Origin of the sequence: Bradyrhizobium sp. F1.13.3, from assembly GCF_040548265.1 — a bacterium.
GTDB lineage: Bacteria > Pseudomonadota > Alphaproteobacteria > Rhizobiales > Xanthobacteraceae > Bradyrhizobium.
Window position 1 is genome coordinate 1 of the sequence record NZ_JBEPRI010000013.1, and the last position, 57,671, is coordinate 57,671.

Annotated in this window: 51 protein-coding genes and 2 pseudogenes (1 of these 53 running past the window's edge); 34 read left to right on the plus strand and 19 right to left on the minus strand. The window is 55.8% G+C overall.

Features of this window, described 5'->3' with window-relative positions; translation table 11 throughout:
- Both ABIB66_RS29440 and ABIB66_RS29445 read right to left on the minus strand, forming a co-directional pair.
- Window positions 1–547 (minus strand): cadherin-like domain-containing protein (locus ABIB66_RS29440; RefSeq protein ID WP_354256470.1); only part of this gene is annotated, 547 nt, incomplete at its 3' end.
- A gap of 658 nt (window positions 548–1,205) precedes the next feature.
- Window positions 1,206–1,595 carry a hypothetical protein gene (locus ABIB66_RS29445; RefSeq protein ID WP_354211121.1) on the minus strand — a complete coding sequence of 130 codons (390 nt, stop codon included), beginning with the start codon at window positions 1,593–1,595 and terminating at the stop codon, window positions 1,206–1,208.
- 92 nt (window positions 1,596–1,687) lie between these two features.
- Here ABIB66_RS29445 and ABIB66_RS29450 point away from each other — a divergent pair, with 92 nt between their 5' ends.
- Entirely contained in the window at window positions 1,688–2,710 is a 1,023-nt protein-coding gene (locus tag ABIB66_RS29450) for a hypothetical protein (RefSeq protein WP_354256473.1), read from the plus strand.
- Between the two features lie 71 nt (window positions 2,711–2,781).
- Window positions 2,782–3,024 (plus strand): hypothetical protein, encoded by a 243-nt coding sequence (locus ABIB66_RS29455; protein WP_275172020.1) that lies wholly within the window; start codon window positions 2,782–2,784, stop codon window positions 3,022–3,024.
- A gap of 37 nt (window positions 3,025–3,061) precedes the next feature.
- Here the strand turns inward: ABIB66_RS29455 and ABIB66_RS29460 are convergent, their stop codons facing one another.
- The 3 genes from ABIB66_RS29460 to ABIB66_RS29470 all read right to left on the minus strand — a co-directional run bounded on the left by ABIB66_RS29460 (window position 3,062) and on the right by ABIB66_RS29470 (window position 5,477).
- Window positions 3,062–3,385, minus strand: coding sequence for a hypothetical protein (locus tag ABIB66_RS29460; protein ID WP_354211123.1), 324 nt, complete (start codon window positions 3,383–3,385; stop codon window positions 3,062–3,064).
- 169 nt (window positions 3,386–3,554) lie between these two features.
- Entirely contained in the window at window positions 3,555–4,532 is a 978-nt protein-coding gene (gene galE, locus ABIB66_RS29465; RefSeq protein ID WP_354256476.1) for a UDP-glucose 4-epimerase GalE, read from the minus strand.
- A 24-nt stretch (window positions 4,533–4,556) separates the two neighbouring features.
- The gene (locus ABIB66_RS29470; protein WP_354211125.1) at window positions 4,557–5,477 is read right to left on the minus strand and encodes a glycosyltransferase; all 921 of its coding nucleotides are present in this window, start codon (window positions 5,475–5,477) and stop codon (window positions 4,557–4,559) included.
- Between the two features lie 297 nt (window positions 5,478–5,774).
- Between ABIB66_RS29470 and ABIB66_RS29475 the strand changes: the two genes are divergently transcribed.
- The 7 genes from ABIB66_RS29475 (at window position 5,775) to ABIB66_RS29505 (ending at window position 13,141) form a co-directional block, all read left to right on the plus strand.
- On the plus strand, window positions 5,775–6,788 hold the full coding sequence (locus tag ABIB66_RS29475; RefSeq protein ID WP_354211126.1) for a glycosyltransferase family 2 protein: 1,014 nt from the start codon (window positions 5,775–5,777) through the stop codon (window positions 6,786–6,788).
- A 7-nt stretch (window positions 6,789–6,795) separates the two neighbouring features.
- Window positions 6,796–7,782 (plus strand): glycosyltransferase, encoded by a 987-nt coding sequence (locus ABIB66_RS29480; protein ID WP_354256479.1) that lies wholly within the window; start codon window positions 6,796–6,798, stop codon window positions 7,780–7,782.
- Window positions 7,692–8,834, plus strand: coding sequence for a Gfo/Idh/MocA family protein (locus ABIB66_RS29485; protein ID WP_354256481.1), 1,143 nt, complete (start codon window positions 7,692–7,694; stop codon window positions 8,832–8,834). The genes ABIB66_RS29480 and ABIB66_RS29485 overlap by 91 nt, the downstream gene beginning before the upstream one ends.
- A 27-nt stretch (window positions 8,835–8,861) precedes the next feature.
- Window positions 8,862–10,010, plus strand: coding sequence for an NAD-dependent epimerase/dehydratase family protein (locus ABIB66_RS29490; RefSeq protein ID WP_354256483.1), 1,149 nt, complete (start codon window positions 8,862–8,864; stop codon window positions 10,008–10,010).
- A gap of 118 nt (window positions 10,011–10,128) precedes the next feature.
- Window positions 10,129–11,013 carry a glycosyltransferase family 2 protein gene (locus ABIB66_RS29495; RefSeq protein WP_354256485.1) on the plus strand — a complete coding sequence of 295 codons (885 nt, stop codon included), beginning with the start codon at window positions 10,129–10,131 and terminating at the stop codon, window positions 11,011–11,013.
- A gap of 10 nt (window positions 11,014–11,023) precedes the next feature.
- Window positions 11,024–11,962 (plus strand): glycosyltransferase family 2 protein, encoded by a 939-nt coding sequence (locus ABIB66_RS29500; RefSeq protein ID WP_354211131.1) that lies wholly within the window; start codon window positions 11,024–11,026, stop codon window positions 11,960–11,962.
- 276 nt (window positions 11,963–12,238) lie between these two features.
- Complete coding sequence (locus ABIB66_RS29505) at window positions 12,239–13,141, plus strand: glycosyltransferase (RefSeq protein WP_354211132.1); 903 nt, start codon at window positions 12,239–12,241, stop codon at window positions 13,139–13,141.
- Between the two features lie 59 nt (window positions 13,142–13,200).
- Here ABIB66_RS29505 and ABIB66_RS29510 read toward each other — a convergent pair whose 3' ends face one another.
- The 7 genes from ABIB66_RS29510 to ABIB66_RS29540 all read right to left on the minus strand — a co-directional run bounded on the left by ABIB66_RS29510 (window position 13,201) and on the right by ABIB66_RS29540 (window position 20,225).
- Window positions 13,201–14,436, minus strand: coding sequence for an ABC transporter ATP-binding protein (locus ABIB66_RS29510; protein ID WP_354211133.1), 1,236 nt, complete (start codon window positions 14,434–14,436; stop codon window positions 13,201–13,203).
- A 1-nt stretch (window position 14,437) separates the two neighbouring features.
- Complete coding sequence (locus ABIB66_RS29515) at window positions 14,438–15,289, minus strand: ABC transporter permease (RefSeq protein WP_354211134.1); 852 nt, start codon at window positions 15,287–15,289, stop codon at window positions 14,438–14,440.
- The gene (locus ABIB66_RS29520) at window positions 15,286–16,257 is read right to left on the minus strand and encodes a polysaccharide deacetylase family protein (protein WP_354256487.1); all 972 of its coding nucleotides are present in this window, start codon (window positions 16,255–16,257) and stop codon (window positions 15,286–15,288) included. Before ABIB66_RS29520 ends, ABIB66_RS29515 begins: the two co-directional genes overlap by 4 nt.
- The gene (locus tag ABIB66_RS29525) at window positions 16,254–17,030 is read right to left on the minus strand and encodes a methyltransferase domain-containing protein (protein ID WP_354211136.1); all 777 of its coding nucleotides are present in this window, start codon (window positions 17,028–17,030) and stop codon (window positions 16,254–16,256) included. The genes ABIB66_RS29520 and ABIB66_RS29525 overlap by 4 nt, the downstream gene beginning before the upstream one ends.
- A 75-nt stretch (window positions 17,031–17,105) precedes the next feature.
- A complete protein-coding gene (locus tag ABIB66_RS29530) occupies window positions 17,106–18,146 on the minus strand; it encodes a glycosyltransferase family 2 protein (RefSeq protein WP_354256490.1) in 1,041 nt (346 codons plus the stop codon).
- A gap of 118 nt (window positions 18,147–18,264) precedes the next feature.
- The gene (gene galE, locus ABIB66_RS29535; protein ID WP_354211138.1) at window positions 18,265–19,263 is read right to left on the minus strand and encodes a UDP-glucose 4-epimerase GalE; all 999 of its coding nucleotides are present in this window, start codon (window positions 19,261–19,263) and stop codon (window positions 18,265–18,267) included.
- On the minus strand, window positions 19,260–20,225 hold the full coding sequence (locus tag ABIB66_RS29540; RefSeq protein WP_354211169.1) for a UDP-glucuronic acid decarboxylase family protein: 966 nt from the start codon (window positions 20,223–20,225) through the stop codon (window positions 19,260–19,262). The genes galE (ABIB66_RS29535) and ABIB66_RS29540 overlap by 4 nt, the downstream gene beginning before the upstream one ends.
- A gap of 132 nt (window positions 20,226–20,357) precedes the next feature.
- On the opposite strand from ABIB66_RS29540, the gene ABIB66_RS29545 reads away from it, so the two are divergent.
- Window positions 20,358–21,356 (plus strand): glycosyltransferase family 2 protein, encoded by a 999-nt coding sequence (locus tag ABIB66_RS29545; protein WP_354256493.1) that lies wholly within the window; start codon window positions 20,358–20,360, stop codon window positions 21,354–21,356.
- 75 nt (window positions 21,357–21,431) lie between these two features.
- Here the strand turns inward: ABIB66_RS29545 and ABIB66_RS29550 are convergent, their stop codons facing one another.
- The 3 genes from ABIB66_RS29550 to ABIB66_RS29560 form a co-directional block, all read right to left on the minus strand.
- Window positions 21,432–21,755 (minus strand): hypothetical protein, encoded by a 324-nt coding sequence (locus ABIB66_RS29550; protein WP_354211140.1) that lies wholly within the window; start codon window positions 21,753–21,755, stop codon window positions 21,432–21,434.
- Window positions 21,756–22,056: 301 nt separating this feature from the next.
- Window positions 22,057–22,752: a glycosyltransferase family 32 protein gene (locus tag ABIB66_RS29555; protein WP_354211141.1), complete on the minus strand. Its 696-nt coding sequence runs from the start codon at window positions 22,750–22,752 to the stop codon at window positions 22,057–22,059.
- Between the two features lie 48 nt (window positions 22,753–22,800).
- Entirely contained in the window at window positions 22,801–24,237 is a 1,437-nt protein-coding gene (locus ABIB66_RS29560) for a mannose-1-phosphate guanylyltransferase/mannose-6-phosphate isomerase (protein ID WP_354256822.1), read from the minus strand.
- Window positions 24,238–24,456: 219 nt separating this feature from the next.
- On the opposite strand from ABIB66_RS29560, the gene ABIB66_RS29565 reads away from it, so the two are divergent.
- The 4 genes from ABIB66_RS29565 to ABIB66_RS29580 all read left to right on the plus strand — a co-directional run bounded on the left by ABIB66_RS29565 (window position 24,457) and on the right by ABIB66_RS29580 (window position 28,939).
- Complete coding sequence (locus tag ABIB66_RS29565) at window positions 24,457–25,674, plus strand: glycosyltransferase family 4 protein (protein WP_354256495.1); 1,218 nt, start codon at window positions 24,457–24,459, stop codon at window positions 25,672–25,674.
- Window positions 25,671–26,654 (plus strand): NAD-dependent epimerase/dehydratase family protein, encoded by a 984-nt coding sequence (locus ABIB66_RS29570; protein ID WP_354256498.1) that lies wholly within the window; start codon window positions 25,671–25,673, stop codon window positions 26,652–26,654. The genes ABIB66_RS29565 and ABIB66_RS29570 overlap by 4 nt, the downstream gene beginning before the upstream one ends.
- Window positions 26,655–26,774: 120 nt before the next feature.
- Entirely contained in the window at window positions 26,775–27,980 is a 1,206-nt protein-coding gene (locus ABIB66_RS29575) for a glycosyltransferase (protein ID WP_354256501.1), read from the plus strand.
- A gap of 65 nt (window positions 27,981–28,045) precedes the next feature.
- The gene (locus ABIB66_RS29580) at window positions 28,046–28,939 is read left to right on the plus strand and encodes an FkbM family methyltransferase (protein WP_354256504.1); all 894 of its coding nucleotides are present in this window, start codon (window positions 28,046–28,048) and stop codon (window positions 28,937–28,939) included.
- A gap of 80 nt (window positions 28,940–29,019) precedes the next feature.
- Here ABIB66_RS29580 and ABIB66_RS29585 read toward each other — a convergent pair whose 3' ends face one another.
- Window positions 29,020–29,805, minus strand: coding sequence for a class I SAM-dependent methyltransferase (locus ABIB66_RS29585; RefSeq protein ID WP_354256507.1), 786 nt, complete (start codon window positions 29,803–29,805; stop codon window positions 29,020–29,022).
- A 214-nt stretch (window positions 29,806–30,019) separates the two neighbouring features.
- Between ABIB66_RS29585 and ABIB66_RS29590 the strand changes: the two genes are divergently transcribed.
- Entirely contained in the window at window positions 30,020–31,465 is a 1,446-nt protein-coding gene (locus ABIB66_RS29590) for a lipopolysaccharide biosynthesis protein (protein ID WP_354256510.1), read from the plus strand.
- Between the two features lie 251 nt (window positions 31,466–31,716).
- Window positions 31,717–31,980: pseudogene (locus tag ABIB66_RS29595) on the plus strand (transposase); the annotation flags it as partial.
- A 234-nt stretch (window positions 31,981–32,214) separates the two neighbouring features.
- Here ABIB66_RS29595 and ABIB66_RS29600 read toward each other — a convergent pair.
- Window positions 32,215–33,267, minus strand: coding sequence for an IS110 family RNA-guided transposase (locus ABIB66_RS29600; RefSeq protein WP_354256513.1), 1,053 nt, complete (start codon window positions 33,265–33,267; stop codon window positions 32,215–32,217).
- A gap of 62 nt (window positions 33,268–33,329) precedes the next feature.
- Between ABIB66_RS29600 and ABIB66_RS29605 the strand changes: the two are divergent.
- A pseudogene (locus ABIB66_RS29605) lies at window positions 33,330–34,256 on the plus strand (IS3 family transposase); the annotation flags it as partial.
- A 656-nt stretch (window positions 34,257–34,912) separates the two neighbouring features.
- Here the strand turns inward: ABIB66_RS29605 and ABIB66_RS29610 are convergent.
- Window positions 34,913–35,863 (minus strand): glycosyltransferase family 2 protein, encoded by a 951-nt coding sequence (locus ABIB66_RS29610; protein ID WP_354256516.1) that lies wholly within the window; start codon window positions 35,861–35,863, stop codon window positions 34,913–34,915.
- 206 nt (window positions 35,864–36,069) lie between these two features.
- Between ABIB66_RS29610 and ABIB66_RS29615 the strand changes: the two genes are divergently transcribed.
- The 5 genes from ABIB66_RS29615 (at window position 36,070) to ABIB66_RS29635 (ending at window position 42,259) form a co-directional block, all read left to right on the plus strand.
- Window positions 36,070–37,407: a glycoside hydrolase family 16 protein gene (locus ABIB66_RS29615; RefSeq protein ID WP_354256519.1), complete on the plus strand. Its 1,338-nt coding sequence runs from the start codon at window positions 36,070–36,072 to the stop codon at window positions 37,405–37,407.
- Between the two features lie 70 nt (window positions 37,408–37,477).
- Window positions 37,478–38,677: a glycosyltransferase gene (locus ABIB66_RS29620; protein ID WP_354256522.1), complete on the plus strand. Its 1,200-nt coding sequence runs from the start codon at window positions 37,478–37,480 to the stop codon at window positions 38,675–38,677.
- 105 nt (window positions 38,678–38,782) lie between these two features.
- A complete protein-coding gene (locus ABIB66_RS29625) occupies window positions 38,783–39,658 on the plus strand; it encodes a hypothetical protein (RefSeq protein WP_354256525.1) in 876 nt (291 codons plus the stop codon).
- Between the two features lie 76 nt (window positions 39,659–39,734).
- Window positions 39,735–41,000, plus strand: a complete 1,266-nt coding sequence (locus tag ABIB66_RS29630) for an O-antigen ligase family protein (protein WP_354256528.1) — start codon at window positions 39,735–39,737, stop codon at window positions 40,998–41,000.
- Between the two features lie 68 nt (window positions 41,001–41,068).
- Window positions 41,069–42,259 carry an acyltransferase family protein gene (locus tag ABIB66_RS29635; protein ID WP_354256531.1) on the plus strand — a complete coding sequence of 397 codons (1,191 nt, stop codon included), beginning with the start codon at window positions 41,069–41,071 and terminating at the stop codon, window positions 42,257–42,259.
- Here the strand turns inward: ABIB66_RS29635 and ABIB66_RS29640 are convergent.
- Entirely contained in the window at window positions 42,256–43,311 is a 1,056-nt protein-coding gene (locus tag ABIB66_RS29640; protein WP_354256534.1) for a glycosyltransferase family 2 protein, read from the minus strand. The two genes, ABIB66_RS29635 and ABIB66_RS29640, sit on opposite strands and share 4 nt — an antisense overlap.
- A 226-nt stretch (window positions 43,312–43,537) precedes the next feature.
- Here ABIB66_RS29640 and ABIB66_RS29645 point away from each other — a divergent pair, with 226 nt between their 5' ends.
- From ABIB66_RS29645 to ABIB66_RS29700, 12 genes are all read left to right on the plus strand, one after another.
- Entirely contained in the window at window positions 43,538–45,457 is a 1,920-nt protein-coding gene (locus ABIB66_RS29645) for an HAD-IIIC family phosphatase (protein ID WP_354256537.1), read from the plus strand.
- A gap of 44 nt (window positions 45,458–45,501) precedes the next feature.
- The gene (locus tag ABIB66_RS29650; RefSeq protein ID WP_354256540.1) at window positions 45,502–46,941 is read left to right on the plus strand and encodes an MBOAT family O-acyltransferase; all 1,440 of its coding nucleotides are present in this window, start codon (window positions 45,502–45,504) and stop codon (window positions 46,939–46,941) included.
- Between the two features lies 1 nt (window position 46,942).
- On the plus strand, window positions 46,943–48,073 hold the full coding sequence (locus tag ABIB66_RS29655; RefSeq protein WP_354256542.1) for a hypothetical protein: 1,131 nt from the start codon (window positions 46,943–46,945) through the stop codon (window positions 48,071–48,073).
- 39 nt (window positions 48,074–48,112) lie between these two features.
- Window positions 48,113–48,352 carry an acyl carrier protein gene (locus ABIB66_RS29660; RefSeq protein WP_354256545.1) on the plus strand — a complete coding sequence of 80 codons (240 nt, stop codon included), beginning with the start codon at window positions 48,113–48,115 and terminating at the stop codon, window positions 48,350–48,352.
- Between the two features lie 9 nt (window positions 48,353–48,361).
- Entirely contained in the window at window positions 48,362–48,844 is a 483-nt protein-coding gene (locus ABIB66_RS29665) for a VOC family protein (protein WP_354256548.1), read from the plus strand.
- Window positions 48,845–49,382: 538 nt separating this feature from the next.
- A complete protein-coding gene (locus ABIB66_RS29670; RefSeq protein ID WP_354256551.1) occupies window positions 49,383–50,456 on the plus strand; it encodes an ABC transporter substrate-binding protein in 1,074 nt (357 codons plus the stop codon).
- A gap of 4 nt (window positions 50,457–50,460) precedes the next feature.
- The gene (locus ABIB66_RS29675) at window positions 50,461–51,444 is read left to right on the plus strand and encodes an NAD-dependent epimerase/dehydratase family protein (protein WP_354256554.1); all 984 of its coding nucleotides are present in this window, start codon (window positions 50,461–50,463) and stop codon (window positions 51,442–51,444) included.
- 63 nt (window positions 51,445–51,507) lie between these two features.
- Window positions 51,508–52,908 carry an O-antigen ligase family protein gene (locus tag ABIB66_RS29680; RefSeq protein WP_354256557.1) on the plus strand — a complete coding sequence of 467 codons (1,401 nt, stop codon included), beginning with the start codon at window positions 51,508–51,510 and terminating at the stop codon, window positions 52,906–52,908.
- 86 nt (window positions 52,909–52,994) lie between these two features.
- Complete coding sequence (locus ABIB66_RS29685) at window positions 52,995–53,678, plus strand: hypothetical protein (RefSeq protein WP_354256560.1); 684 nt, start codon at window positions 52,995–52,997, stop codon at window positions 53,676–53,678.
- Window positions 53,679–53,795: 117 nt separating this feature from the next.
- Window positions 53,796–56,195 carry a polysaccharide biosynthesis tyrosine autokinase gene (locus ABIB66_RS29690; RefSeq protein WP_354256563.1) on the plus strand — a complete coding sequence of 800 codons (2,400 nt, stop codon included), beginning with the start codon at window positions 53,796–53,798 and terminating at the stop codon, window positions 56,193–56,195.
- A 10-nt stretch (window positions 56,196–56,205) separates the two neighbouring features.
- The gene (locus ABIB66_RS29695; RefSeq protein WP_354256566.1) at window positions 56,206–56,958 is read left to right on the plus strand and encodes a hypothetical protein; all 753 of its coding nucleotides are present in this window, start codon (window positions 56,206–56,208) and stop codon (window positions 56,956–56,958) included.
- 224 nt (window positions 56,959–57,182) lie between these two features.
- Window positions 57,183–57,671, plus strand: the start of a protein-coding gene (locus ABIB66_RS29700) for a ligand-binding sensor domain-containing protein (RefSeq protein ID WP_354256569.1). The gene runs 771 nt beyond the window's last position; only the first 489 of its 1,260 coding nucleotides appear in the window; the start codon lies at window positions 57,183–57,185; its stop codon lies off the right edge, out of view.

The following is a 57,671-nucleotide window of genomic DNA, read 5'->3' on the forward strand; positions in this document are numbered from 1 at the left end:
AGGTGCCGTTGCCGTTGTTGACCAGGCTGCCGCCGCCGCTTGCGATGCTCACCGCGGTGATCGACAGCGAGGCGCTGTCGACGTCCGTGACCCCCGCCAGCAGGGTGGTCGCGCTGATGGAGTAGCTGGTATCCTCGGCCCCCGCCGCCAGCGTCACCGGTTTAGCCACCGGTGCAGCGTTGGTGGCAACCGAGCTGTCGAAACTCACGTTGTCCGCCACAAGTGCCGACAGCTTCACATTCTTCACCGTAACCGTTTCGCTGTTTGACAATTTTACAACGACGTCCGTCCCCACCTGCTTGCTAGCGGCTTTGAAGACGGAAAAGCTTGAAAAGCCGTAGTTCGCAACTCGCAATACATCGCCGCCTACTCCGGCAGCGAAGTCCGCAATCGTGTCGGAACCATAACCTTTCGAGACGACGAATGTGTCACGTCCCGCCCCTCCCGTGAGGAGGTCATTTCCAGCGCCCCCAAAAAGAATGTCGGCGCCAGACGTTCCAGAAAGCACACTCGTGTAAGCGCCGCTCAATTTGGTTTGTTTTGCCATGACTGCTTGCCCTTTTTCATGCAGCAAGCAATCAAATGCCCCTCAATCCGAACTTAGCAGGAAGCCAACAAGTTGAATGATGTGCGCGAGGACGACCGATACACTTAACGGCCCCCTAAATTCTTGCTCATCTAGAAGCAGAGGCCCGGGAAATTACGGATATGAGTTCTGCGCGCACTACAGCAGGAATTGGCCTGGAGCAGATGCTCTGGAGCATTATGGGAGTTTCAGGTGACCGCTCCTTCGAAGTCAACAACAGCGCAATTGGAAACCTCTGCTTGACGCGCAATGTCATATTTCGCATTAGCGGAGCAGCACTTCTAAAAGAATTGGTCCGAGCAGCGGGTATGGCACAATGTATGTTCAAAATCCGATCTGGGTGCTAGGGGCGTCAGTCGTGGCGCTGACAGTGAGCTACGGTACAAGCGCCGTTGCCGGTCCGAGTGCCGACGCTGCACGCAAATGCATGCGCTTTTCTTATCTGGCGTATCCCTACAAACGACCCGGCTCGGCCCCCGGAACGGCAGATCGTCAGACCTACTTCAAGGAATGCATGGGCAAGGACGGCAATGTTCCCGAGCCAGCTCACCCGGCCAGCTCCCCAAAGAGCGACGGTTAGAGGCGACGAGGCGCTCCCCCAGCGACGACCCTTTCGCTGCTATTTCTCGGTGCTCCCATCCTCAACCTTGCCGCCGTTGGCGACGCACTTGTTGAAGAAAGCCCGCTGATCCTTGCCGCTGCCCTTGGCACTGCCCGCTGCGGGATTGCCCGGTTCGCGAAGCGGAAACTGCTTTGCCGCGAGAGCGCCGCACCTTTTGGCGACCTCGACAGTGATCGCAGATGCCGGACTAGTGGCCGAACCAAAAAGTGAACAGAGAAAAATGGAGGCCGCGAAGCCGGGGGTTAATCTGATGCGCACAATGCCCCTCCCTGCCGAATGGGTGCTGACACTTTCAGTCCCCTCGGCTAATGCGCCGTACACTAGTTTCTTTTGAGAATTTTGAAACACCGGATTATAATAGTAAATGATCCATCGGCGGGTACCCAAACCGTATGTCGTCCCGTGATTTGCGAGTGCCCCGCCTAGACGAAGGAGAACAGACCGGGTCTGAGGTCCAGTTTGCGCTCGTCATCGCGCGCATGATCGATACCGTTAAGAGCGACCCGGAGCTGATGCGCCGGACTGTTTACGATCTCGCGCGCCACAAGCTTCAAGAGCAACTCGGCAGTTCTGGTCCGGCCGAGATGAAGCAGGCCGAATTGGCGCTTGAAGCTGCCATTCGCGGTGTCGAGCAATTCTCGCAGGAGCAGATTTTTCCGGCACCATCTATGGCCCCGCAGTTTGAGGCGCCCATGGCGGTCCCGTATTCCCCTCGCACAACACCTCCCTTTGCCGCCCGGCTGGGGTTCAAATCCGTTGCTGAACAGCGGCATCGCCTTTTCTGGACTACCGCCAAGCGCACAGCCGTCGTGCTGTTGGTCGCTTCATTGACTGTTGCGGTGGTCTCTCAACGCGAGCGCCTTGGCTCGCTTGGACAGGTGGTTCAGAACTATGGAAAATCCACGTCGCCGCCGGCACCTGAGGCGTCGCCCTCGCCGAGCGCGAACTTACCGCCGAAACCTGCTGCCCCGCAGCCGGGTTCGCTGCTTCCGAGGGAGTACGGCATTTACGCGATCGGCGAGAGCTCATTTACTGAATTGCAGCTGCTGCCCGGACGCCCGCCTGACGTCCGGATCGCCGTTTCGGCCGCGTTCAAGCTTCCCAGGAGTGCAAGCCTCCCGAATGGACACCCCAAGTTCCTGGTGTTTCGTCGCGATGTGGCGACGAACATTTTGGAGCGAGCCGAGGTGCGCGTGATCGCAAAGATCACGCGGGAATTTTCCAGCGAAGCTGCTGGAAAACGGCCCGGCGAGGATGATGTCTGGGTTATAAGAAATTTCTCGTATCCATACCGGGTTTCTCCGGTGCCCGAGAATTCCGAGATGTACGAGGTCCACAGTGAGGATCCAGGGCTGGAACTCCCACCGGGCAATTACGCGCTGATCCTCAAGAACCAGGCCTATTACTTCAGCGTCGCTGGCGAGATTGCCGATTCCAGGCAGTGCATCGAGCGGGTTGTCACTACAAACGGCACCTTTTACTCGGCCTGCAAGAAGCCGTAGCCCTTCAAATATGCCCGCCGATGCCTAGCTTAGTGGGGGACGATTGAGTGGCCCAAACGAGGGAGATTCCGATGAAACCGAAACTATTTGCGATCTTGCCGCTTATTTTATCTCTCGCCGCACCGGCCTTTGCGCAAGGGACGCAGCAGAAGAATACGTCAGTCCGCACACAAGGCTCTACTGCTGGAACCCGACCGCCGGTGGCGACGCAGCCCAGCAACAATCCGTTTCAGAACCCGATTGGCCAGGGAGTGCCACCCGCGGCTTCGTCGAATCCCAACGCCAACAGCAACCGAACCAATGTGCCGCGCTAGATAGCTGAGAGATCGCGAATGGTGGTCTGGGCCAATTTCACTCAAGCTTGACTTCGACTTCGATCACGGACGTTCCATCAGCACCAAGCGAGCTGCCGCTGATTGATAAGCGGAAATGATCGGAGCCTTTTTCAATTACGTCGGCGATATAGCGGAACGATGGGCCACCCAGAACTAAACGACCCGATTTCGGCACTTCGATGATTGCTATCTTGTCGATCATCAATGTCGACCAGCGCAGCCCTTGGATGCATTGGGCGCCGGCTTTCACCGTCATTGACCAGCGCACAGTGTCAGATCGCAGCTTGAATGGCTGCGGGTGGAGGATGCACACGCCCCCTGCAGAGACTTCGGTCGACACCCCCATTATCGTCTGGATTAGAAACACACCTACTCTCAATCGGATAAGTGGGGTCATGAAAGGCTTCTTGGGCTGATCTGCACCGGTCCACTGCGCGCTGGATGACGTGGTCGGATCTGGAACGGCGTCACCTCGGCCACGCTTCGTCTGTCAAAAAATACTCTAGTGGTTAGTATGATCGTGCAAGCTCCCACTCCAATGCACTCCCGATGATCGCCTCCAGACTGTCGAACTTTGGTCTCCAGTCTAGTTGCGAGATTGCGACGCGGGGATCTGCGATGAGTCTAGCCGGATCACCTGGCCGCCGCGCCGCCTTGCGAATGTCGAGCTTCTTCCCTGATAACTGTTCAACGGCGTGTAGGACCTCCAGCACAGAATAGCCGCGGCCATAGCCGCAATTCGCAATTATATTTCCTACACCATTTCTTAGACGTGCCAACGCAAGTCGGTGAGCGTCAGCTAGATCCTTAACATGGATATAGTCGCGAACGCAGGTCCCATCTGAAGTGGGATAGTCAGTCCCGAATACCTCGACGAACGGCCTTTTACCAATCGCTGCCTCGCTTGCCGCCTTGATCAGGTGACTAGCGCCTCGCGTCGACTGTCCGATGCCTCTCTGCGGATCGGCTCCCGCTACATTGAAGTATCGCAGGACCGCGTAGCTGATTGGATGCACTCTGGAAACATCTTCGAGCATCCACTCCGACATCAGCTTGGATCGTCCGTAGGGCGATTGCGGTCGAATTAGACCGCCTTCATCGACGGGTCGCAATCCCTCGCAGCTATAGATAGCCGCAGTTGACGAGAAGATAAAATGCGGCACTCTACCCGCGACAGCGGCCTCGATCAGGGCTCGTGTCTTGCTGGTGTTGTTCCGATAGTAGCGAAGCGGGTCTGCGACCGAGTCAGGAACGACGATCGAGCCGGCGAAGTGCATAATCGCATCGACATTGTGTTCGGCAATAAGGCGAGACACCAGCGTCATGTCGCCTACGTCTCCAACAACCAAACGGGCATTCCGAGACACAGCAGCTTCAAAGCCAGTGGACAGGTCGTCGAGCACGACGACGGCTTCGCCAGCGTCAGTAAGGTCCAGAACTGTTTGGCTGCCGATGTAGCCTGCTCCTCCCGTGACCAGTATTGGCATGTGCGATGTTCCCGTCGGCGGTCTTCAGTGGAAGTAGGGCGATTCTGCGCGAGCCCCATACAGACGTCTAATCCGATGGATCAACCATCGGCCCACTTCGAGGACGGCGATCTTCGCAAAACGAAAGCCTCGTGCAGCCAAGCGACGTGCGTCTTTCGAGTGCCAATTGCGTCTCAGATCAACAGCGATCTCATCCCCATAGTATCGGACCCAAATCCGTCGTCCAAGCAGACGATCTTCCTCCAGTAGAGGCGTGCCCAACGTACGGGGCCTTTGGCGGTCGTTGATGCGGAGCACCCATTTCAGCATGACGGACGGATCTGCGGACATGTTCTGCCCGTGCCAACGATAGAGCGCAACGACCTCAGGGTGAGAACGGATTCGATGTCTCGCCGCCATGCGGAAATAGACATCATAGTCCTCACAACGAGGCAAGGACACGTCGAACCCCCCGATGTCGCACAGTTTCTGCCGATCATAGATAACGGTGGCATGCATGCCAATGGCGTTACCCGTCAAAAAGGCGCGAAAAGCGTCGGGGCCGATGTCCGAATAAACGTCTTCACCGAGCGGCTCGCCTTGAGGTCCCACGCGGCGGTGCGCGCCATAGGCCAGGCCTATGCATGGACTAAGGGCATGGCAGGCTAGGCCTGCCCGTACCGCATTGGGCATCAGAAGATCATCGGCATCGAGAAAAACGACGTAGGATGACGACGCTGCAATGAGCCCGGTATTGCGTGCCGCCGCAAGTCCCGCATTATGCTGCGTGACCAGCCTGACGCATGGATAACGGGCCACGACGGAAGCCGGATCGTCCGTTGATCCGTCATCCACGACGATGATCTCGTCAAACGGCACGGTCTGCGCAAGCGCGCTTTCGATTGACGCGGGCAAGAAGTGAGCCTGCTGATAGGTATTTATTACGAGTGCGATTGAACTGGTCATGAACCTCGTCCGTGACCGGCAAGGCCGGGTCACAAACCATCAGCCTCCCGGCCGCACATCCCCAAAAACGTAGAAGAGCATATTCCATCGCGCTTCCGCAAGCGCACGCATACTTGGCCCCAACTGGGTCCGTTAGCGGTAGTTATTATTGTTAATCAGCGGCTCACCCCCGTCTTGCGACCCTCACGAGGGTTGAAATCTCGGGCTCGCATCGCCTATCTTTGGACGGACAGTGCAATCAACGGACGGTGCGTCTCGCGAGCATCCGGACCTAAGGGAGCGTAAGGAGCTGGAAGTGTGAATCCCAGCGGCGCTAAATTCTCACAGTCTTTGCGTTCAAACAGTATGGCGAATAATAATTGCGGCGCGGGACATCTTGAAGATACGCTTGGGCAAGCGCGTCCGGCCGATATCAGCGTCATCGTTGTTACCTACAACCACGAAAGCTTCATTGCGCAAGCAATCGAGAGTGTACTGGCGCAGTCGACAGATCGCCTTCTCGAGGTAATCATCAGCGAAGACAGGTCCACGGACCGCACGCGCGATATTGTAAAAAGCTATGCAAGGCGTGACAAGCGCATTCGCTTAATGCTTTCGGAACGGAACATTCGTACAAATGAAGTGGTTGCCAGAGCGATAAGGAATGCGGCGGGACGTTATGTTTGCATTTTAGACGGTGACGATTACTGGCTGGAGAATGATAAGCTCGAGCAACAGGCAAATTTTCTCGATGCCAACCCGCGTTACTCCGCTGTTTTTCACAACGCCCTGATCGAGGATGGGTTTCCCGCCAAGCGTCGCTGGACCAGACCTGATCTACCGAAGATGTTTACTTTGAAAGAGATCTGGGAAGGCAACCCATTTGCCACCTGCGCCGGCATGCTTCGCCGCGCGTGTCTCGAAGGTCTGGGCAGCTGGTATGACGCATTGTTCCCCATCACGGATTGGTCACTCTACATCCTTTGCGCGGAGCACGGGCCAATCGCGTTCGCAGACGAAATTGTCGGAGCTTATCGGCAGCATCCGAGTAGCGAATATTCAGCCCTTTCGAGCCATGAAAAAATGGATCGGACCTCATGCTTCTATCGCAGGATGGGAAAGACTGGAGGTGCCTCACGAGGGGCTTTCGCTCGGGAAGGTTGCTCGCGGTATTTTTTTGATTGGGCAACGGTTTACGCAGGGAACGGGCAGTTTCGGTTAGGATGGGATTGCCTTTGGCGAAGCGTGAAAGGAGGGGGTATCGGACGCTCCGTCACGTGGGTCGACGCGTGCCGGCTAGCCATTCGTCTTGCCATGGGAGGACTACATTAGCGATAGCTTGCTTGGTCCTGCCTCGATCTTTCGACCGCGCGTCCTTCCGATCACAGATGGCGAGCCGCGGCCGACTTGGTCGATCATAGTTCCGACATTCAACAGTGGGCGTTTTCTCGAGCAAACATTACGAAGTGTTCTGGACCAGGACTCGGGCATCGCGCAGATGCAGATCGAGGTGGTTGACGATGCATCAACAAGAGATGATCCCGCCGAGATAGTTCGGCGCCTGGGAAAAGGGCGCGTAACATTTTATCGCCAACCTGCGAACGTCGGACATATTCGAAATTTCGAGACTTGTCTGAATCGCGCTCGAGGCCACCTAGTACACCTTCTTCATGGGGACGATTTCGTGTCGCCAGGGTTCTATGCGGCTCTTGAACGAGGGTTTAACGCTGATCAAAACGTAGGAGCGGCTTTTTGCCGTCATGCTTTTGTAGACTCGGAAAGTCGTTTCAGGTCGTCTTCGGCATTGGAACGAGTCGAGGCGGGCTGCCTCGAAAATGGGCTGGCTCGTCTTGCAGAAGAGCAACGAATCACCACGCCTTCGATAGCCGTGCGTCGTACGGTGTACGAGCACCTGGGCGCCTTCGACGAGAGGCTAATATGCAGTGAAGACTGGGAAATGTGGGTCAGGATCGCCGCTCAATACAAGGTCTGGTACGAGCCGCGGCTACTAGCAAGCTATCGGATGCACGAGGACTCGAATACGGGCCGACACAGAAGGCTGGCACAGGAGTTGGAATATTCGCGACAGGCCATCGCGATATTCCGTGGCTACCTGCCGAAGCAATTTCGCTATGCGGCACGTCGCGCTCGGAATATTTATGCCAGCGTGGCTTTGACGACAGCAGAAGAGTTTTGGTTGCGAGGCGATATTGAAGCAATGGATGCCCATCTCAAGTGCGCGCTGCGGCTAAGCTGCTCCCCAAGAATCCTGATGCGCTTCTGTCGGCTCTTTTCGAAGAGACGCAGAACGGTGAGCAGCAAATGATAACCGCGCCAGCCATGTATTCTTCGCCAGTGCGAGTGGCCGTGGCAGGCTGCGGTGCAGTTTCTCGTCTATACTACGCGCCGGCTTTACGGCGGCTCCAGGCAGCTGGTCGCCTCCATGTTGAAGCGGTCTTTGATCCGGATCTGAAAGCCGCGGGCATCTTTGCAAAGAACTTCACGGGGCCAAGAAAGGTGTCATCCTACGGCGACCTGCTAGGTAAATCGACCGAATTGATAATCCTCGCGTCACCGCCGGAATTTCATCCGCAACAGGCCATTGACGCACTGGAATCGGGCATCGCGGTCCATTGTGAGAAGCCGCTTGCGATGAGTGCCAAGGACGGCCAACTCATGGTCGAAACCGCAGCTAGATGCAACCGATTACTGTCCGTCGGGCTAATGCGCCGTCGGTTTGCGGCTACCCGGTCGATACGGGAATTGCTTCACTCCAAGTTCCTCGGGGACGTGACCTCCATTGACATTTTTGAGGGAGGCCCCTTCGATTGGCCTGTGGCATCTCCGGAGTATTTTACCCGGCACCAGAGTGGCGGGGGTGTACTGTTGGACATCGGCACACATGTTCTTGACCTCCTCCGGTGGTGGTTCGGCGAACCGCTTTCCGCCGTCTACGAAGACGACTCCATGGGTGGAGTCGAGGTAAATTGCCGAATTGTTCTAAGGTTCCGCAACTTTGACGCGAATATCCGACTCAGCCGGGATTGGGCACGACCCAATCGTTATTTTATTCGGGCAACCAAGGGCTGGCTCACATGGACCGCAAACGAGGCCAGAAGCTTTGCCGTCGGCCTTCATGGGGCTAGTTCGGCCGCTGAGGTGCTCCTTTACCATCCGACCAACCAGGGCATTGAACCTGCCCTTGGGTCCGCCGGTCGGGATTTTGAGTTCGCCTTCGATTCGCAGCTGGAGGCAACGATTGCGGCTCTAACCGGGCAAGCGGAAATTGTTTCCGGAGCTGACGCCCTCGCCACTTTAAAACTCATCGAAGGATGCTATGCAACACGGGTTCCAATGTCTGCCGGCTGGATGCTTTAAACGCAAGCACGCGAATTTGGATGCGGAATGATGCGAGAGATCGCAATTTTAGGTGCGAGCGGATTTATCGGCAATCGAACCGTCGAGATGTTTCAACGCGATGGTGGCGTGCATGTGCGCCCCGTCGTCCAGCGACCCTCGCGAGCTGCGCTGCCACGACGTTTTGATCTTCCGGTTCGTGTCGCTGATGCCCTCGATACGGAATCTCTGACTTCTGCCTTTGAAGGCTGTGACAGTGTCATCATGGCAATAGCAGGTCCTCCGGAGACGATCGTCCGCTCTGTAGAGCCTGTCTATCGCGCGGCAATGAAATCGAACGTGAGACGGCTGATTTATCTCAGCTCGGCCTCTGTTCACGGGCAGGCGCCGGCAAGTGACGTAAACGAGACGACGCCTCTCTCCAGACGACAGCCGCTTGCTTACAACAAGGCGAAAGTCGTTGCGGAGCAAAAGCTTGAGCAACTACGCAAGGTTGGTCCGGTCGAAGTCGTCATATTGCGGCCCGGCATTGTCTTTGGCCCGCGGTCGCAATGGACCGGTGGTGTCGCAGACGAGATTCTAAATGGCACGGCATACCTTACCGAAGGTGGGTGGGGCGTATGCAATTCGATCTACGTGGACAATCTTGTCCACGCGATCAAGTTGGCGCTGGTTGCGCCGAATGCCGATGGCAAGGCTTTTCTTTTGGGGGATGCGGAAACAGTCACGTGGCGAGACCTCTATCTTCCAATCTGCGAGGCGCTGGGTTACGATCTCGGCGATTTACCAACGCCAAAGATGGCAGACGTTATGGATGAGCGCCCCTCAATAGCGCAGAGGCTGCGGGCAACGAATCTCTTTCGAAGCCTGCGCTGGCTTGTTCCGCGCCCGGCACGAGCAGCCGTGAAGGCGGCCCTCCGTGAGATGCGTCAGCCTCTCAGGACGGAAAGCCAAACCTCTTATCCCGTTACGCTAGAGCGCGCGTTGTTGCACACCTCGTCATGCCGGCCTCCCTACGCTCGCGCCCAACGCGAATTGGATTATTGCCCCCCTATAACCTTCGAAGAGGGCTGCCGGCGATCGGTCGAGTGGCTTGGTTTTGCTGGTTACCCGGTTAAGGGCACGTCGAGCTACGCCAGAGCCGCTCGGCAAGCATCTGCTAGCCTATCACCGATCGACCTGATCTCGCGCTCGTAAAACCTAACAGATTCGGATTTGATGAGTCTTTTCAGGGCGGACATGTCGATCTATCTGAGCTGATAGCGAGACTCGCTAGGCCGAAACGCGCCGTCAGGAGTTAGGGGTGTTGAGACTTATGGCTCCCAAGGTCAGCTGCATTATTATCGTCTACAACGGAGAGAAGTTCCTAAACGAAGCGGTCGAAAGCGTAATAGCGCAAAGTTTCGCCGATTGGGAGCTTCTTATCGTCGACGACGGTTCAACAGACTCAAGTCTTGAAATCGCGCAGAGATTTGCCCAAACCTTTCCCAATATCATTCGTTCGTTGCATCATGCCGATGGAGGGAATCATGGAATGAGCGCAACGCGCAACCTTGGACTTTCGCACGCGCGAGGCGACTACATCGCCTTTCTGGATGCTGACGACGTGTGGCTCCCTAACAAGCTCATGGTACAGGTCGCCGTCCTTGACGCGCAACCTGGTGTAGGCGCGACCTACGGAAGAGCGCTCATTTGGCATTCATGGGAGGGAGGCACGGCGAAAGAAGCAGATTTTTTTTACGAGCTCGGGGTAACGCCAGATCACACTTATTATCCGCCCACACTGCTCCTTTCCCAACTGCTAAACATCTACCAGAGCCCAACCACAAGCGGCTGTCTTTGTAGACTAGCGCTGGTGAACGAGGTTGGCGGGTTCGAGCCTGCCTTCAAGGGCATGTTCGAGGACGCCGTGTTCTTTGCCAAGGCCCTATCAATTGCCCCCTTTTTCGTCTCTGAGAAGGTACTTTTCAAGTACCGTCAGCACAGCTCAAGTGCCGGCGCCATCTCTGCTGCAGAAAATCGAGATGTTTGGACCCGCCTACGTTTCCTGCTTTGGTTCAAAAGATACGTTCGAAAATCAGCTCCAGATCCAAGGGTTATTAAGTTAGTTGCGTCACTCATCCGCAAGCAATTCTGGCTGGTGGCATCTGAGCATTTGAAATCCATCTTTCGTAAACACAAGGCGTCTTGCGCAAGTTGATACCAAGCTAATGCCGGCTATTTCCATCATCACTCCCGTTCGTAACCTCGAGCAATATCTATCTGCTGCGATCGAAAGCGTGCGAGCGCAAACGTATGACGACTGGGAGATGATCATCGTGGATGATGGATCGTCCGATCGAAGCTTCGAAATCGCGACCTCGGCCGCGGCAGAAGATTCGAGAATCTGTCCCATTCGGTCAGATGGTCGTGGCGCAGCAGCGGCTCGCAACACCGGATTGAGGATTGGGCGCGGTAGGTTTATCACATTTCTTGATGGCGATGACCTGTTCGAACCGGAAAAGCTTGAAAAGGATATAAAGGTATTTGAAGCCAATCCCCAGGCGATGTTGACGTACGGACCGACCTTGTGGTGGTTTTCCGACGATCCTTCTCGCAACTGGGCGGAGCAGATGTCGGGCGAGTCCGGCCGTTTGCACATAGCACCAAAGCTGCTTGACAAGGTCATCCTTCGTCAGCGCTCCCAGGTTCCTTGCATTTGCGCAGTCATGGTCCGTCGCGAGGCTTTGCAGTCCGTTGGAGGATTCCATGAATCGTTCCAACTCTATGAGGATCAGACTCTCCTGGTAAAACTGTTGCTGCGCTATCCAGCGTTCGTGACCGACACCCCGACCAGCCGGTATCGGCAACATGCCCACTCCACGTCAGCCCGGGCCACCGAAACCGGGGATTACGATCGCATGAAGCCTCACCCTGCGCGTGTTATTTTTCTTGAATGGATTAACGCCTATATCGTCGAGTCAGACCTGATGACTTCCCGGCTGGATAGGTCGATACGTTTCGCATTTGCACGCAGTCTGGCACCGCGTTTTCCCATAACCCTGCAGGATAGAATTGACCTCGCCGCCGAAACCGGCCACTTGCTAGCCCAAAGGTTAAAACCAAGGCACATCTTAAGGAAAGCTTACAGGCTAATCCGCTCTCAATAAGGAAGACAGCCGCCCAATACTGCTCGCGATCTGCACCGCAATATGTCCGCTCGTCATCGGCTGCCCGAAAGTAGCACCATTCGAACTTCGAAAATTAATGTGACCGATGTTCCGAATGGCAGTCACTTTTCGGCCAGATCTACATTGTGGTAATTGAGAGGGCGCCCTACCAATGTTGGCGCTATTGGTCATGAGATTATTCTCCCCTGAATCTCGCGTCAGATTATCGGCGCCTTCGCCGCAACGAATTCCGACGCTAAGGGATTACTCGCACAGATGATCGCGGTCATCATAACTGCTTATAATCAGGCTCGCTTTTTAGAAGAGTCTATCCAGAGCTGTCTTCGCCAAAGGCGGCCTCCTGACGAAATCATTGTGGTTGATGATGGATCGGCTGACGATCCCGCTTCAGTCGTTGAACGGCATCCAAAAGTACGACTCATTGCGCAGGATAATCGCGGTTTGGCAGCCGCTCGCAACGCTGGTCTAGCGGCTGCGGCATCGGACTACATTACCTTCTTAGACGCCGACGATCGTTTGCTGTCAGGAGCCCTCGAGATAGGCGAGCGGATGCTGGCGAGGCATCCGGAGGCGGTTCTGGCTTATGGCGCCTATCGCTATATAGATTCGGCTGGTGAGATTATCTCCGGCAAAAACTACGTTGCGAAGCTTGATGATCCGTATCTTCAGTTTCTCAGGATAGGCAACTTTATTGGTATGCACGCAACCGTTATCTATAGAAGCGACAGGCTTGCGGCGGTTAATGGATTCAACGAGGCTATGCTGGCTTGCGAAGACTATGAGCTGTTTGCGCGATTAGCTAAGATCGGTCCACTCGTTTCGCACGACAATGTCATAGCCGAGTATCGAATGCACAATGCCAACATGTCCAGGAATCGGCCGATGATGCTTGCAGCCGCGCTAAAGGTATTAGATGGCCAGCTAACCGGCAACATCTCGGCGAATGTCCAACTCGCTGTGCAAGAGGGTAGACGGTTCTGGAAGGACTATTATGCGAGCGAATTGAGTGAGGATGCTTTCAAGCTTTTCGGAACAAAGCCTATTAGATCTATCCGCATGTCACTGCAGGCGATGACGATGTCCCCCGCTGCCGCGCTTGAGATAATAACATCGAGGGTCAAGTCCAAGATTAAGAATCATCTACGATCATTTATCTAGCCGCGAAAACGATGAGCTTCTCTGATCTGATCGAACCGATTTGTTTGCGGCGTGTTGGTTTAGTCGATAACACGCAATTCCGCTGAATGAGACAGCCGCACGATGCCATGATGCTCCCTTAGATAGGGCCAATACGAACCGTTGACGGTCGCCGCGACGACCTCAAAGCTGACGCAGGCCTCCGCCGATAGCCTTGGCTCATCCTCTCCCCAGGCAAAAAGCGAGTACCCCGCGACGTAAGTCCCCGGCAGCAAGCAGAGCGAGCGTACATTAAACACGACTTCGACCGGCTGCGTTATGTCGAACTGGTCGACGCCCTCGGCCAAGCTTTCGAGAGACGAGATTAAAGCTCCCTCCTGATCGAAAATATCGACCTGTGCGACGCCTCGCTTGAACGACTGCTTGGCTCCCAGCCGCAGCGCAAAATCGTAGTCCCCACCGAATTTGAGATGATCGCATACGGTCTTGGATGATGGTTCGAGAATGCGAAGTTCTCCCCAAAGCTCGACTGTCCCAGTCCGTTCACCGTGGACGGATCGAGGGGTCAAGTCCAGCAGATAGGCATCGATGACGGGAGAGGCTGCGCCGACCTGCTTCAGATGGCCGCCCTCCAGATAGACCGCCATGTCGCAGAGCTGCCGGACCATGGCCATGTTGTGGCTCACGAACACCACGGTTCGCCCCTCCCCTGCGGCATCCTTCATCTTGGCGAGAGACTTGCGCTGGAAATCGGCATCCCCGACCGCCAAGACTTCATCCACCAGAAGGATATCGGGCTCAAGATGCGCAGCGATTGCGAAAGCCAGGCGGACATACATTCCAGAGGAATAGCGCTTGACGGGCGTCTCCATGACGGAGCCGATGTCAGCGAATTCTATGATGCGATCCAGCTTCGACGTGATCTCGGACTTGCTCATTCCGAGGATCGCACCGTTGAGATAAATATTTTCGATCCCATCGAGCTCAGGATGGAAGCCTGCGCCCACTTCAAGCAGACTGCCTACGCGTCCCCTCAGTCTGGCCTCCCCCTCCTCCGGCTCGGTAATCGACGTCAGCACCTTGAGAAGCGTCGTCTTGCCCGAGCCATTGCGGCCGATTATTCCGCAAACACTCCCAACCGGGACGGAGAACGTGACGTCCTTCAACGCGTAGAACTCGCCGTTCGATCGCGCCCGCCGTTCGCGTCGGCGAGCAAGAAGCAGCGCGACTTCTTCACGCAGGGAACTCATGCCAATGGCCCCGCGGCGATATCGCTTCGAGAGCCCTTGAACTTCGATGGCCGGCCGGTCCTGCATCTCAGATCGTATCCATGACATTGCGCTCAACGCGCTGATAGAGCAGAACGCCAAACGCCAGAACGACACCCGTCGTGAAAAGCGATGCAAGGAACTGCCCGGGCGTGAGCATCGACTCGCCGAGTAAGCACCAGCGACTCTCCTCAACGATCGCAGCTAGCGGATTGGCAAGGCTCGCCACCGCCCTGAACTGCTCCGGGATAGCGGAGAAAGGATAGAGCACCGGGGTCACGAACATCGCCACCTGGACCAGGAACGCCGTCATGAAGCCCAAGTCTCGATACTTGGCCGTCGACGCTCCAAGAACGAGCCCTAGCCCTAGCGAGAACGCTGCGAGATGGAGCACCACCAGAGGAAACAAGAGAATGCGCCATGAAACCCCGTCCGTCTTTCCCATCCATTGGAAAGCCGTAAGGAAAACGAGGACAATAGCGAACTGAATCAGGAGCGCCGCTGCACTGGAAATCAGAGACGACAACGGAACTATTATGCGAGGGAAGTAGACTTTGTTAAAGAGGTGTTCGTTCTCAATAAAAACCTGACTGGTAGCGAAGATGACCTGCGAGAAATAGGACCACACGATGAGGCCCGAAAGGTAGAACAGAGGGGCTGGCTGATTTGCGGTCGACACTCCGGCCAAGCCGCTGATGGTGGCCGTGAAGACCGCCGTCCAGACGAGCGGCTGAAGGAACAGCCAACCAGGGCCAAGCAGTGTCTGCTTATGACGAACCTTGATGTTGCGCAGGGCGAAGAGGAACAGAAGATCACGGTGTTCCCAAGTGCGACCCAGGTTAAGGTCGAACCAGCCGCTCCTACGCCTGATGATCGTGATCCGCTTTGCGCTTCCGGTCATAGAGAAGGATCCTCAATTCTCTTTTCGAACTCGTCGCCCTTCCAATCACCCACGTAAATTCGCGGCAGCGTCAGGGGGTCGTCATTTCGTCTGACAGCGCGGGCCTCCACCGTGCAGGCAAGATCAAAGCCGGCCTCTCGAACCGCTCGCACTGTCGCATCGTTATGCTCACCGAACGGGTAGGCAAAGGAGCGCACAGTGGTGCCCGCAAGTTCTTCGCAGGTGCGCCGGCATTCGGCGATCTCCTTGAACTGAATGTCCGCGCTGTGCGCCGGCAAAGTCGGATGTGTCAGCGTGTGAGCCCCGATCGCGATAAGACCGTCAGAAATATTCCGCACTTCTTGAGCCGTCATCGCCCGATGCATCTCTCGAGCCGCGAGATCACAGGACGACCATCTGCCGATCTCCGCAAGGAGCTGCGTCTGATTATCGTGCGGAAGGGCTCGCAAGCGGCCCCATATTTCCCGAAAGACCCGATCTCGCGCTTCGCGATCCGAGAACGGTGGCACAGCCCAGCGGCATCCATTGCCCGAGATTTCCAGCTTGAGGTTCTCCGGCAAGTGCTCGATCTCAAGGAAGACCCGCGCAACAGCGTCCCACCAAAATTCCCCGTTCGCGCCGATGAGCCCGGTTGTCACGAACAGCGTCATGGGGCAGTCATGCCGCTGCAACACGGGGCGCGCATTCAAATAGACATCATGATAGCCGTCGTCGAAGGTAATGGCCGCAAGCGGCTTGTCCGATGGCGTGCGCTTCCGTTCCAGCTCAAGCAAGTCGTGCAGGTGAACAACACGCCGGGTTCGCTTAAGACGCGCGATCTGCTCCTCGAAGCGCATCGGGTGCACCGCTAGCCCCCAAGGGTCAACCGGGATGTCTGCGACGCGGTGATACATGAGTATGATCGGATCAGCGCCGAACATCTGGCGTCCAATAGATCGCTTTAGCCTTCTTAGCTGCTGCAGTCTCATTCGAGTCGCCTCCTCGCCGTGGCGGCAACAATCACCGGAAAGGACTTGTCGAGCACGTCCAGCTTGGCCTGTGCCACCTCTGAAACCGCTAATCCTTGCAGGAAGCAGACCGCCGCAAAAACGTTCCCGAACGTCTCGACCTCGATATCCTTTTCCTCGAAGGCGGGCGCCAGCAATCGTCCCATTGCGATCTCCGTCAGCGACCAGAACCACGTATGTCTCCATGTTCCCCGATCGATTGGAGAAATTCCGGGCACCGTGACAAGAAGCGTTCCGCCCGGCTTGAGCGCCCCCGCAAGCTCCGCCAACGCGCCCCGCATGTCGAAAATCAGGTGGAGGGTTTGCGTGAGGACGATGCAATCGAACGCTCGTTCAGGCAAAGTCCCTGGGATCGAGAGATCGCCGATAATGGTAGCGATGGGATTCGCCGCGTCGACATGGAGAACATCGCTTTTCTCGACTTTCTTGCCGCCGAACCGGAGCGTATACTCATTGTCGCCGATTTCGAGGACTCTGCCGCGGATCCTGGCGGCGTTGCGGGCCAGGAAGATCTCGACGAAGTAGCGATCGATCGGCACTCCCCTGTCAAAGCCGAAATCGGCGCTGATCGGCTCGGTTCGCCCGAAATCGCCGAAATCGATGGTGCCTGACGGAGGTGTCCAAAGGCGGCGCGACAGCCGCTGACCGATTGGCGCCGGAGCCTTTGCAATTAGACGCTGCAATTGCCGGCGGCCGAATCTTGCGAAGCGACGAAACGCAGACAAGACGCTCATTGGCAATCATCCAATATCGGCTGCGCGGACTCAAGGCGCGGGGCAGGCCATGCCGGGCATACCAATGCAAATCTGTCATTGCGCCCGATCACTGCCGCCCCCATTTGGCGCATGGCTCTTGGTCCTCGCGCGTCCGGCCAGCCAGTTCCGATATTCCTCCGACGCAGCCAGGAAGCCATTTTCCAGCAACTCATCGATCGTCGACAGCATCCTTGCCGTCTCAAGCTTCAGGCAGAGACCCGGCAGCTTCTGCAGCCCTGCCCGATAGCCCGAATACTCGTCACTTGTCAGATAGCCGTAGCGCCCGGTTTTCACGGCTTCGGCGACCTTTGCGTAAAAGGAGCCCACGAAAGGAAAGTGCAGAAGAACACCGGAAAAATCCGCCAATCTGGCGTTCAACGCGTGGTGCCACGCGATGAACGGCTGGATCTTCCCATCCATTCGAAAAAGAGAGACCTTGCTGAGACCATTATTAGTTCCGAAGACTTTTTTCCTGATACCGCCGTGATGGGTCATGATCGCAGGGTTGGCGACCTCACCGAAGGCATATGGCGACTTCTCGATGGCCGATATATCGTAGAATGGGTATTGCGAGCGCAGACCGACGCCGGGTCTGATCCTCGCTTCCGAGATCGGCCCGTCGCTGAACATGTCCAGCATCTGGGTGATCACAGCGTTAAAGCCTCTTCGATCGAGATAGCCGATCAAAGCCTGCAACGATACGCCAGCCGACCCCGGAAAATCGAACTGTTCGTCGACGTCTACGCACAGACACCACCGATCGCGGCAGTACTTGTTCGCCAGATAGCGCTTCATGGTGTTTTCATAGGCGTGATAGGGAGCAGGGCTCGCCAGCAGCGTGACGTCGGCTTGTCTAGAAAGTACTTCGATGGACCGATCGGTCGACCCGTTGTCAAGGATCACGAAATGCTTGATGCCCATCAAGCGATGATGAGCCAGAAATGATTCGAGCCAAGGCTCGCCGTTTCGCATGACACTGATGACAATAACGTCACCAGGCTGGGAAAGCAGCTCAACAGGCCCGCTGAGATGCCTGACCCGGAACGGCAACAGGAATCCCCTCAGCCCGAATTGGACTGCATCAATCTTGTTCACGCGTCCGGGAAGGGAGCGTAATCTATCCAGAACCACAGCAGATCGTCCTTTAACTCTCAGGCGAAGGTGTACTTTGCTCCGCAGACGCAGAGCACCCGGTTACGGCAAGCCCCAATCATCAAAGCGATAAACGTCGCCCACCCGAAAGGCGATCTCGCCACCTCAAAGCCGTCTCCACAATGAAATCAATCTGCGAGTTCGTTGGGTGCCAATCCAATTCTCGTGCGGCCTTTTCGAACGACGCAACGAGCTTCGGCGGGTCGCCTTCACGGCGCGATGCATACAGTACAGCCGGGGCGGTCCCGGCAATGCGTCCAACAGCCTCCACGAGTTGGAGCACGCTCGTACCCACGCCAGTACCGAGATTGAAGACGTGGACTCCGCCTTGCCGGATCAGCATTTCGCCAGCCAGCAGATGTGCCTGCGCAAGGTCTTTAACGTGAATGTAATCCCTGATCGCGCTGCCGTCGAGCGTTGGAAAGTCCGTTCCGAAGACCGTGAACGGACGAGCCGGACTGCGGGCCGCTTCGATCATAAGCGGGATGGCATGGGTCTCGGGCTCGTGACGTTCACCGATCTCCCCGTCAGGATCACAACCTGCCGCATTGAAGTACCTTAGGGAGACCGAAACCGTCCCGTAAGCCTTGCCATAGTGCTCAAGCATGCGCTCGGTGATCATCTTTGTCCAGCCATACGGATTGATTGGTAGTTGCGGATGACGCTCGTCGATCGGCAAGTGTTGAGGGAGACCGTAACTTGCGCATGTACTGGAGAACAAAATGCGACCGCATCCGGCCCCGCGCATCGATTCGAGCAGCGCAAGTGTACCGGCAGTGTTGTTTGCATAGTACAGCGCGGGATCCGTCACCGATTCACCCACATAGGCCGCTGCGGCAAAGTGGGCAACGAGATCTGGCTTGTACATCTCCAGCGCACCTCGTACTCGCGCCCCATCCCGGATGTCGCATTCAATCAGCGGCCCCCACCGCACAGCATCCCGCCACCCCCGCGACAGATTGTCGATGACAACGACGTTCCAGCCTGCCCTGGCGAATTCCTTGCAGCAATGCGATCCGACGTAACCGGCGCCGCCCGTCACCAGAACGGTCCTTTTCATGCTGCACCATCGCGCTGTGTGCCTAGCAATTGGTCAAAATAAGCGATCGTCTTGCCAAGACCGTCGCGCAGCTGAACTGATGGCGACCAGCCAAGCGTATCGTGCGCTAAGCTGATGTCGGGCTGTCGCCGTCTAGGATCGTCGGTTGGAAGGGGCTTGAACTCGATCGCGGACTTCGACCCAGTCAGCTCTATGACAGTCTCGGCAAGCTCCATCATTGTGAACTCGGTGGCATTTCCGAGATTAATTGGTCCTGTGATCCCATCGTCCGTGTCCATCAGACGCATCAGGCCGTCAATCAGATCGTCGACATAGCAGAAGGAGCGGGTCTGCTCACCATCGCCGTAAATCGTGATGGGCTGATCGGTAAGAGCCTGCACAATGAAATTCGAAACCACTCGGCCGTCATTAGCCTGCATGCGCGGACCGTAGGTGTTGAAAATGCGCGCGACCTTGATCGAGAGATTGTGTTGACGCCGATAGTCGAAAAACAGGGTCTCGGCGCAGCGCTTACCTTCGTCGTAGCAGGAGCGCGGACCAATGGGATTTACCCTACCCCAATAGCTCTCGTCTTGCGGGTGCACCTCAGGATCTCCGTAGATTTCCGAGGTCGAGGCCTGCAGGATCCTCGCCTTAACTCTCTTTGCTAACCCCAGCATGTTGATTGAACCGTGAACGCTGGTCTTCGTGGTCTGCACCGGATCGTACTGATAGTGAATGGGACTAGCCGGGCAGGCCAAATTGTATATTTCGTCAACCTCGACATACAGCGGGAAGGTTATATCGTGCCGCATCAGTTCAAAATGAGAATACTTCAGCAGTCCGCTCACATTACTTTTGGAACCCGTGTAGAAGTTGTCGATGCACAGAACTTCGTGTTCAGCGCTAATTAATCGCTCGCAGAGGTGGGAACCTAAAAATCCAGCGCCGCCGGTAACCAAAATTCTCTTTCTCAACGACATAACCCCTTGAAATTTCACGAAATTTACCTTGTAACCGTCCAGGTCTCGCAATCCAACGAGCTTATGAATAAAAGTCTAGGCGATATAGCAAACCAGTACAGTTTAATCGGGATTTAACATTAAGAGTAGTTTGTGCGTTCTCCTCATCCCTGTGCCAATCAATTAGTTTCGGTAATTGTGCCGGCGTTCAACGCCGAAAATACCATTCGTGAGACCATTAGCAGCGCGTTGAATCAGACGCACCGCAATCTCGAAGTCATTGTCGTCGATGATGGGTCCACGGACCAGACGAGGGGAATTGCCGCGCACCTCGTCCAGGATGATCCGAGAGTTCGCTATGTTTACAAAGACAATGGTGGAGTGGCATCGGCTCGCAATCGCGGAATTGCCGAAGCACAGGGTAAGTTCATCGCCACTCTCGATGCTGATGATCTCTGGTATCCCACGAAGCTCGCGCGGCAGCTTGCGCGCTTCGAACAGAGCGGACCAGAAACTGCGCTAGTATATGCTTGGTGTTGCTGGATTGATGACCACGGCAACGTCACTGGCTCGGCCCCACCGGCACGGCTAGAAGGAAACATCTTTGCGCAAATGTGCCTGGGCAACGTCGTCATCAGTGGCAGCAACGCGCTCATCAGACGAGAAGCACTGATTGCCGTAGGAGGCTTCGACGAGTCGCTTCGTTCTCGCGGCGGACAGGGTTGCGAAGACTGGAAACTCTATCTCCAGATCGCAGAGCGATACGCGATAGCAATGGTGCCCGAATATCTCGTTGGATATCGTATTTCGCCCGGTTCAATGTCCGACGACTTCGATCAAATGATGCAATCGAGGCGGCTGGTAGAAGCCGAATTCGTCGCTGCTCACCCGGCGCTGGCCCTCGAATTTGCGCGGGGCCGGACGATACTCGCACGTTCGCTCGCGCTGCGTGCGATCGATCGGTGCCAAATTCGCGACGCGATCGAATTGCTGGGCAGTCAATCACAGGGGCGGCTGACGACGGGCGTTGCCACCCTGGCGTGGTTACTCGGAGGTTTGGCTCGGCGTTCGCTAAGATGGACGCGGCGGGACAATTCGCCCACGAGCAACAGGTTCTTGCCCCTGCGCAGAAGCTGCGACGTGACCGACTAAATGAAGCGGCACATCGAATAAGGCTTGGTGTTGGCCCGGAATGCGCCAGCAATCGTCTGGAAGCTCCGTGCGCCGTCAAGGTTTTTCAGGCGCAAGCTCATCGGTTGGATAGAAGCGAGCCTGGCGGCCCTCTCCCAAGATTTTGCCCGTCGCGGACTTGGCGACTGCCGTCCATCGGTACACGTCGGGCCGGCAGGGGCCGAATGTTCGGATGCTTCCAGCAGGCACAATTCCGTTCGCGGGCATGGGCACTTCCTCCCCGCCCAGTTCCCTCGCCCCTTGGGTTAACGTCAGCAACAACAACTTAGCGTCCGCGGGAACATTGCGAAGTCGGATCTCAGGATTTGGATACAGCGTGACGCACCCCTTTGTGCCCTGCCAAGAAAAATCCAGGGTCATCAGGGGGTCCGCCGCAGCAAGTCCCGAGGTCGAGATCCATGCGACGAGTAGGGCCCAACAAAATTTAGTCGACATAATTCCCCCTGACGAACAAGAAATTCAACGAGACAAATAGAGGCTTTGCATCGCCGCGCAGGAACGCTTGGTTGAAGACCTATAAAGAAAATTTCAAGGACCTCGAACGAGCTTGAGAGGGACCCATCGACGCCCTCCATTGATTCAACATGGAGCTGCTCCAGTAGGCAGCTCAAAATGTCCAAGATGGTCTAGTCCTTGGGTCGGAGATCAGTCTTCATCTATTCTATCTTGGGATGAGCCCGCGAACTACGCGCTTCCAAAGCGGCTTGGGCGGACGCCAAGCACCGACACAATGATGTATCGCACAAGTTTCTTCCGTGGAGAAAGGGCCTGCTCGATGGGTAAGAACTACGGGTGGATAGAGATGAAAATCCTCCCTTAGGTGTTGCTCTTCTACCCGATACTGAAAGCCAAATCCATCAGCGGCCACCTGGGCCAAGATTCTGCTTACGATCGTACGGTCTTGCGTACCGTCGGGCTTGATAAAGGAACGAGTATCGTAACGTTCAATGCAAGCTTTGACCCAAGGGTGGTTCGGTTCAGCGCCCAGGATAGCGCCTTCAACAGCAATTTCCTGGATTTCGGGCCAGTGCTCGATTGACGAGAACGCACGGTGCTTGAGGAAGCGATCAAAAGGCTTGAAGACTTCAACGTCAGAGTCCAGATAGACCCCGCCCTCTAACGCAAGCGCCTTAAGTCGGATGTAATCCGACGCAAATGCCCATGCTCGAACCGAGAGCGCCTCACGCACAAATCTCGCATCAAAAGCCGACACTCTTTCCATATTCCACCGGACGATCTCATACTCCGGCATGTGACGTCGCCAACTCTCGATACAACGTCTGTTGAGTTTTGGGAGCTCATCATCGCTGAGCCAGATGTAATGGATACGACGAGGAATGCGTTCGGAAGATGGCATCGATAATCGGACCTACTTTTTTGTACCAGCAAGTGGTCGTGTGGACAGTCATGCTCTCTGATAGTCGTCTTCAATCCGGATGATGTCGTCTTCCCCGAGATAGCTCCCAGTCTGGACCTCGATCAGCTCCAGCATGATTTTGCCGGGGTTCTCCATCCGGTGCACCGCGCCCATCGGGATGTAGATCGACTCGTTCTCGTGCACGCTTTTGACGGTCTCGTTGACGGTGACGCGGGCTGTGCCGCGGACCACGATCCAGTGCTCGGCGCGATGATGGTGCTTCTGCAGCGACAGACGTCCGCCCGGCTTCACCACGATGCGCTTGACCTGGTGGCGCTCGCCATTGTCGACCGATTGGTAGCTGCCCCAGGGCCGATGTACCCTGAGGTGCTCTTCGGTGACCTTTGGTGCGACCGCCTTGAGTTTTGTGACCAGCCGCTTGAGCCCGTTGGCATCCTTCTGGCGCGAGACGAGAACCGCATCGGCAGTCGCAACGACGATAAGATCATCAACGCCTTCGAGCGCGACCAGCGCGGCATCGGTGGTGACGTTGCAGTTGCGGCTATCTTCGAACACGGCGGCGCCATGCGAAGCATTGCCTTGCGCGTCCTTGTCCGACAATTCCCACACCGCGTGCCAGGAGCCGACGTCGGACCAGCCGCACGACACCGGCACGACCGCGGCGCGCGCGGTCTTCTCCATCACCGCATAGTCGATCGAGATCGCCTTGGCCGCGCCGAACGCCTCGGGCTCTAGCGTCACGAAGCCGAGATCGCGGCCGGCGTTACTAACAGCAGTGGAAATCGCCTCCACGCTCGCCGCATCGACCTTGCGGTATTCGTCGAGCAATACAGTGGCGGGGAACATGAAATTGCCGCTGTTCCAGAGATAGCCGGAATTGACGTAGTCGGCCGCCTTCACCGCATCCGGCTTCTCGACGAAGCGCACGACCGCGTGCACCTCGCCGGAGATGACCTCGCCCGGGCTGATATAGCCGTATTCGGTCGCCGGCCGCTCCGGCTTGACGCCGAACGTGACGATGCGCCCGGCGCTTGCGGCGGTGAGGCCTTGGCGGCACGCCGAGACGAACGCGGCATTGTCCTGCACCACGTGGTCGGCGGCGAGCGCGAGCACGATGGCTTCACTCGCGCGGTTCTGCGCGAACACCGCGCCGGCTGCGATCGCCGGGCCGGAATCGCGCCGCATCGGCTCGAGGATCACGTCGGCCTCGATGCCGATTTCGGCGAGCTGCTCCAGCACCATGAAACGATAGGACGCATTGGTGATGACGATCGGGCGATCGAACAGCGAGGCCTCCGAAACGCGCGAGAGCGTGTCCTGGAAGGTCGAGCGCGTGCCGAACAGCGGCAGGAATTGCTTGGGCCGCACCTCGCGCGAAGCCGGCCACAGCCGCGTTCCGGCACCGCCGCACGTGATCAGAGGAATAATGCGTTTTCCCGAACGAACGGGAGCGCACGAAGACAAATCAGCCACAAACAATTCTCCGCAACTCGACTGCACGGCGCAGATGACTAGCAAGTACTATTCCAACTACTCGAATAACGTAAATCCCTCACAACGTTAAGGGTTAAGGCACCGAAAGATGGACAACTCGCGCAGATTGGGGCATGAGTTCGCCTCAATGAAATGACATGTGTTCGCCTCAATGACTGACGAAATTCCGGGCGATCGACAGGTGCCAATTTGAAGATTCTGGTCCACGACTATGCCGGCCATCCCTTCCAGGTCGACCTCAGCCGCGAGCTCGCTTCGCGAGGACACCAGGTTACGCACGCCTATTTCCATGGCGATCACGGCCCCAAGGGGCGCCTCCACCGCTCCTCCTCTGACCCGGTCGGCCTGTCCTTCCAGGGCGTGAGCCTACCCCGTCCTTATGACAAAGCTTCTTTCGTAAAACGCCGGTTTGATGATGTGGCCTATGGTAAGGGGGTCGCACACCTGATTTTATCACTCAGGCCCGACCTTGTTATTTCTGGAAATACCCCCACCGAAGCCCAATCGGCGATCGTGAAGGCATCCCGCACCAGTGACGCATCCTTCGTGTTCTGGGTTCAGGATTTCTACAGCATCGCAGTTTCAAAGTTACTGCGAAAGAAGATGGGGGCCGTGGGATCAGCAATCGGCGGCTACTACCGTTTCCTGGAACGGGGGCAATTTGCCAGTTCTGATGCCATCGTTGTGATCACCGATTCTTTTGCTGACGTTGCAAAGAACTGGGTCACCCGCAAGGACAAGATCTTCACGATCGAGAACTGGGGCACGCTAAACGAGATCGCCCCCCTTCCAAAGAACAATGATTGGGCACGACACCACGGCCTTGCTGATACCTTCAACTTCCTTTATTCGGGCACGCTTGCACTGAAACACAACCCTCAATTGCTTGTCGATCTCGCCAAAGAAGTGAAAGGGCGTGCCAATGTCATCGTTGTAAGCCAGGGCGTGGGCGTCGCCCAGCTTGAGCGCGCCAAGCAAAAGGATTCGATCGACAACCTAATTCTGTTGCCACTGCAGCCGTTTGCCGATCTGCCCAATGTGCTCGCAACTTCGGACGTAACAGTGGCGACCATCGAGCCGGAGGCCGGCATGTTTTCGGTTCCTTCCAAGGTGCAGTCATATTTCTGCGCCGAGCGTGCGGTATTGCTGGCCGCACCAGCAGAAAATCTTGCCTCCCAGGTGGTCCGCAAGAACGGAGCTGGTCTTGTGGTCGATCCGATCGACAAGGCAGGTTTCCTGCGTTCCGCACTTCAGCTTTTGGAGGATGATGCCTTGCGCGTCGGGGCGGCGGAAAGTGGTAGGAAATTTGCTTTGAACAATTACGACGTTACACGAGTGGCTGATCGCTTTGAAACGGTGTTTCAATACGCGATCCGCGCGAGAGATGCCAGAAAGGGAACTTCATGACTAAGACTGCCTTGGTTTGTGGCGCAGGTGGATTTATCGGCGGGCACCTGGTGAAACGGCTTAAGCGCGAGGGGTTCTGGGTCCGTGGCGTCGACCTGAAATTTCCGCCATTTGCCGAGACCGAGGCCGACGATTTCGCGAGAGGCGATCTGCGCGACCAGTATTTCTGCCGTCAGATCGCGGACCGCCGCTTCGATGAGGTTTACCAACTCGCCGCTGATATGGGCGGCGCTGGCTATATTTTCACCGGCGAGCACGACGCGGACGTGATGCACAATTCAGCCACGATCAACCTGAACATGCTTGATGCCGGTCAGAAGCGGAACGTGCGCGGTATGTTCTACTCGTCCTCCGCCTGCATGTATCCCGAACACAATCAGATGGATCCCAACAATCCGAACTGCGCCGAGGATTCCGCCTATCCGGCGAACCCGGATAGCGAGTATGGCTGGGAGAAGTTGTTTTCGGAGCGCCTCTACCTTGCCTACAACCGCAATTACGGCATGCGCAACCGCGTCGCCCGGTATCATAACATCTTCGGGCCTGAGGGCACCTGGGAGGGGGGCAAAGAGAAGGCCCCGGCCGCCGTTTGCCGTAAGGTCGCGCAGGCGACCAGCGGCAGCGAGATCGAGATCTGGGGTGACGGCACCCAGACCCGCTCCTTCCTCTTCATTGACGAGTGCCTGGAAGGCACGATCCGCCTGACCCGCTCCGATTTCGAGGGCCCCGTCAACGTCGGCTCGCAAGAGATGGTCACCATCAACCAGCTCGTCGACATCGTCGCCGACATCGCCGGCAAGAAGCTTTACAAGAAGCACATTCCCGGCCCGCTCGGCGTGCGCGGCCGCAACTCGGATAATCGGCTGATCGGACAAAAGCTCGGCTGGAAGCCGTCTGCCACGCTGCGCTCGGGCCTCGAGAAGACCTACGAGTGGATCGAGCGGCAGGTGCACCGGAATACGAAGAAGGCGGCGGCGTAGGCGCTGTGCGCATATCCCACGAGGCAGGCCTGTATAGACCCGAAACCAGACGTCGTGAACGGTGCGAGAGAGCAGCTCATGATATCTCCACTGTTCGAATTCGCTCGTTGGCCGACTTAAATGTCCTTCCAAAAGACTGTTCTGGTTTATCGCAATGAGCTGTTGCCCATTTCCGAGACCTTCATAAAGGAGCAAATGTTGGCGCTTCACTATTGGCGCCCGGTACTGGTCGGACGTCGCCTGCTGAATCAATTGCCTCTGGACGATATCGACGTACGTATCGTCGGTCTTAGGCATTCGACGACCGCGACTAACGTGGTGTCGAAGTTGCGGCGGGCCCTTGGCGTCGTTCCATCCAAAGTCATTGAGGAACTCAAATCGGAGAATCCGCTACTCGTTCACGCTCACTTTGGAATTGACGCGCTCGACGCTTGGCCGATCGCACGCGCGCTGAAGGTGCCGATGCTCGTGACTCTCCACGGTTATGACATCAACACTCATCGGGCATGGTGGGAAGCAGGGCACGGAGGGATTCGCATGCGCTTTTATCCGCGACGCCTTCTGCGTCTGGCTCGCCGGCCCCACGTTAGCTTCGTTGCTGTCTCTCAAGCGCTTCGCCGGCGCGCGATCGGGTTCGGCATTCCCGCTGAGAAGATCGCGGTAAGTTATATTGGAATTGACATCCGAAAGTTTCGAACGGGCGACGTCCCTATCGCGCAACGGGCACTCCGGGTGCTGTTCATCGGCCGTTTGGTGGAAAAAAAAGGCTGCGAGTTCCTCATCAGTGCGATGTCGCGTGTACAGAAAGAGCTTCCAGCCGCGCAACTAACCGTGGTTGGTGATGGACCTTTGCGACAGGATCTGGAACAGATGGCCAGGACTCTTAACGTCCGGATATCATTCCTCGGAGCGCAGTCAAGCGCTGACGTCAAACGTGAGCTCGACGCCTCACGCGTCATGTGTCTGCCCAGCGTGACGGCGAGAAATGGCGACGCGGAGGGCTTCGGACAGGTGCTTCTCGAGGCGCAAGCCTCAGGCGTTCCGGTCGTGACTTCAGCCTTTGGTGGAGCAGACGAAGGCATCCGCGAAGGTGTTACAGGATTTTCTTTTGCGGAACGCGACGTCGAGAGACTCGCCCAGACATTAACAAAACTTCTGACGAATGATGAACTTCTCACTCAAATGGCCCATGAGGGCCCAAGCTTTGTCGCTAGCAAATTTGACGTCATCGAGCGTACGAAAAAGCTCGAAATCTTGTACGGTCAACTCGGGTTAGCACAACAAACTCGACAATCAAAGACGACAAATTCGTCCACACACCGATGACTCAACGCTGGTTTCGTTGAGCTCGCATACGCGCAACGCGCAGGAGAATACTTTTGGCTCAATCAATGAAGTCGAACCGCCTTGCCCGAAGAATCGCCAATGTTCCAATTCTCGGACCGTTAGCAAAGCACTTTTACTACGCTCTTCGAGGTGCAGACGCGCTCCCGACCGAAGTCACTTGTGAGATGCTGGGAGGCTATAAGCTCCTGCTGCAGCCGGCGAGGGACGAATTCGAGCGGCGGATGTATCGCGATCGTGAATACGAACCAGCGACGCTATCGTTGCTTGATAAGGTGCTGCGCCCCGGCGACACGATGGTCGACGTCGGTGCGAACCTTGGACTCATGAGCATCCATGCAGCTCAAAGAGTGACTAGCAACGGTCGCGTAGTAGCGATTGAACCGCACCCCGTGTATTTCAAAAGGTTAGTGGACAATGTTTCGCTGAACGGCATTAAGAATGTTGTTGCCGTCAACAGCGCAGCAGGGAGCGCGATTGAGCAGAGGACGATTTACGACAGTCCGGACGTCAATATCGGGCGCTCTTCACTGATTGATCCTGGTGTTGGCGGCATGGTAGCTGGGCAAGTCACCGTAGACACTCTCGATCATCTGCTGTCGGACGCACGCGTACGAGACGTTCGCCTCCTTAAGATTGATGTCGAGGGGTTCGAATTGGAGGTGTTGAAGGGTGCCTCAGAGACTCTGAAACAACTTCCCATCATCTGTATGGAGTTCGACGTCGCACTTCCAACCGGCGGCTGGGACCACTTTTCTACTCATGATCTTCTAATGGAAACGTCAAATTATTCTTGCTACAGATTCAAGCGAACTAAATTCCACAGTTCGCCTTTGGTTGAGGTTACGAAAAAGCAGGAAATGCAATCGCTCAAATTTGACAATCTCGTGTATGTCCCGAAATCATTGATAGGAGATTTGCCCAAAGGGCTGTTTGCGTAACCGCTTCCTCGTTGATACCGAAGGAGGCCAGTGTCCGGCTGAACGCGAGAGCGGTCGGTACTCTTAGGCTCCATTCCAATTCAGACCAGTCGCTCAGCGATCATGAAATAGCCAAGTGGGAACTGGGTCGAAGTCTTCTGAGCGAGCTTCACGCCAAGTCGGCTCTTTGCGAACCACCACCCGACAGCTTGCAACATTTGCGCCGTGAAAGTGCCTCCCAAAGGCAATCTTCTGATGTTCTTCGAGATGACATCAAGTACTATTTCTACCGCGCCGCCGACCGGATTTAGACAGACAATCCGCATACCCGAATGATCCATGAATCTACGCAAAGCGAATTCAGTATAGCGATAGTAGTCATGTGGAGCCTCATGCAAAGGATAATAAAAGGGAACGCTCATGATGAGCTTGCCCCCTGGCGACAGCAGTCTGCTGATCTCGAGGCAAAGGTCCATCGGCACAGGAATATGCTCAAGAACGTCCGATAGAACGATCGTATCGAATGCTCCGTCAGGGTAGTCAATAGGCTGCGTCAGATCGGCTTCCTTGTCCAGGTAGGTTGTCTGGTGCAGGCTATTTCCCCAATCAATGCAGGTGACTTCGTTGACCAGATTTCTGTAAACGCCGTAAAGCGGTGCCTTGCCGCAGCCGAGATCAAGCAATCGACCTGAGGCGTGCAATCTGAGCGCCTCAAAATATCTTGCTGCGAAAAGATTTGCAGCGAGCCTCGAACTCAGACTCACTTCAGTGACATCGTCAGATGCCAAAAGTTGCTCGCCGCGCAGGACGTACTTCGTCTCTTTCCAGTTTTCGGCGTTACGCAATTCGATCACGGATAAGGTTGAGATTGGATGTGCAGCCGTCATCGACAGCTGATTTGTACAGTACAATGCTGTGGCACCTTGGTCTAGATGCTACGCCCGAGGCCTTGGATCATTTGTCGCAACTATGAACCCAACCTTTGCGCGGGCGGCGTGATCAATTTGACCCTACTCGCCTCTTCATTCTATGGGTATTTGGGACAATCGGCCACCCCACCTGGTATATTTCGCATCGAGCATAATGAGAACGGTCTGAACGGTGGATGCAAATAGCAAATCGCGCGCGGCCAAAAACATCGCCATCACTGGGATCGCTCAGACTTGGCGCGTCCTAACAGGCTTCGTTCTCACCGTGTTCACGACGCGCCTTCTCGCTCCATCCGATTTTGGGATCCTAGCCATGGTTGCGACGGCTACCGCACTGATTGGCCTTGTCAAGGATTTAGGCATCAGCCAGGCCATCATACAGCGCGGCACTACTGATCGCAGCCAACTCAACTCGCTGTTCTGGGTTTCCGTCCTTACATCGCTGGGATTCTCATTCATTCTGGGGGTTAGCGCTCCACTTCTCGCCAGTTTTTATCACGAGCCGCGAGTGCTGGTGGTAACGATTGCCTTTGCAGCACTCGCCCTGCTCAGCGGACCACAGGCGGTCCCAGCAGCTATCCTCACAAGAAATTCACATTTCAACCAATTGGCCATAGCCGAGATCGCGAGCGCAACGATCGCTGTCGTTGTCGGAGTCATCGGCGCTTGGTGGTGGCAGAGCTATTGGGCCCTTTATGCGTCAGCGGCTAGCGCCACGCTCGTCTCTGCCGCAGGGATCTGGCTATCGGCCGGATATCGACCGAGCATCCCGCGATTTGACCAGACCACAACTCAGATGCTTCGCTTTGGATGGCATGTGTCCGGCTTCAACGTTGCAAACTACGTTGCTCGCAGTTCCGACAATGTCCTGATCGGGCGCTTTCTGGGGAGCGATGAACTCGGCCTTTATGATCGCGCGTACCGGTTGCTGCTCTTCCCGATCAATCAGCTTACCGGCCCAATTGGGCAGGTGCTGGTGCCGCTCTTATCCCGCATTACAAATGATGCGGCCAAATATCGCAGCACTTATGCAGAGACCGCATCGCTCATGATGCTTGTCGCACACCCGGGCATTTTGTTCGCGGTGATATGCGCACCACAACTCATCGGGTTGCTGTACGGTGAACAATGGATCTTATCAGCTCCGATCTTCCAGTGGCTTGGTATCGCGGGCCTCCACCAGATCATGACGTCTACCACAGGCTGGCTCTTCCTGAGCCAAGGGCGCGGGCGGGAACTGTTTAGACTCGGTGTCTATGTGGCGGCCATCACGCTCTCTTCGTTCCTGATTGGCCTGCCGTGGGGCGCCGTCGGCGTTGCAGCTTCCTATACGATCGCGAATTACATAGCATTGGTCCCAGTCATATTGGTTTTCGCTGGACGCTCCGGTCCGGTTAGTTCGAAGGACCTTATTGTCATAATCCTTCCGCACGGCTTGGCAGCAGCGTTGACTGGAATGTTCCTCGAGCTTCTCCGCCTTTGTTTTCCAAATATCGGCATTGTTCAAATGGCTGCCTTTTGTGGGATTTCGTACCTGTCATACTTTTGCGTCATCCTTATCTTTGACGCAAAGCGCGCGCTGCTCTGGCGGGCGCTACGAATGCTCATACGAAAGTAAATACGCTTCTAGGAAAGCTCCCAATTAGGGATATGCACCAGAGAGCTTTCGATGGCTTCGCATGCCCGCCGCGGAAGCGGGACGCTGGCTGGGCACCAATTCCGACACTCGCTTCTATATCCACGAAATGGATTGGCGATCTCCGAAGCCCAACTTCAGCTCGAGACGAAAGCTGAAAAGGGCTGGTCTGACCTGCCCCTGCCGATTTCCTCCAGTTGAAGTTAGAGTCCGGCCTTCTGAAGGACGGACAAATGAAGCGAACCAGGTTTACGGAAGAGCAGATTATAGGCGTGCTGCGCGAGCATGAGGCCGGAGCGAAGACGGCCGATTTGGCACGCAAGCACGGCGTCTCGGAAGCGACGCTTTACAACTGGAAGTCCAAATTCGGCGGTATGGACGTCTTTGAGGCCAAGCGGCTACGGCAGCTTGAGGACGAGAACGCCAAGCTGAAGAAGCTATTGGCCGAGCAGATGCTGGATGCGGCGGCGCTGCGTGAGCTTCTTTCAAAAAATGTATGACCCGCCCCGCCCGTGCAAGGTCGTTTGATGAGGACGATGCAGTCTGCACAAATGTATCCGGCCTCTTGCAAGTGGGCCGCTGTTGCGGCCAGGCCATGATGAGATCCGCGCGTGCCGTTCCCAGATAAATGGTTCGGGCTCGAAGCCCGCTTTTTTGCAGAGGGTTTACGGCGCGCCGATCGACTGTTTCGTCATCACCTTCACGAACCTCGCAGTCTGGAACAAACGGGATCAGCTAAAGGCCGGATCCCGCCGTTCATAGCTTGCGCCGGGCTTGGTCATCACCACCCATGCGATCCGCGCAATCTTGGCCGCCAAGGCGACGGTGACCTTGTTAGTGTGCATGCGTGCCTGAAGTCCATCAAGCCACGCGCCAAGGCGGTATCGCGAGCGATCAAGATGAGTCACGCAGGAACGGGCGCCATGGATTATCATCCGGCGCAGATATCGATTGCCGCGCTTGCTTATCCCCAGCAGCTTCGTTTTGCCTCCCGTAGAATATTCTCTCGGGACAAGACCTAGCCAAGCTGCCAAATCGCGGGCCTTTTTGAACTGGCGGGCAGATCCAGCTGCGGCCAAAAGCGCCGTCGCGGCCAGCGGACCAATGCTCGGGATGGTCATCAATCGACGTGCGGTATCGCTTTGAGAGGCAATTGCCTCAATCTCGCGGTTGACCTCGGCAATCCGCGGCTCCAACTGCCGCAGCTCGTCAAATGTAGATGCAAGAATGCGACGCATCGTCGAGGTTAGATCATTCGACTGATCGGCCAAAACCCTCGGCAGATCAGCCTTGAACTTGCCGGCGCACTGGTGAATAGCGATCCCATATTCCAGGCAAAAAGCGCGCATCTGATTGATGAGGCACGTCCGTTGCGACATCATCCGATCGCGAACACGATGCAGCGCTTGCAGGTCAATGTGCTCAGGCGACCTTAGCTCGACGAAGCGCATCGTTGGTCTCGTCACGGCTTCGGCGATCGCCGCGGCATCGATGATGTCATTTTTGTTGGACTTCACATATGGCTTCACGAATTGAGCTGGGATAATGCGAACGGTGTGCCCCATGGCGGCGATCTTGCGGGCCAACCATTGCGAGCCGGAGCAGGCCTCCATCCCCACCAAAGCCGGTCCTGCACGTTCGAAGAACTGCAAGAGCGTATCGCGCCGAAAGGTCGCCTTCTGGATCGGCATTCCGGCGGCGTCGAGCCCAACGACGTGGAAAAGGTTCTTGCCAATGTCGATCCCAAACGCCGTTGCCGGCCTGTGCTTGTTCCGTGTCCTCATTGCTTCCTCCTTTCAAAAGCCAACTCAGTCTGACTGAGAGGACGGGGCGGGTCATCCCATTAATGGTAGGGCCCGCCGCCAAGCGCGAAGCTGTCGCGCATCTGCAGGCCGAATTGGGACTGTCAGAACGGCGGGCCTGCATCATCGTCAGCGCCGACCGCAAGATGATCCGTTATCGGTCGAGCCGGCCGCCCGATGCCGAACTGCGGGTCCAACTGCGCGAACTGGCCAACGCCCGCCGGCGCTTCGGCCATCGGCGGTTATTCGTGCTGCTGCGTCAGCATGGCGAGCCGTCCGGGCTGAACCGTATCTACCGGCTTTATCGGGAGGAAGGCCTCAGCGTGCGTAAGCGCCGGGCTCACCGCCGCGCGGTCGGCACCCGGGCGCCGATCCTGCTCGAGGCCCGGCCGAATGCCCGTTGGTCGCTGGATTTTGTCCATGACCAGTTTGCCAATGGGCGCCGGTTCCGGATCCTCAACATCGTCGATGACGTGACCCGGGAATGCCTGGCGGCGATCCCCGATACTTCGATCCCGGGACGGCGGGTGGCGCTCGAGCTGACGGCGTTGATTGGTCGCCGCGGCAAGCCTGGCATGATCGTCTCGGACAACGGCACCGAGTTCACCTGCAACGCCTTCCTGACTTGGTCAGAGGACAACCAGATTGCCTGGCACTTTATCGCGCCAGGCAAACCGATGCAGAACGGCTTCTGTGAAAGCTTCAACGGCCTGATGCGAGACGAGCTTCTCAACGAAACCCTGTTCTTCGGCCTTGATCACGCCCGAACCAGGATTGCGGCGTGGGCCGATGACTACAATAGCCACCGCCCGCATTCGTCGCTGGGCTATCTAACACCCGCGGCCTATTCCGCCAACCTCACCGCAACGTGCGACCGGCTGCGCAACCCCGACCAGCTCCGCCGATCGCACGTTGTTCACCCCGCGCCAAACGGCGTAACATCCGCCGAGACTCTAATCGCCAATGGATGAAAGTTCAGCGGCAGGTCAGGTCTTTTACATGCCGTCGGAATGCCTTCCGGAAACAGAGGGCTGCCGCCGCATTCGAGGCCATCGGAATGCCCGCAGTCCGTAGCCACGTCAATGTTTACTCGATCGATTTCATTCGCGCCCGCGTCGGGTCTTCCGCGCTCCGCCACGCAGCGAGCGGTTCGTGCCAGTAAAGAATTTCAGCCCTCTCACGAGACGGAGCCCAAAATCCTGATCTTGATGCGTCTTCAGTCTCTCATCAAACCGCACAGTCTTGGCCAGCTGAGTGGGTATTAAACCAGAAAGTACCTGCTAATATCCTCTCCCTGATGAGGACGCTGAGCATTTGTAAACCCGATCGGCCCATCCCTGATCGTGCTCCAGCGTCCTCACTCGAGATTTCAGCACGCCCTTCCTGACCAGCAGATCGAAGAGAACAGCCGTCTGGCCTGCCCAGAGCTCGAGCACTTCCGTGATCGGATAATCGAGCGCCGCTCTCAAGAGAACATACAAAAAGTCCGTAGTTTGCGGCGGGACCAACGGGAGGAGCACTCTGGGAGTCGAGCCCCGCAGTATCAGTTTGCGCGATCGGATCAGAATGAGATCGAGCTTCACGATGGTAGGAAACGCCTTCTTCCATACGAAGAGCCGATTGAGGTTCAACCTTGGAAAGTGGTATTTGTTGGCGTGTCCATTGGTCGTCCCACACTTGCCGGTCGAAGAGGGACAATAGCGCTCCGACCGCTCACAGATTTCAAAATTCTTCTCAGCACCCACGACATAGAGTCGCGATCCCTTAATCCCAGCTTGAGTCCCATCAGCACAGCCAACAGAGGCTGCTTCCGGAGCTGTCCACGAAATGCATGCCGAAAATAGAAGGCAGCAGCGGCGTCAGAAGTCATCAGATGTCCGGCGGTTTGCAACCATACCAGAGTGGGATCAATTGACTTCTGGACCGAAACACGATTCCGATCGTGCTCACTCCACCATGCAGCCAATGGCTCGTGCCAGTAGAGGAATTCGGCTCCTCCTTTCACCAGACGGAGTCCAAAGTCCACGTCTTGATGCCTCCTCAATCTTTCGTCAAACCGCACAGACCTAGCAAGCTCAGTTGGAACCAGCAGAGTTGAAGTCTGAAAAGTGTAGCAGTGAACCAGGAAGTACCTGCTGATATCCTCGCCGGGATGCGGCGGACGGGCATTTATGGGTATGCCATCCCACACTCCCCCCTCTAATAGCGCATTCGCGCAAGCGAAGTAGTTGCCAGATGTCCGGCTCCCAATTTGCGCAAGCTGGATTGCCAACTTGTCGGGAAACCATCGATCATCGGCATCAAGAAAGGCGACCAGATCGCCACGGGCTGCATCAATCCCCGTATTGCGGGCTACATTGCCTCCGCGGTTGCGTTCGTGACGAATAACACGTACGCAAGGATCGATGTCCGTCAGCCAAGCGGTGTCCGGCAAATCGGTAGAGCCATCATCTACGACGATAATTTCGAGAGGCTTCGGGTTCTGAGCGAGCGCACTTCGAATAGCTCCTTCTAGCCTGTCGGCGCGGTTATAGGCCGGTATCACGACCGAAACCGTCATTGAATCGTTAAGGTTCACAGAGCTACCTCGCGGTGGAAAGTGAATATCAGCGATCGGCGACCGGTACCAAGTCGCAAACTTGAAGCGCGGAGTAACAGCGTTCACATTTCAGCCCGAGCAGATCCACAGTCCGAACAGGCTCCAATCACGTTTTCAGCATTAGAGAAATCGATTGTCGTTTCACTACCAGTTTGAGATACAGTTTACAAACGAGGGCGTCGAGCATGCACCAGCGCTTGGTAAAATTTTTCTCTGCCGCAACGATGATCTTGGCAATCTTGCCTGTAGCACCCGCGAAATCCGGCGGATGGGAACTGGTGTTCTCGGACGATTTCAACGGCAATCAGCTGGATCGGAACAAATGGGCCACACGATTCATCTACAACAATGAAACACTGGACCACTTCAATGACGAGATCCAGCGCTACCGCGATAGCCAAATCACGCTCTCCGATGGCGTTTTGGTTCTGACCGCCGAAAAGAAGCCGGGAGCGAGCCTGTTCGACTCGGGGCTGATCCGAAGTCACCGGACCTTCTACTATGGTTACTATGAAGCCCGTGTGTTCCTCCCGTCCGGCAAGGGCGTCTGGCCAGCGTTCTGGCTTGAAGCCGACTACGACCAGGACGGAAGAACGTGGCACCCACCGGAGATCGACATTTTTGAGTATGTCATAAACGGCGTGGAAGATAAGCCGAATATGCTGCACTCAAATGTTGCAGGGCGTGGCGATTACGTGTTCACGGACCCTTCGTTTCAGACGAAATTTGCTGAAATGATGGGCAAGGAGAACCTCAATGAGGGTTGGCATGTTGTCGGCATGGCTTGGCAACCGGACCGGGTCACCCTGTTCTGGGACGGCCATCGGATCTACACAAAAACTTATCAGTGGCTTCGGAGAGATGGTCAGCTGGGCCCACCTGCCCACATCGATTTCAATTTCGCGGTCGGCGGCGGTTGGGCTGGCCGCCACGGAATCGACGAGAGCGCGTTCCCTCAGAAATTCCGAGTGGACTACGTTCGCGTGTGTCAATTCACCTCGTCCGATAAGGGCAAGCGTCAGTGCGGGCCAAGCGAAATGACGCCGGATCCGCAAGAGTTCGGCTATGCCGATGCGCCGAATGACATGCCCAGGCCGGAGTTCCTGAGAATAAATCATGTCGGCGAAGCCCGCGCAAACTCCGGCGCCGTGGCGTTGAAAATGACCGGCAATCGCCTGGATTTGACCGTGCCGCTTCGGTTTCCGGAGCAATATCCGTCGGAGCGAACGCTGCGCGTGTCACTCATGGATGAAGCGACGGGAGCGACGGTAACTTCTGCAACCCAAAAGCTTAATCTTGGATCGATCGCCAAACGCCCCGATGGCACGACTGCCGTCGACATATCGTTTCCAGCCCTGCAACGGCCCGGTCGCTTCCGATTCGACGCAACTCTCATTGCTGAGTCGGTTGACGCGAAAGGCGCCAAGCAAATGCTGCCGGCGCCAGCCTCCTGCTCGACCGACTTGCGACAACCCGTCAAGGCTCGGAGCTGCCAGCTCTTGCGCGTGGACGTACAGCCTTGAAATTTCAATCTTGCGATAGCTGTGGCCCGAGCCGTCGAGTGAAATTTCTTCGGCAGGTAACGAGCCTGGCTTGTTCGACCTGGGGCGGGAGCTTGAACTATTGAAAAGGATATTGTGGATCTCCGGCCGCCTGCCAAGCCCACTTTTCAGCGGCGACGCGCTCTACTCTGCGGGACTCATCAAATCGCTTGCTCTGACGAATGAGGCCGAAGTTACGGTCGTCGGATCGAGGAGAAGCGAGCAGGCCATCGAAAAGCCCTTTCTCGGGCTGCCACAGATCAACTGCGTAGACACACCACCGTCACACGTCTCCGCGGCGCTCAGCCTAGCTTCGTCGCTACCGAAGGACGCATACTTTCTGGCAACTCCCGCTCTCAGAATGAAATTGCTCGAGTTACTGGAGCAGTCCTGGGACTGGATTGTGATCGACCACGCTTACTCTTCGGGTTTTCTCGACCTGATCCTGCCTCGTCGGCAGTCCGCGTCGATCTGCTATGTCGCGCACAACGCCGAAGGACTCATTCGAAGCGAGATTGCCCGGAATTTTGACAGCCTGGCACGTCGCCTGCTCATGCGATACGACGCAAGAAAATACCGAAATCAGGAAGACAAGATTTTGAAGATCGGCGACGCGGTGATTTGCATCACCGACAAAGACGCATCCTACTTCGGCCGCTCGGTCAAAAGGACATACGTGCTCCCGCCGGTCTTCCTTGGCCAGGCTACTCCCCCGCGTTCCCTGACGGCGGATACGCCGCGAGCGCTGCTCCTTCTTGGATCCTTCGACTGGGTCGCCAAGCAGAGAAACCTCGATATCCTGATCGACAGCCTTCTGTCACAACTCAAGCTCAACGGAATATCGCTCAATGTGGTCGGTGGCGTCCCCGAGTCGCTTCGCGACCGGTATGCGTCATTCAAATCGCACCTGGTATTTCATGGCCGACTGCCGGATATCTCCGAGATCGCCAGCAAGTGCCGAGCCGGGCTCGTGCCGGAGCTCTTCGGCGGGGGCTTCAAGTTGAAGATGCTGGACTACGCCTTTGCAAGACTGCCGATCTTCGGCCTAAAAAGAGCCATTGCCGGTACGACCAAAGAAGAGCAGTCCGCCATGTTTCTGACAGACAGCGTGACCGAACTGGGGGCCAAGATCGTCGAGAATATCGACAATCTGGATCTGTTGAATAAAAGCCAATCCAGGCTTTTCGCATTGTTTGCCGACAGATTTGGCCTGGAATGCTCCGCAGTGCGCATCCGCCAAGCGCTGCTCTAATGCCCGTTCTTGACGGCGGCAGCCAGAGTCTGAGCTTGACAGACAGTCATTACGGTTGCGCGCCCAGACGTCCGTGAATCGGCATTCCCTACAGGAAACCAAGATATGAGTACATTTGGATCCTTCTGGCTCGGCCCGCTCTCTCCATATGAAAAGGCCTCGCTGCATTCCTTTGTCCAGCATGGCCACACCGTAGTACTTTATTCCTACCGGCCATTTGATGGTCTGCCCGCCGGTATCGTACAGGCGGATGCTAACGAAATCCTAGACGAGTCCAATGTTGGGCGGTTCATCACGGATGGCCGGCCTAATATCGCGAATTTTGCGGATTACTTCCGGTACAACATGTTTCTGAAGAAGCAAATATGCTGGATCGACTCTGACGTCATGATGTTGAACTCGTTTGAGATCAACACTCAAGAAGATTTTCTGGTAGCAGAAGCGGGAACGAACATCTGCAATGCAATTCTCAATATCAGCGCATCTTCCGATGAGCTCAAACGAATAATTGCGAGTTGCGAGCGGGCACTTGACCGAGACATTCCTTATGCCACGCTTCAAGGCTACATCGCGCTGGCTTATCGTAAGAAACCTGACATCCTCAAGAGTGCCGACGCGTACATGCCTTTTCATCACAGTGAGTTTTATAAGTACCTGCTCCCCGAATACTATGAGGAATGCGAACGGGTTTGCAGCAAAGCTTATACAATCCACCTATACAACAACATCTGGGACAAGATGGGTTACTACAAAGAGCTTCTTCCGCCGGAAGGGTCCTATCTTCACCACCTCCTGAGCAAAAACCCGATCGAGACGCAATTCAAGGGTGTCTACCCTGAATCGGTGGTTCGTGCCTTAGTTCATGGATGGAACCAGCGTTTCTCCGGCGAAGCTCTGAGTATCGGTTCGATCGTAAAGCAATTGGTTCCAAGCACCCGTCGAACGCTGAAGCGTCTCCGGTCGCAATACATGCCCTTTTGAGTAGGTAGGAATGGCAGAAAGTCGACCAAGCGGTCGAACCTAAGTGTATTCGTCCGTGCAGCAGGTTGGAGTCTGAATGAGCTCTGCAGCCACTCATCCGATTGAATTGGAGACGATCCCGGTCGCTCAGCCTCGGCCGGATCAGGAGCTCAATTCAGTTGGAAAATTTGCGGTTTGGTGGTCGATCGCGTCGATTCTCTTCTTTAACCAAATCGCTTACAACATCGGCGATTTCCCCGTCGCTTCGGATTTGATCTGCTATGCGTTCTTCACAGCTTTCTTGTTGGTCTCGCGACACGCAGCTGTCAGCGTGCCAACACTTTACCTGTTGACTTGCACCATTGCCCTATCACTTCTCAGAATACCGTTTTCGAGCTCGCAAAGCTCTCTGAGTTCGCTGCTCCTTTTGGTAGCCGGTTACTCGCCATTCATTTTTCGTCTCCAACGCCGGCCCGACATCGGGTACGTTCATGACTATATTCTAAAGGCCTATGTGACAGCGGCCACCGTTATAGCAGCAGTGGCAGTTATTCAGATTGTCCTCGTCAACATCACTAAACTGGACGTCCTGACGAACATCTACTTCATTCTTCCCAAAGACATCCGCGGGGCGGGCACCTACACGTTTCTCCGCGAGGAGGGCGGAATTGTAAAAGCGAACGGCTTTTTCCTGCGCGAGTCAGGCGAGCTCTCGGCGGTAACCGCTCTGGCCCTTCTGATCGAGTACCGTCAGCTGAGAAGACTTGGCGTTATGATCGCCCTCTCGATGGGTTTGCTGACATCACTTTCTGGATCTGGCCTGATCGTGTTGGCTGCCGGCCTGTTGCTGCCAAGATCCATCAGCCGAATTCCAGTCTTCGTGGTTTCTGCATTTGGCGCGTTCCTGCTGCTCTACACGCTCTACAGCCTCGAACTGCCCGGCCTGGATCGTTGGTTTGGCCGCCTCTCGGAGTTCACCACTCCCAACACCAGCGGTTACGCCAGATTTGTGGCTCCTTGGGAGATGATCAGAATAGGCTTTGATCACGGCGCATGGGCAACCTGGCTCGGCAATGGCCCGGGAAGTTTCTTTAGAGACGTAGCGATCGGCAGGTTCGGCTACGAGGTGAGCGATCCGACTTGGGCGAAGCTGACCTACGAGTATGGGCTAGCAGGCTTGATCTTGGTCTCCGCCATCGTAGCCATCAGATTGTACTCGAGCGCATTGCGAGCCGATATTTGTAACTTCTATATGTTTAGCTGGGTAATTTTTCCTTATGTCCTGAAGCCTAGTTCCGCCCTTGTGATCTGGCTGATAACACTCGTACCCTCGCTGCCACGAAAGTCGTCGCCCGGGAAATAACTCCTTCAAGCGGACCTCGCCGCATTGCTATTCCGCTCGGCTGGTCCAGACCTTAGGTGCAAACCACATTGTTGGACCCCGATAGTCAGGTGACGCCAGTTAGCCAAACACGACGCTATGTCGCTCTCGACGGCCTGCGGGGGATCGCAGCCGTGCTTGTCGTATTCTACCATCTCCAGGTTTCGAATCATTTCACGCATAATTTGTTCTTCCGCAATGGCTATTTGGCAGTCGACCTTTTCTTCGTCTTATCAGGATTCGTGATCAGCTCGAGTTATTCGCACCGTATCAATTCAGTAATAGATGCCATGCGATTCATCGGCTTACGTTTCTTTCGCGTCTATCCAATGCATTTGGCCACGCTCTTGGTCCTACTTGGATTGGAGGTCCTGAAGCTCTATTCGCAGAGTTCAGGAATGATCACCGCGAGCGATCGAGCGGCGTTCACCGGAGTAAATTCTTGGGGAGCATTCTTCGCAAACTTGGGGCTTGTTCAAGGGCTCGGTATTTTTGACTATCTGACCTGGAACGCACCCAGTTGGAGCATTAGTTGCGAATTTGCAGTCTACCTGGTTTTTGCTCTTGCTACAGCAGGGGGGCTCTTCCGGAGCAAGATCCTCATCCTCCTGCTATCTCTCGCAGGCCTCGGCGGCTTTTGTTTAGTTGCGTTCACGCACGGCGATCTGAATTCGACGTATGATCTTGGCATCGTGCGATGCCTGGCCGGTTTCTTTATCGGCGCGTCTATATTTCAGACCACGCAAGACCGTCGATTTCCGAAGCTCTCTCAAAGCTCGATCAGCTCTGGGCAGATAATCCTTTTGTTCGTGTTTTGCTTGATCGCAGGAACGATATCGGACGCCAAGATTGTTGCGATTGTGCCCGTATTTGTCAGCTGGGTTCTACTTTTGCAATCCGACACCGGCGTTTTAGCGAGGGTGCTTATGACGCCGACCGTGCAATATCTCGGTCGGATCTCATATTCTGTCTATCTGGTGCACTATGTGTTTTTGTACGTCGAAGCTATCGTTCTGAAGCGCATTTTTGGCATCCCGTCTTTGCTCGACGCGACGATGCATGTTCCTGTATTTCAGACGGATCGATGGACGGGTGACTTCATTTTGGCTGGATCTCTGGTCGGCGTTGTCGTGATTAGCGGCCTCACGTTTCGTCTCATCGAAACACCCTCGCGAATATGGGGACGCGAATTGATCCTAGGCTGGAGCAACCGCGCGCGAAGGTTGCAGCAAGAGAGCTAGCGCACAACCCTCAGCGTGTTTAGGATCGTTTTCATCCACCTGGGGCGGCTGATCGGCGCGTAGCGCCAGCTGGCGAGCGCCCGCGCCAGCCGGCTCGGACCGAACAACATGCATGCGGTCCAAAGAACCAGTGAGCTTCGCTGCGAATAGGAGAATCCCTGCGGGAAGGACAAAGACCGAAGATAGTCGAGGAAGATGGCTCCTGCTCGGTCGTTCGGCATGGGGTGAATGTCCGGTCGCAATGCGTATGATGCGGTACGCAGACAAAGAAACAGCATATTCCTGCTCAGCGCTTCAGGCTGGACGGACACTCCGGCGCTGCACGCGACTTCGCGGAAGAACTTGAATCGCCTGATCGTGACATCCACCTCCCGCGCGAAACGGCTGTCGTCTAGCTGAAGAAAGGCACCATGATTGTCGCCATGCACACGGTAGTCGACCAGCGGCTTGGGAATCGTCACGATATCGCCATAGACGGGCGCCGCCGTTACGAGATAGCTGTCGGGCGCCCTGTCAACGAAATCAGACTTGAAGCCGAATATCTTCTCGACAACCCAGCGCGGGTAAGCGTTTCCGGAACCAGGCGGGGTGGGATAAACACCCGCCGTGATGACCCACTCCCGAATTTGCTGTGGCGTCGGCGTAATGAAATACTGAGGTTGGATGCTGCCTGTCGGCTTCCCTTCCGCATTGATGGCCCTCATCTGGAACTGGAATTTACTGGCCTTTTCGCTCCAAACCGCAGCTATTTCATTCATCACGTCGGGATGCAGCACATCGTCCGAGTCCAAGAAGATGATCAGTTCGCCCGTAGACCTGCGGAAGCCGTTCACGGAAGATTGCATCTGACCAGCGTTCGGCTGCCTGACGATGGTGATCTTGTCAGCAAACGACTCGATGACTTCGAGCGAAGCGTCGGTCGAGCCATCATCGACAACAATAACCTCGACGCGTGGCCAACGGATATCGAGCGCGCTTTTGATCGCCGCCCCTACAAACTTAGCATAATTGTAGTTGGGAATGACGACGGACAGGGTTAACTCAGGCGCCAATTGACCCTCACGACCGTAACGTTAATCCGAACTCGTGCTCGAAGCCGACCGCTTTCAGCACATTTTCCATGTAGGTCCATCCTGTCACCTGCAGATGACAAGGCCAAGCCATAAAACTGTCGAATTATTTTCGAACATCGTGCATAGAATATCAGCTGGATCTTCGAGGTCGGATCGGATACGGCAAATTCATTGAATTCGCTGGTAAATCAAGCGGGAATCGAGCGTGTCCGTAGAACAGTACCGAGAATTGTCTTGGCTTCCAAGACCTCCTGAAGATTACTCGCTCCGCTGCAAGGCGCTCGCGACGGCCGGCGTCGACCTCGGAAAGCAGATCCGCTTTCTGGCGACCCACGCCCTCAACGAGCAGCAGCTCTCGCGGTTGGGACGAACCATCGTTTCAATCCGCAAGCAGGGATACTCCCTGCAACCATTGGCTCCGTTCCGGCTGGGCTTGATTGGAAACGGCACGCTCGATCTCATCGTCCCCGTCCTGATCGCGACGGCCGCACGTCATGGCTTCTCGCTCGAATGTATCACGGGCGCCTACGATCAGTTCCTGCAAGACGCCTTGCAACCGGACTCCCCACTCAACCAGGCACGACCAGACGCCGTTCTTGTTGCTCTCGACCATCGCGGCCTCGCACTTCAGCCGGCTCCTGGCAACGAGCAGGCTGCCGTTCAATCCGTTAACGGCGCATTCGATCTGCTGGATTCGATCCGCTCCGCAATCTCCCAGAATAGCGGCGCAGTGTGCATCCTGCAGACGATCGCGGCTCCGCCGGAGGGACTGTTCGGATCCTTCGATCGCGCGCTGACGGGAACGGCCAGGAACATTGTCGACCAATTCAACAGGCGGATCTCCCAAAGCGTCCTTCAGTCGAGCGATCTTCTTCTGGACGTAGCCGGCATCGCCGAAACAGTTGGGCTGGCCGACTGGCACTCACCGACTCAATGGAACATTGCGAAGCTTCCTTTTTCGGACACGTTCGTGCCGCTGTATGCGGAGCACGTCTGCCGGATCATCGGCGCCATGCGAGGAAAGAGTCGTCGGTGCCTCATTCTCGATCTTGATAACACGGTCTGGGGCGGCGTGATCGGCGACGACGGGCTTGAGGGAATTCAGATCGCCCAAGGCGACGCTACGGGCGAAGCATTCCTATCGGTTCAGGAATTGGCCATCGCCCTTCGGGCTCGCGGGATCGTGCTTGCAGTGAGCTCGAAAAATAACGACGAGGTGGCACGTCGGCCCTTCCGGGAACACCCGGATATGTTGCTCAAAGAAGATCATATCGCTGTCTTCCAGGCGAATTGGGATGACAAGGCAACAAACATCCGCGCTATCGCAAAGGAACTCGCCCTCGGCCTCGAATCGATGGTCTTTCTCGATGACAACCCCGTTGAGCGAGGTCTGGTGCGGCAGGAAGTCCCCGAGGTCGCCGTCCCTGAACTCGACAGCGATCCCGCGGGCTACGCGCGCACGCTTGCTGCGGCGGGCTATTTTGAGGCGATCAGCTTCTCGGAAGAAGATCGCTCACGCGCCGGCATGTATCAGGCCAACGCTCGGCGCCTTAGTCTGCAAGGCCAAACCTCCGATATTCAGTCGTATCTACGGTCACTCGAAATGCGGATCATCTTCGGAAGCTTCGACCGAACAACGAGGTCGCGCGTCACTCAGTTGATCAACAAGAGCAACCAATTCAATCTGACTACGAACCGCTACACCGAGACGCAGGTCGAGCAAGCCGAGCTCGACCCCAGCGTGATGACGTTGCACGCACGGCTCTTGGACAAATTTGGCGACAACGGAATTATATGCGTGGTCGTTTGTCGACCCTCCCGACCGCAATGGTGGACCATCGATAGTTGGCTCATGAGCTGTCGGGTGCTTGGACGGGGTGTGGAAAAAGCGGTACTTGCGGAGATCCTGCTCCTGGCGCGCGCCGCAGGAATATCGAATTTGGAGGGTGTCTACATTCCGACCGAACGAAATGAGATGGTGCGCGAGCACTATAAGAAGCTGGGCTTCACTCTGACGGGCGAAGAGGCTGACGGAAGCACCCGATGGCAGTTGAGAGCCGATGTTGAACTTGGCGAAATGCCTATAACGGTCGAGCGCAACTACCCACATCTGGAGCTTGCCTGATCCGGTGCGTACCGGAAGAGGAAGCGCATTTCGGGCACCAAGCAATGAGTCTCACATCCCCTCTGTTCTTTGCGTTCCTCGCGTCCGTAGTCGTTGCCTACAACATCAGTGCGTCCGTTTCCTATCGGCGAGCGGTACTCGGGCTGGCCAATGCCTGCTTCATCGGCAGCTATCTAACTGACACCACTCAGGCGTTACCCCTGCTCGGGTTTCTTCTCCTCGGCTATGGCTGCGTAAGAGTCCTCGAAGTCTGGAAATCAGCGATCGCCTTGGCGCTGGGCGTCTTGAGCGTGCTGGGTTGCTACGTCTTTCTGAAGCGGTTCTCTTTCTTCGACGACCTGGGTCACATTCCGTTTCCCTACCTGACGATTGGCCTGTCTTACATCCTATTTCGGATATTGCACATTATGGTGGATGTGCGCTCCGGCGACCTCGAGGAAAGAATCAACCCGCTCGCCTTCTTCCGATACACCTGCAACTTTCTCTGCTTCGTTTCAGGCCCGATTCAGCGCTATCAGGACTTTCGGAACACAGATGGCTTGGCCGCATACGACCTCGACTCAGCCAAGGTCTTCGACGCGTTCTCGCGAATCATCACGGGTTACGTGAAGTTTGTCATCATCGCGGCTACGGCGGAATATGGCTTTTCGTTCCTGAAGCCCCAGCTTCTCCAGGCTGGCGATTTGCCAATGCTGAAGCTTTACGGCCTCTATGCCGCAGCCGCTTCGCTCTATACCGTTTATCTTTACTACAACTTCTCCGGTTATATGGACATCGTCATCGGCAGCGGCATTCTGATCGGGCAGGACTTGCCGGAAAATTTCGACCGGCCTTTCTCTGCCCGTACCTTCCTGGAGTTTTGGCAACGCTGGCACATGACATTGTCGCAGTGGTTCAAGTTCTACCTTTTCAACCCGCTTCTCATGCGCCTGATGTCGTGGTTTCCATCGTCCGCATTGACGGCCTACTTGGGCGTGCTCGCGTTCTTCGTGACCTTCCTTGTCATGGGAATCTGGCACGGCACCACCGCGGTATTCGTGATCTACGGCCTCCTGATGGGCGCCGGCGCAAGCGTCAACAAGCTTTGGCAAGTAGCTTGCACCGCGCGGCTAGGCAAGAAGCGCTACCGGGCCCTGACCGACCAGATCGCCTACATCTATCTTTCTCGCGGCATCACCATAGCCTATTTCGTGCTGGCGTTGACCTGCCTATGGGTACCGGAACTATCGGATTTCGATCGCTTGATAGGAGCACTTGGACTGGCCGGGATATTGGCCGGCTTCTTTGCCATCGGCGGGGCGTTCGCATTGTTCTGGTTCATAGCCGATCGCATGGTCCTGCATTTGACTACACCGACTCTTCTTTTGTCGGTTCGTGATAGTCTCATTGGCCGGAACCTTTCTCTTGCGAGCAAGATGATGGCGATTGTTGTGGTCACGACACTGCTCCACAAATCACCCGATTTCGTCTACAAGGCCTTCTGATTTGAAACACATTCTACGACAGGCTGCGCTGACCTTTGTGTCGTTTGCCTTTCTTTACGCTGCGCTGGGCGCGCTTTCCTTCCTCATATTCCCTGACTCAACAAGCGAGGCACAGCGTGATTTTCAGAACGCCGAGCGGACGCTATATATGACTGTTCCCAAGTACGTGTTCCTGGGACGGAGCGTTCTCAACAGCGCGGGTGAAAAGGCAATTCTCGTGGGTGCATCGAACACTGGAGTTGGATTCATACAAAGGAGCATTCAGTCAAAATTGCCGTGCGCGATGGTAAGCAATCTTGCCGTTGGCGGCGCTAACATCTCCGAGATGAAGCAGGTCGTAGACTTGGTACACGAGGTGCAAAGAGTCGCTGATCGGCCATCCAACACCTTTGTAATCGGCGTTTGGTTCGGGATGTTTGTCGATTCTGACGTGAAGTATTCCGACCCCGACCGAAATCGCGGCGAGACCGATATCGATCTTGAGAGATATCGTTACGGATTTTATCGGCGCGCGCCCGAAGGCCCTGTCGCATTGCTTCCTGCAAATTGGTTGGATGCTGGCGTATTGGTCATTCGTCCAATTCTTGTGATTGAGAAGATTGCCCGCGAAGTCAGGACGAGCATCAGTCTGCTGCTGACCGGCCGCAAGTCTGCTCAGCGCGACGAGGCCGAACGAGAAATCGCCGCGATGTCGGAGCGAGACAAGAAGAAAGCTCTCGACTATTGGACCGAGGCTATGGGGAAAAAGGACGAAATTTCCCTTGGTCAAGCCAAGCTATTAAGCGATAGCATCGAAGCGTTACTGCGCTCAGGAGAACGGGTTGTGCTAATTGACCTTCCCATTCCGGCCTGGCATCGGGATGCAAGTCCCTTCCAGCGCAGTTATGAAAAAGCGTTCACGGACATCTCACGTCAATTCGACGGGCAACCGAATTTTGTCTCGATGTCGATGAGCGATCTGAGCAACGAGCAAGATTATTCGGATGAAGTTCATGCCAAGCGACATTTAGCTAATATTTGGTCGGATCGACTAGCAAATGTCCTGAATTCCTTCATGTGTAGAGTTCCTCCCGAAAAGGCCCGTGTTTCCTTACGCGGCTCCGATCAATCTCATGCAGAAACCCATCATTGAGTAGCGGGAAGCTATTCGGAGAGCGAACGAGGTAGGATTATGGACCAGACTCAAATATACTCCAAACTTGCTACGGTATTCCGCGAGGTCTTTGACGAAGATGACCTTGAACTCGAACCTGAAACAACAGCCGATGACGTGGATGGCTGGGATAGCCTATCTCACATTCGTCTGGTGCTCGCTGTCTCAAAGGCCTTTGGTATAAAATTCTCAGCGTCTGAAATCGGCGGTCTCAAGAATGTCGGCGAATTCGTCGAACTGATCCGCAAGAAGACGTGAGATATCAAGGTGTCCGATTCCGCGAGTAACTTGGGAAATTTTGCCTTTCATCACCTGGGTCTAGCCGTCGCATCCCCTGACGAGGCATTTCGCTATCTGGCATCGCTTGGCTACACGGCCGGCAATCAAGTCTTTGACCCCCTTCAACGGGTCAATCTCGCGATGCGATACCACCCAGCAATGCCAAATGTTGAAGTGATCTGGCCGGGTGACGGTCCCTCCCCGATTGACAAGCAAATCAAGAAGAACGGGCCGATGATCTACCATTTATGTTATACGTGTCCCAATGCCGAAGCCGCGCTTAACAAATTGGCCGCCACAGGCGTCGACATTCAGACAGTTAGCCCGCCGACTCCTGCACTCCTATTCGGTGGCCGAAGTGTTTCATTTCATTTTGTCTCGGGCTTTGGACTGATCGAAATCTTGCACACCGCTGAAAACCTGGATTTGAGAGGACGAACCAGGGGTCTTTATGAAACGCCAAAGCTTTAGTCGAACGGACATCCCGAGATATCTGTTTGCAAGATGGCTGGTTGCCGTACCGCTGATCATGGCTTCGCCCGCTCAGGCCCAAACGTCAGGACTCGGGAAGGCTTCCGCACCGATGTATGGCGGAAGCGGCATCGCTGCGCGACCCTCCAATCCGTTCCTACCAATGAACGGGACGTTCGCGGGTACCCACAAGACCACTGACGGCAGAGCTTGCATCTCCGTACACCCTACGGCTCACCCCCAAACCACTAACCCAAAAATCATCGACCAAATCGTGCTTGTTGAGAATATCTGCGGGCAGTCTATCAGAGTTCAAGTTTGCTATGCTGGAAGTTCTGATTGCATTGTTGTCCCGTTGACAGGCTACCAGAGGTTACAAAGAACTTTAGGTGTTGCCCTGGGGTCAACCTCATTCAGGTATGAATACCGTGAACTCAATTGAGCTTGCATACGGGCGAGCCGGTGGGCAGCGCCTGATGTGCAAATTTGAGAAATTTTGTGAACTGATCGGCTTGGCCCGCCAAGAGCTGACATTCCGATGAAAACACCTCGCCGAAAGGCCGGTAAAGCACTTGCTATCTGCCGCCTAGTTGCCTTGATCATGATCGGCGCGTCGGCCGTTTTTGGTTCTTTATTTATGAGGCCGGCGCCAATCGAGGCTCAACATGCTGCAAAGTCTACCGCGGAGTACACGCTAAAATTGAACGGCCCGATATCCCCTGCGTTGGCGGGGACAATTGTGGCGATCTCTGATGGCCTATTTCTGCGCCAGGGCCTACGCGTTCACCTGACGTCCGGCTTGGGCGACGACGATGCCATTCGCTCGGTCGCAACCGACGAGAGCATCGTGGGCATCGCCTCCGCTGCCGGGTTTCTGAAGGCCCGGTCGGAAGGGCTTCCGATCGTAGCATTCGCGGCATCCTATACGGTAAGTTCAGCGGAATTTTTTGTTCTGCCCGGCACCACGCTCCACACCGCCTCGGATCTGGAAGGAAAGCGGATCGGATATAGGCCGGGGCCGGAATTCGCGACCATCCTCAGTGAGTTCATCGGCAAGAACTCGCTTGCGCAGAGCCAACTGGGTTTGTCAGAAAGCCAGACACCGGTGCAGGATCTGTTAGATCGAAAGATAGATGTGATGTTGGGCCATCGCGACATTGAGGGGCTGGAATTGGATCGATCTAACGTCACGTATCAAACGCTCAGCCCCGATTCATACGGCGTTCATTCCGCTGGGCCGCTTTACTTTGCCCAGGAACGCGCCTTTGCTCGCTCACGCAATCTCCAAAAGCTGCTGATTGCGACTGCCGACGGCTGGAACGCCGCCTATGCGGACCAGGATGGAGCTGCCTTGATCATAGCGCGCTCCATCGATCCGCCTCTTTCGCGTTCTGTGATAACCCATGTCATGGATGCGCAGCGCCGTTTCTTGCGTCCCTTCGGCACACGATTCGGCGAAATAGATCTGCGCCGCCTCCGCTCCTTGCAGGCACAGCTCTTGCTCCGACGTATTATTAGAGAACCTGTCGATCTAAACCGTGCGATCGACTACGAGGTCCTGAAAGAGGCTTACCGCAACGAGGCAAGCAAACAAGATCGCAGCGAGCGCTGATCAGATGTCAAACGGTACTCAAGCTATTGTTTTCGGTGGAGCAGGCTTCATCGGGACTCACTTAACGACCTACCTTGTGTCATCCCAGAAGTATGAACGGGTCGTTTCGATCGACATCGGCCAGCCCAGAGCCCATGTAGCCGGCGTAGAATATCTGCACCACGATGTGCGCGAGACGATCGACCCTAACATCTCGAACGGAAGTCCCGCTGACATCTTCAATCTTGCAGCCGTTCATGTCACGCCAGGTCACCCGGACGGCGATTACTACTACACCAACGTCCTAGGAGCGGTTAACGTTTGCAGGTTCGCCGACGAAATCGGCTGCAAGGATATTGTTTTTACGAGCTCCATCTCGATCTACGGCCCAAGCGAGGCCGCGCTTGATGAGGACGCTACGCCCCGGCCTGTAAGCGCCTACGGCCGCTCAAAGTTTGCGGCCGAAAAAATACATTTGCTTTGGCAATCCGGGGCACCGAACCGGAGGCTGACCATTGTTCGACCCGCTGTCATTTATGGACTTTACGAGCGCGGAAATTTCACGCGCCTGTCGCGGATGATGCAAAAAAAGGCTTTCATCTATCCAGGAAGAACGGACACCATCAAATCCTGTGGCTACGTCAAGGATCTCATCTGCTCGATGAGCTACATGTTGGCGCGAAACGAAGGCGTATCGATCTATAATTTCTGCTTTGAGCGCAGACATTCCATCAGCGAGATATGCGCTTCTTTCTCGAGGGTCGCTGGTTATGCCCAGCCGCAGCTCACGATTCCGATTTGGTTGATGAATCTCGCAGTACTTCCGTTTGAAATCCTGCAAAGCGTTGGCCTAAAGACGGGGATCAACCGCGAACGGGTAAGGAAATTGTGGTTTTCCACGAATATTCTACCCAAACGCCTCGTCGCAAACGGTTTCAAGTTTTCCTATGATATGGATGCCTCGCTCGCAGAATGGAGACGAGATTCCACTCTGAAGGATTTCGATTAGCCGTTCTTCTGAGGGGGCTCCCATCGGCTACCCACAAAGCTTACGTTCGCACCACGAGACAATGTGACGAGTGTGTCCACCGCAAATGCGGCCCTCAGCTACGCCCGCTTCGCGGCGACTATTGGCTTGTGCGCGGTCGTTGCCCTCGCACCGCTGCCATTTGCGTCCATGGACATGCGGATTGTGGCAGTCTGGATACTTTTGCTGTCGGCCGTGCTCCTTTTGGCGAGTTTGCGACCGGTAAGCTCTCGCGACCTTTCATTCATCATCGGCTTCGCAACAATTTCGCTGGCTTGGACCTTTGTTGTTGGCGCACAGTTAGGAACAGCTTCGCTGCCATCCGCATGGTTGACGGCTTCGATTTGGCAGCAGGCCTCGGCTATTCTGGGGCAAGATTTAACTGGCTCTGTTTCGGTAGCGCGCAATCAGCCGTTTTTTGCCATGGGATCACAGATCGCTTGTTGGATGTCGATGCTCTGCGGCTATCTGGTCGGCCGCGATAGACGTGCCGCCCGTTGGCTGTTGATGGCCTTTTTAGCATCAGCACTGGCCTACGCGGTGTATGGATTGTTCGCGTTCATCTTTTGGCCCAACTATTTACTTTGGCACCAAAAATTCAATTATCTGAATGCGGTGACAGCGACCTTCATCAATCCAAATGTTGCGGCCTCGTACTTCGGAGCCGCAAGCGTTGGATGGTTTTTGGTTTTTGCGAGCTCCATGAACAACAGCTCGGCTCCGCTTTCTTGGCGCGAGCAGATCAGATTTCGCCTTCGAGTGGCGTCTTCGCAAACAGTGCTCCACCTGCTGGCCTGTTTCGTCGTCCTGGCTGCGACCATGATGACCGGCTCGCGCGCTGGTTCGGTTGTGTCCCTGCTTTGCATGGCGGGGGCTCTCGGAACTCACTTCCGCAATCAATTGAAACAGCGGCACTTGTTGTGGGTTTTTCCGATCGCGGTCGTAATATTGATTATTGGTGCAATTTCGATCTTTGCGCCCAGCGTCAACCGTAGATTTGGCACCCAGGGCTTCTTTGATGCCGGACGCTGGCAGGCCTATGTGTCAATGGCCGAAATCATCAAGGAGTATCCATGGTTCGGTTCCGGACTTGGGACCTTTCGCTGGATCTTTCCAGCGTATCGGAGCGGAGAGCTTCCTTCCTATGGCACATGGGAACAGGGCCATAATACCACCCTAGAAATTGCCTCGGAAATGGGCATCCCTTTCACCGCGATCGTAGCAGCCGGCTGGTTGGTGGCTCTTCTCATTCTCGGACGCGGAATAACACGGCGCAACCGGGACGCAATTCTCCCCACCACAGCCTTTTGGATCGGTCTGTTGGCATTAGTTCATTCGCAAGTCGATTTTCCCCTGCAAATTCCGGGCTTTAGTTTGGCCATCTGCCCCATTCTGGGCATGGGAATGGCTCAGTCCTTTTCAAGCAATGAGCCGCCATTAACCTAACCTCACAGGATGCTGCGCAGCACTGTACATTTGCCTAATTTTCTTTTAAAAACACGTAATTAGGTCACAAAGTGGATGGTTTGATCATGAAGGCACCAGAAGGCTCGGCCTGTTCGAAGTACGGCTTCTCGGCCGCGCTCTGCGCGCTGACATTGTACTTTCCCGCCGCCGCCCTTGCCGCCTGCGTAAACGATGCTGACGCTGCCCAAAAGGCGGCGAATTTTACCACCAATCCATCATCCCTTTTGAATGGACCCAATGGACCTCGCAGATCCGAAGAGATCGCGGCAGATGTCCAGACCTTCGTCGCCTCCTATCCTCAGGCGCTGCCGGCGGTGCTTAGTGTCCTCAAGGACTTGACCGGCAAGGGACCATCGACCTCCGACCTCCAAAAAGCGATCGGCACCGGCCTCGGTAAGGCGGCGAATGTTTGCAAAACGACCGACCTGACTTTCGCTCTGGAAATCCAAGGCGACCTTGGTGCGACCGGGTCGCCCGATGCAAACGGCCAGTACGCTGCCGTTACCGGAAACGATCCGACCCGAAGCGTAGCTCTGTCAGGCGCCACGACAGGATCTTCCGGCGGCGTTGGCGGTCAGACGACACCGACCGGGGGTGCATTCTCCGGGACATCCTTCCAGAGCTTCGTATCGAACAGCGTCTCTAACAACCCGACGAATTATTTCAGTTCGAGCGTTGGTGGGGCGGGATCAGCAGGCGGGAGCAACACCACGACGATCATCTGCTCGGTCTCAGGGACCTGTCCCTGAGCATTGGAGCATCGCAGTTTGGCCTTCGTGATGCTTTAAACTCACGCTTATTTGCGCTCGCAGCGGCTAGCCTTTATTCGGCCTGCCGCGGCGCAGCTCATCAGACAGACGGGTCGGATGCTTCAGACACGCATTTCATCTCCCTCTCCGGCACAGAGTCAAGGCACCGATTCAGCCTCGCTGGAACAGACTGTTTCCTCGGCCATCGGCCTCGTCACTCGGCAATATCCCGTGATGATTATCACGGTGCTCGTCTGCCTGAGTCTTGCAGGCACGTATTTGTTGGGGGCGACCAAGCGCTACACCGGCACCGCTGTCCTTATGATCGACAGCCGCAAGATGCAGGGGCTTCAAACACAAACGGCGGTCGGCGGAGACAACCCTATAGATTCGGCGATGGTCGACAGTCAGGTTGAAGTTCTGAAATCGGAGACGATCGCCTCCGCGGTCATCCGAGACCTGCGTCTGTTAGACTCCCCGGAATTCATGCACGAGGACGCTGGGCTGCTGAGTGGGCTATCGCAGCTGCTTTCGAGCTTATTCCCTGAGGAAAGGCCATCTGACGATGGACTGATGCGAGCCGCCGTTGGGAGAATTCAGAGCGGGCTCACGATCAAGCGGGTCGGACTCAGCTATGTTATCGAGATAGCATACCAGTCCACCTCGCCAGAGCTGTCCGCACGGATCGCCAACGCCATTGCAGAGAATTACATTACAGATTCTCTTGAATCGAAATATCAGGCTTCGCGCCGTGCGGCGGTCTGGCTGCAAGACCGGCTCAAAGAACTCCGCGCTCAAGCTTCTGCAGCGGAACGCACGGTGGTCGATTACAAGGCAAAAAACAACATCGTTGACGCAGGCGGACGTCTGCTGACCGAGCAACAGTTGGCGGAGATCAACAGCGCTCTGACCGAGGCTCGCGCAAAGCGCGCCGAGGCCCAGGCCAAGCTCGAGCGCATTACCTCGATCTTGAACGCGGACGACAATGATTCGCGAGTAATCCTGAACGATTTGGGCGCTGTCAACGATTCAATGGCTAATCCCGTAATCACCAAGTTGAGGCAGACCTATCTCGATTATGCCGGCCGCGCTGCGGATTGGTCCAATCGATATGGTCCAACTCATTTGGCCGTGGTCAATTTGCGCAATCAAATGCGCGAAATACGGCACTCTATTATCGATGAGCTCCGACGCACGGCAGAAGGTTACAAGAGTGACCTGGCAATTGCCAAGGCGCGTGAAGAATCCAGCCAGAAAAGCTTGAATGAGACGATCGCCGTTTCGAATGATACAAGCCAGGCCCAGATCGTTTTGAAGGACCTCGAGAGCAATGCGCAGAGCGCCCGCGCGCTGTCGGAGAATTTCCTTCAGCTCTACATGGTATCAGTCCAGCAGCAGTCATTCCCGATTACCGAAGCGAGGGTCATCACCCAGGCCTCACAATTGTCGACGCCTAAGACTTCCCCCAAGACTGCTTTGGTTCTCCTCGCGGGTATCGTCGGCGGATGCATCCTCTCGGGCTTAATGGCGGTCTTCATCGAAATGCTGGACCGCGTCTTCCGCACCGTCCATCAGGTCGAACGCTTGCTTCAGACCAACTGTTTGGCATCCATTCCGGTGATCGGGTCGGAGGCAGAAGCTGGAATGGGGCTGCCCTTAAATCTGGTCAAACGGTGGTCCCCATTGTCCAGGAGCAGAGCGGAGGCATGGTCGCGATCCAGTGAAGCAGCGGGTAAGTCGCTCCGCGCGGATGGAGGGAGAGCTCAATCACGATCCAGCTCTGACCGGCTGCTCACCATCGATAACAGCGTCGGACGATTTGCGATCAACTCGCCGTTTTCCCGATTTGCGGAGGCGCTCCGCTCGATCAAATTGGCCGCCGACTTGAGCAACTTCGGGACGCCACACAAAGTCTTAGGCATCACATCCGCTCTTCCCAATGAAGGAAAATCCACCGTTAGCGAAGCCTTGGCTCAGACCACGGCACAAAGTGGCCTACGTACGCTTCTGATTGACGGAGACCTCCGTAACCCAAGCCTCACCGACCGGCTTGCACGGTCGGCCGATGCTGGATTGATTGAAGTCGTGTTTGGCAAGGCGGACCTGAAGGACGTGCTCTGGGTCGATCCGCAAACTAATCTGCATTTTCTTCCTTGCGTGGCGGCGTCTCGATTTTCGAACTCGAGTGATCTGCTGGCGTCCCCGCAAATGGAGAAGCTTTTTCAGCATCTTCGTGAACACTATGACCGGATCATTTTGGACTTGAGCCCTATGGCTCCTGTGATCGACGTTCGCGCCACCGGCGGTCTCGTCGACTCCTATATTCTCATTGTCGAGTGGGCCAAAGCGAAGGTCGACGTGGTCGAGCGAGTCTTGCGGGAAAACCCGCTTGTTCGCGAGCACATGCTGGGCGCCGTTCTAAACAAGGTGAACTTAGCCGCGATGAGCCGCTACGATTCCTATAGCGGAGGCTACTACCGCAACCGATACTACAAGCGCTACGGATACGTGGACTAGTCAGCCAACGATGACGGCCGTCATAAATGCTTTTGGCAGATTGACAACCGTTCTCATCGCCTTGAGCTCGGCAAGCTGGGCGGTCTCCTTCCTCTCTAATTCGGATGGGGGAGTCGCACTGAATAATGCAGCCAACGCGGTGTTAACCGGCAGCGGGTTCAAGCGAAATTCTGTCTCCGAAGCAGCATTGTCGGCCGCTGAGACTCGTAAATTCTGCAATCCACGCGAAATTAGAGCGGCTGCGATCATCCGCCTGCGGCTCTATGAGACCGCCGTCGATTCTCTCGACATGCGGCTTGCCGATCAGCGGCTGACAATGCTCCGGTCCTCGGTGAGAGAAGCCCTCACGTGCGTTCCAACTGATGGGCTATTGTGGTTCATCGAATACTGGAGCGCCATCAATCAAGGTGGCCAGGTTAGCAATCACCTCGAAGCATTGCGGCTGTCCTATTCGTTGGCACCCTTCGAGGGCTGGATTGCTCTTCGTAGCCCCTACGTGCTGGCAATTTATGACACGCTTACGCCGGACCTTCAGGAAAGCGCCCGCAACGAGTTTGTGTCCATTGTTCGAACGGGCTGGATCCGCGACGCCGTGAAAATTCTCAAAGGAGCCGCGTGGAGGCATCACCAAGTCCTTTTGGCCGGGCTTGGAACGGTGAGCTTGGATTTTCGTCTCCGATTAGCCCGCGCGTTGCGCGCCGAAGGCTTAATGGCGGACGTTCCGGGGGTCGAGCCCCAAGAGTTTAGACCTTGGGCATATTAGTTCTGAAGTCGTCCTTCAGAGTCTCAATCCTCTTATCCCGGATCTCGGAGATTAGGAGGAAGTGGAAGCGTATGATTTGTTCAACTTGAAATGACGTTTGCGCCGCTCGGCTATTCGCGAGTGGTGGCCTTCACCGCGGTTCCCGCGAGAGTTTGCGATTGAGCAAGGGATCGTCAGGTTTTTGCGCTAACTGAAAGGAGCTTTCGATGCTTAGGCGCGCGCTCATGGGGCTTTCTTTAGCAGCCGTAGTGGTCTACTTAGCTTCTCCTTCTCAAGCTGAAATGACTTCGTCCGCAAAGCCTGACGAGGTGACGGGCCACGCGGGGGCGCTCGGCGGCACGTGGCTGTGGACCTTACCTGATACGGCAAATGGCCTCCGCCCCACCCAAAGTTGGCATGCTACCGGTTCGTCTCCAAGCGGCGACATCTACGTCGGGGGAATGGATCACAAAACGAACTCCGCCTTGTATCGGCTCGACTCGACCGTTGGGACCCTCAGAGTCGTTGGAGATGCGCGCTCAGCGTCAGAGAAAGTTTCGAACTGGCTGCCCGGAGAGACAGTGCAGAAATTCCATACGCGCCCGCTCTGGCACAACGGCAAGATCTATGTCGCCACCATGAACCGCTCGACCCTCGACGAGGGTTATTTGAAGGAGAGAGGGTTTCACTGGTACAGCTACGATCCTGCGCAGGAAAGCTTTGCCGATCTGAGT

Excerpts from the sequence above, each read along its gene's own strand:
- ABIB66_RS29450 (WP_354256473.1), top strand. The coding sequence starts at position 1,688 with ATGATCGATACCGTTAAGAGCGACCCGGAGCTGATGCGCCGGACTGTT.
- ABIB66_RS29455 (WP_275172020.1), top strand. The coding sequence starts at position 2,782 with ATGAAACCGAAACTATTTGCGATCTTGCCGCTTATTTTATCTCTCGCC.
- galE (WP_354256476.1), bottom strand. The coding sequence starts at position 4,532 with ATGCCAATACTGGTCACGGGAGGAGCAGGCTACATCGGCAGCCAAACA.
- ABIB66_RS29470 (WP_354211125.1), bottom strand. The coding sequence starts at position 5,477 with ATGACCAGTTCAATCGCACTCGTAATAAATACCTATCAGCAGGCTCAC.
- ABIB66_RS29490 (WP_354256483.1), top strand. The coding sequence starts at position 8,862 with ATGATGCGAGAGATCGCAATTTTAGGTGCGAGCGGATTTATCGGCAAT.
- ABIB66_RS29495 (WP_354256485.1), top strand. The coding sequence starts at position 10,129 with ATGGCTCCCAAGGTCAGCTGCATTATTATCGTCTACAACGGAGAGAAG.
- ABIB66_RS29500 (WP_354211131.1), top strand. The coding sequence starts at position 11,024 with ATGCCGGCTATTTCCATCATCACTCCCGTTCGTAACCTCGAGCAATAT.
- ABIB66_RS29505 (WP_354211132.1), top strand. The coding sequence starts at position 12,239 with ATGATCGCGGTCATCATAACTGCTTATAATCAGGCTCGCTTTTTAGAA.
- ABIB66_RS29510 (WP_354211133.1), bottom strand. The coding sequence starts at position 14,436 with ATGCAGGACCGGCCGGCCATCGAAGTTCAAGGGCTCTCGAAGCGATAT.
- ABIB66_RS29515 (WP_354211134.1), bottom strand. The coding sequence starts at position 15,289 with ATGACCGGAAGCGCAAAGCGGATCACGATCATCAGGCGTAGGAGCGGC.
- ABIB66_RS29520 (WP_354256487.1), bottom strand. The coding sequence starts at position 16,257 with ATGAGACTGCAGCAGCTAAGAAGGCTAAAGCGATCTATTGGACGCCAG.
- ABIB66_RS29525 (WP_354211136.1), bottom strand. The coding sequence starts at position 17,030 with ATGAGCGTCTTGTCTGCGTTTCGTCGCTTCGCAAGATTCGGCCGCCGG.
- galE (WP_354211138.1), bottom strand. The coding sequence starts at position 19,263 with ATGAAAAGGACCGTTCTGGTGACGGGCGGCGCCGGTTACGTCGGATCG.
- ABIB66_RS29540 (WP_354211169.1), bottom strand. The coding sequence starts at position 20,225 with ATGTCGTTGAGAAAGAGAATTTTGGTTACCGGCGGCGCTGGATTTTTA.
- ABIB66_RS29550 (WP_354211140.1), bottom strand. The coding sequence starts at position 21,755 with ATGACCCTGGATTTTTCTTGGCAGGGCACAAAGGGGTGCGTCACGCTG.
- ABIB66_RS29555 (WP_354211141.1), bottom strand. The coding sequence starts at position 22,752 with ATGCCATCTTCCGAACGCATTCCTCGTCGTATCCATTACATCTGGCTC.
- ABIB66_RS29570 (WP_354256498.1), top strand. The coding sequence starts at position 25,671 with ATGACTAAGACTGCCTTGGTTTGTGGCGCAGGTGGATTTATCGGCGGG.
- ABIB66_RS29575 (WP_354256501.1), top strand. The coding sequence starts at position 26,775 with ATGTCCTTCCAAAAGACTGTTCTGGTTTATCGCAATGAGCTGTTGCCC.
- ABIB66_RS29580 (WP_354256504.1), top strand. The coding sequence starts at position 28,046 with ATGAAGTCGAACCGCCTTGCCCGAAGAATCGCCAATGTTCCAATTCTC.
- ABIB66_RS29585 (WP_354256507.1), bottom strand. The coding sequence starts at position 29,805 with ATGACGGCTGCACATCCAATCTCAACCTTATCCGTGATCGAATTGCGT.
- ABIB66_RS29600 (WP_354256513.1), bottom strand. The coding sequence starts at position 33,267 with ATGAGGACACGGAACAAGCACAGGCCGGCAACGGCGTTTGGGATCGAC.
- ABIB66_RS29615 (WP_354256519.1), top strand. The coding sequence starts at position 36,070 with ATGCACCAGCGCTTGGTAAAATTTTTCTCTGCCGCAACGATGATCTTG.
- ABIB66_RS29625 (WP_354256525.1), top strand. The coding sequence starts at position 38,783 with ATGAGTACATTTGGATCCTTCTGGCTCGGCCCGCTCTCTCCATATGAA.
- ABIB66_RS29630 (WP_354256528.1), top strand. The coding sequence starts at position 39,735 with ATGAGCTCTGCAGCCACTCATCCGATTGAATTGGAGACGATCCCGGTC.
- ABIB66_RS29650 (WP_354256540.1), top strand. The coding sequence starts at position 45,502 with ATGAGTCTCACATCCCCTCTGTTCTTTGCGTTCCTCGCGTCCGTAGTC.
- ABIB66_RS29660 (WP_354256545.1), top strand. The coding sequence starts at position 48,113 with ATGGACCAGACTCAAATATACTCCAAACTTGCTACGGTATTCCGCGAG.
- ABIB66_RS29670 (WP_354256551.1), top strand. The coding sequence starts at position 49,383 with ATGAAAACACCTCGCCGAAAGGCCGGTAAAGCACTTGCTATCTGCCGC.
- ABIB66_RS29675 (WP_354256554.1), top strand. The coding sequence starts at position 50,461 with ATGTCAAACGGTACTCAAGCTATTGTTTTCGGTGGAGCAGGCTTCATC.
- ABIB66_RS29685 (WP_354256560.1), top strand. The coding sequence starts at position 52,995 with ATGAAGGCACCAGAAGGCTCGGCCTGTTCGAAGTACGGCTTCTCGGCC.
- ABIB66_RS29690 (WP_354256563.1), top strand. The coding sequence starts at position 53,796 with ATGCTTCAGACACGCATTTCATCTCCCTCTCCGGCACAGAGTCAAGGC.
- ABIB66_RS29695 (WP_354256566.1), top strand. The coding sequence starts at position 56,206 with ATGACGGCCGTCATAAATGCTTTTGGCAGATTGACAACCGTTCTCATC.